The sequence below is a fragment of the Bacillus sp. SD088 genome, from assembly GCF_017355205.1.
GTDB lineage: Bacteria > Bacillota > Bacilli > Bacillales > Bacillaceae_C > Lederbergia.
The window spans coordinates 115,343-173,013 of the sequence record NZ_JADIJK010000009.1 but is presented as its reverse complement, the minus strand read 5'-3'; the positions used below and the strand labels follow the sequence as shown (position 1 = coordinate 173,013).

Genomic DNA, 57,671 nt, shown 5'->3' with positions numbered 1-57,671 from the left:
ACGGACAGAGGAAGCGTACGGGGAGGATCCTTATTTAACAGGCCAACTAGCAACCGAACTGATTAAAGGAATGCAGGGAGAGGACCCGTTTTATCTCAAACTAGTAGCAGCTCCTAAGCATTTCTATGGAAATAATAACGAGTATGGCAGAGAGCGGATTTCAAACAGCATTGACCCGCGTAATCGATATGAGTATTATTTAAAAGCTTTTGAACCTGCTTTTAAAGAAGGGAAGGCTTTGTCTATGATGACGGCATATAATGGGGTCAATGGCGTTCCGGCGATGCAAATTCGAGAAATAAAAGAAGTTGTGAAGAAACAATGGAAAATGGATGGTTTTGTTGTGTGTGATGGCGGGGCATTGACTTTGAATGTGGAGGAATATGGCTATTATTCCTCCTTCGCTGAAGCTTTAGCTGATGCTTTGAAAAAAGGGATTGATTGCTTTGTAGATGATAAGGAACGAGTGGAAGAAGCGGCTCGACAAGCTTTGACACAACAACTGATCACTGAGGAGGAGCTAACCGAAGCAATTGGTAATATGTTAAAAGTTCGTTTCCGCTTAGGTCATTTTGATGGTGACACGAGCAAAAATCCTTATTTCCAAGTGGACCAAACTAGATTATGCTCTAAAGAACACGCGGATTTAGCACTTGAAGCAACGAATGAATCGATCGTTCTTCTAAAGAACGCTGGGCAGATGCTTCCACTCCAAAAAGAAAAACTAAAAAAAATTGCAGTCATTGGGCCAACGGCAGATATTGTGTACCGCGATTGGTATACAGGCTATTCTCCCTATCAAATTACCCCTTTAATGGGGATTCAAAATAAATGTCATAATTATATGGTCAGCTTTGTTAAAGGAAATGATAAAATAGCGCTGAAATCGTTTGACAAGGAAGCATATATGACAATGGCCGCAGATGACAAAATAGTATTTCAGGCTAATTCAATTGGAGAAAAGGAAATTTTTGAGATAGAGGAATGGGGGTGGAATGGAAATCTGTTGAAAAATGTAGCCAATCAGCGTTATATATGCCAAAACGAACAGGATGCAACGTTTAAGGCAAATAGTCAAGAGGTTTTTAATTGGTTTATTCGAGAAAAAATAGGCTTTCATCCAGTAGATGAAAATAAGGGAATGTACTATCTGTCCACATGGCAGGGGGAATCATTAAAGGTGGCAGAAGACAATGGATTGACAATAGGAAGCCAACCGGGGGTTTTTCAGAAGCAAATTCTATCATCAGGTATCAATGAAGCGGTCCAAGCTGCGAAAGAGAGCGATGTGGCGATTGTTTGCTTAGGGAATAACCCGATGCTAAACGGTAGAGAAACAGAGGATCGTTCTGATATTATCCTGCCAAAGCAGCAACAAAAACTATTGGAAGAGGTATACAAGGTAAATAATAATGTGGTTTTAGTACTGATTAGTAGCTATCCCATAGCTGTGAATTGGGCACAGGAACATATCCCTGCTATTCTATATTCTTCCCATGGGTCACAAATGCTTGGGGAAAGTATTGCTTCCATTTTATTTGGCGATGAAGTACCATCTGGAAAATTAAGTATGACTTGGTATAAAGGTGTTCGACAATTACCGACAATTTTCGACTATGATATAATAAAGTCGAAAAGGACGTATCAATACTTTGATGAAGAAGTTTTATACCCTTTTGGTCACGGATTAAGTTATACAACCTGTAAATATGATCAACTACAACTTGATACAACAACGCTTTTAAAAAACGAATTGGTTTCTGCTCAAGTTTGCATAGAAAATACAAGTGAGCATCCCACCCATGAAGTAGTGCAATTGTATGCCACAGTTCAAGGTTCAGCTCTTCCAAGGCCACGTAGGCAGCTGGTAGATTTTAAGAAAATAAAACTGCATCCCTTTGAAAAAAAGACAATTTCATTAAAAATGGAAGCGGATCAATTATTGATTTGGAATGTGAATGAAGAGCAATATACGTTAGAAACAGGTTCATGTATGCTCTCCGTCGGTACATCGAGTGAAGATATAAGATTTAAAGAATTTATTCGAATTCAGGGTGTTAATATCACTCACCGCTCCTTAAAGGAAGTAACGAAAGCTGAAAATTATAATGATTATGCCAGTGTATATTTGGATAAAGGTGAAAATGGTCTGAATTGTGTGACAAATCGGTTGGATGGATGGATCAAATTTGAAAATGTTGAGATGATTGCTGAAAAGCTTTGTTTGACATTGCGCGTGACTACAGATGGAGGACCTGGAAAAGTAAAGCTGAACATCGATCGGATTGAGCATGCGGTAGTAACGGAGAAGGAATTTACAGTCAGCTATCCTGGAGAGTGGATCGATGTTCAATTGCCATTTACAGCTATTGCAGACTTACACGATCTATTTATCGTAATGGAAGGACCTGTCTCAATCAACACATTACAATTAAAAAAGAGAGATGGTTCTGGCGGAGAGAAATGGAAGCGCATATCATTAAGAAAAAAATATGATTTCGGTGTAGTTGATATGATCATCTGAAGTTTAGAGGGTCAGGTGATGGCAGTGAAATATCTTATAAAATTAACTGGCACGATTACCAATAAAAAGGTAAAAATTAAATTATTAGGCATTTATTTAGTTGTAACTGTCATTCCTATCCTACTGATTGGATTATACCTAAATTACAGTATGCGAGATGTTGTTCTTAATAATACGATTAATGAAGTGAACGCAAATGTTGATAAGCTAGAAATGAGATTAAATACCATTTTAGATCGAGCTATTAATATCTCAGATCAAATTTACATTAGTAATGATTTAAAGAAGGTGCTGGGGCAAGAGTACAAAAACAATCTTGAAATTTATAACGCTTATGCCACCTATCCGATCTTTACTAATTATTTACGCTATTACAATGAAATTGGAAATATTCGGTTCTATATGACAAAGGAAATGATTACAAATTCGCAATTTGTATATGCAGATCAAGAGACTAGGAATCAGGATTGGTATCAAAAGGCTGTCGAGAGACAAGGACGAATTTCTTGGGAATATATGCAAGACAAATGGACGGAAAACGCCTACCTAACACTGACCCGGTCAGTTTATGGGGATGATCGTGAATTATTAGGGGTGTTAGCGATCGAGATTTCCCCTAATAATCTGACAGCCATTTCGAAAAGTGAGTTATTTGATGTGTTTGTTTCTCTAGATAATAAAAAAATTGTTCATAGCAAGGACCCGAGTTATTTAGGGCAAGATCCTTCTTTTATCAAAAAGGCTGATATACAAGAAGAATCTATTATTTATGATACAGAGTTTAAGGAAGAAAAATATAAAATTTATTTACGATCTTTTAAGCCTAGCAAAACTTTAGAAAATCAAATCCAAATTACAGCATTAATTCCGATTGAAGATGTGATTAAAGATTCAAAATCCGTTTTATATAATGGATTTTTGATTGTGATGATTTGTTTGATTATTTCGATCACGCTAATAGGTCTCTTTATTAGATCATTCGACAAACGGGTCCATCTGCTTCGAAATGCCATGAACAATATCGCGAAAGGAAATTTCGCCATCAAGGAGCGAAAATTGGGTGGAGATGAGATTGGGCAGGCGTATGATGATTTAGTGCTGACCGCTGATAGTATTAAACAACTGATCAATGAAGTATATGTTCATAAAATCAATGAAGAACAATGGAAAAGAAGACAAAAAGAGTCTGAATTTAAAATGTTATCGAGTCAAATCAATCCTCATTTTCTCTATAACACATTGGAGATGATTCGTATGAAGGCGTTGATTAGTAAAGATCAAGAGGTAGCAAGAAGTGTCATGTTGCTTAGTCAAATGATGCGATCCAGTTTAGAAGTTTCTGATCAACCGATTTTATTAGAATCTGAAATTAACTTAATCAAAACATATTTAGAAATTCAGAAAATGCGTTTTGGTGATAGGGTGAATTTTAGTATTGACATTGAATGTGATATTCAAGACTATTACATATTCCCATTACTGCTTCAACCCGTTGTTGAGAATTCCATCATTCATGGGATCGATCAAGAAATGGAAGCGAGTATGGTAAAAATTAAGGTGTTTAAAACAGCTGATAACCTTGTGATCGAAGTCAGAGATAATGGGGTAGGAATCGCATCTGATGCCTTAATTTTATTAAAGAAAGGATTAGATGAATCAGAGGACAACACGCGATACAGTAGTGGGATTGGCATGAATAATGTCAATAAAAGGATTAAATTATACTATGGTGAAGCATATGGAGTCGATATTGAGAGTGAGCATGGGATTGGTACGGTTGTAACCTTGTTCCTACCTTCAAAGAAAGGACCGGATTCAGATGCGGAAATTACTAATCATTGACGATGAACCGATTATCCAAGAAGGGTTAAAGCATGTCATCCCTTGGGATGAATTTGGTTACGAAATTTGTGATGTTGGGATCAATGGCCGAGATGGTCTAAATAAGATTCGTATACATCAGCCGGATTTAGTGATGCTTGATATTCGGATGCCTGGATTGTCGGGGATTGATATTATTAGCCAGTTAAAGAAGGAAAATTTCACTACTAAATTTATCATTTTAACCGCTTATTCTAGTTTTTCTTATGCGAAGAAACTAATGGGTTTAGGGATTGAGCATTATTTACTAAAACCAATAGTGGAAACAGAGTTAATCCAAGTTCTTGGTAAAATTGAACAGGAAAGGATTGAGGAACAGAAACTACAGGATCAACTAGCTTCCTATAATCAACTGAATGAAGAACGGACATTAAGGGCCTTATTGGAGGGAAAGCAAGACGATTTGGATGAACCTTTACTAAGAGAATTAAAGGGAAAGGAATTACACCTTGTTCGAATTTGCGGCGACTTGAAGCAAAGTAATAATTCATGGTTAAAGGAAAAGGTGGCTGAAAATGCAGAACATATAAAATTAATTAGAAAAGATGATTTTGACCATTTGCTGTTCATTCAGAACAGTCCTGCTTTTATGAAGCTGTTTTTGGCAAAAATGAGAAAGGTGTTTCAAGAAAATGCCGGACAAGCAATTGTTTTGCTGATTGCAAATGTAATTGACCGTCCAGCAATATTATTCACTGCTTACAAGCAAATAAAAGAATTAATGAATTTCCATTTTTGCTTCAGCGAGAAGCAGATTTTGCACTATCAGGAGTTTACAACTTGTACGAAAGTTACGAAGAAACCAGATGAGGGACAAAATAGAAGAAAGCTTTATCATTATATAGAGTTTGGCGATAAAAGGAATATTAAAAAGATAGTCTCTGAGTTAGAACTTTATTACCGAACCAGCCACTTTTCAAAAGAAAGAATTAAATTAGAGCTCTTTGAATGGTGTGTTTCTTTATTTGGTTTTATCCAAGAAAACTACCTAGATATAAATATTGTCGATAAAAATGTTTTGGAAAATAAAATAAATAGCCAAATAAATCTTCAGAGCATCATGCAACTGATTGTGAATGAACTATTGCTAATTAGTGAATCGATTCATGGTGGTTCCCCAACAAAAGGACATATTGTTGATAAGGTGAAAGAATATATTCATATTTACTTTAATGAAGATATCAGCTTAAAGTATGTGGCAAATTTATTCCATTACAATAGTGCCTATTTAGGAAAGTTATTTAAAAAGGAAACGGGAGAGTATTTTAACGTTTATTTGCATCAAGTACGGATTTACAAAGCGAAGGAATTATTGATGAGTGACAAATATAAAGTGAATGAGATTTCCAGATTAGTTGGATATTCCAATGCTGATTATTTTTATAAAAATTTTAAGCAGTATGAAAATATGAGTCCCAAGGAATATCAAATGAAACAGCGAAAGGGAATCACCAGCTAATGAAGAGGGATAAGCATGGCTAAACCAGTGACAGACAGACCGGCATATATAATCATGAAGTATCTTTATTATTTTTTTATGACGAATCTTTACTTTATTCTATCTAATCTATTATTTCTTAGCGTGTTTTACTTAGCCGACTTCGTGTTTGAAAATATTCTATTGTTTTATATTACGTTAATCCCAATGGGGCCGGCAATAACAGCTGTACTTTCAACGATGGGAAAATTAGTAAGAGAGAAAGACCTTCAAGTCACAAAGGACTTTTTTAAAGCCTATACACTTAACTTTTGGCCAACGATGAAATATTGGTTGATTCAATTAACCATTTTATTAATTTTGGCGATTGATATTGGTTATTCTACGAATAACCGCAATATTTTTTCACCTGTATTTCTTCTATTGCTCGTTGTCTGTGTATTTATAATGATTTATGCTTTTCCGATTATTTCAAGATTTGAAGTGAAATTGAAAAATCTCTTTATTATTTCTGTCTATTCCGTTTTCAAATTTTTCAAAGCAACTCTTTTAAATATTACAAGTATGATCGCCTTTGGCATTATTTATTGGACTTTCCCAAGTATCAGCTTTTTATTTTCGATTAGCTTAATTGGTTATTTTGTGATGTTAAACTTACAACAACCATTAAGCTATTTAGAGTCGAAAATGTCTAAAGGATAGGAGGATGGAGGAACAACTTTGCGAGGACTTACTATAAAAACAACCAGTTTATTGATTATTTTTTTCCTGATTATCAGCTCCTTATTGGTTATTTTAGCTAAAAAGGAATACCAATCGGGGGAACAGGTTTCTCTGGAATCAGATGAAAATGCGGGGGAAACGCGGGATAATCAGCAAACACAGCCGGTTCTTTCGATCCAACCAGATCAAGTTCACCACATCACACTTCAGAATGCTGAAGAAACTATTGAACTCGCACCTGATTCACCTTATTCAGAGGAAGAAGTTCGAACTAATTTGAGTGGATGATATATACATCAACCTTATCGAAATACCTATAGTGTGAAATACAATCCACTTGTCAACATGATATATGGGATAGAGGAATTAGAATGGGAAGAAATCATTGGCGAGGAAAAAAAACTTGAAATGTATGGATTAGAAACGCCGGATATGAAACTAACTTTTCAATCCGAAGAAGGGGAGGAAACCCTCATTCTTGGTGATCAGACTGGGGACGGGAAACGTTATGCAAAATTAAGTGATAGTGAGCAAGTTGGAACGATTGTGGAGGATGTTTTACAGCCTTACCAATTACAAGCGTTTGAGCTGGTCGAGAAATTCGTAAAAATTATTGCAATCGACGTGCTGGATCAATTGCAAATTAGTGATGGAGATCAGGAAATTGTCATTAAAATTGACCATCAATTTGATCAGGATGGACAAGGATCTCCAGTCTTTTTTATTAATGATCAAGAGGTAGGAGAAGATATTTTTAGAGATTTATATAAAGATATTGCTGGCTTATCTGTGCATGATGTTGTGAAGAATGCGACGTATCATACTCCTGAAGCCACTATGACTTACACGATCTTTCAAGATGACCAAGGGGATAAAAGCGAGATAAATGTGGAACTTGTATCTTATGATCAGGACAACTTTGCGGTATTTTTGAATGGAAAAGCAGATTTTTTACTGGAAAAATCGCTCTTTAAAAATATGCTTGAAAAGATAAAGCAAACATAATACCAGCAGAGAAGCATTTGATTCTTACTTTCAAAAGTGATAATCGAATGCTTCTTTATCGTTTTAGGAAACGAAAATGCCGCAAGGCGGAGCTGTATGAATAAGAATATAAGCAGATGTCTAATTTTTACGTGAAATTTACACTTTTTTAATAGGTATAAAGGGAAAGCGATTTCAGTTAGCATACTAGATAAGGAATTAGTTGATTAAGATTATTTGGTAGATGAGGGGGGAAAGATGTGGCAAAAACAGCTATGGAATTGAAAGGGAAAACAAATAAGCCATTAAATAATACTTGGAAAAAAATCAAAAGTCAAAAGGCATTAATCTTAATGTCTCTTCCATTTGTCATTTGGTTAATCGTTTTCAAGTATATTCCTCTCGCCGGATGGACGATGGCTTTTCAAGATTATTCACCTGCTAAGGGGCTTTTTGATCAAGATTGGGTAGGTTTAAAGCATTTTAAAGTACTATTTAAAGAGGATATCTTTTACCAAGCATTAACAAACACATTAGGAATGGGGGCTCTTGGCCTCATTTTTGGGACGGCTACCTCGATTGCCTTTGCTTTACTTATTAATGAAGTAAGATTACTAAAATTCAAGAAATTAACGCAAACGATTTCTTATTTACCCCATTTTGTTTCATGGGTCATCGTGGCGAATATAGTCACAACGATGTTAGCTCCAGAAGGAATAGTAAATAATTTATTAATGGCGACTCATTTAATCGACAAACCCATTGGATTTATGTCAAGTCCGAATATGTTTTGGGGAATTGTCACGACAGCTGATGTATGGAAAGAAACCGGCTGGAATGCGATCATTTATTTGGCAGCGATGACAGGGGTAGACCCGCAATTATATGAGGCAGCAAAAGTGGATGGTGCCAGTCGTTGGAAACAAATGTGGCATATTACATTACCGAGTATTCGACCGGTTATTATAGTGTTATTAATTTTAAATATCGGAAACTTAATTAATATTGGCTTCGAAAAACAAATGCTATTAGGCAATAATATTGTTGCTGAAAAATCCCTCGTGATTGACTTGTATGCGCTAAATTACGGGATCGGAATGTTCCGATATTCCTTCGGTACCGCTATTGGGATTTTTAAATCGGTTATTAGTGTCGTTTTAATCGTCATTTGTAATAATATTGCGAGGAAAACAGGGGATGGCGGAATCTATTAAGATAAGGAGGAAACAAAAATGAAACGCTTTAAGAAAATCACGCTTTTTGATTTCATTCTAACGATCTGCATGATTATAGTCATTATTATTACGCTATACCCCTTCCTTAATATATTGGCTATTTCCTTGAATAATGCTGTCGACACAGCTAAAGGGGGAATTTATATTTGGCCAAGAGACTTTACATTTGCAAACTATACAGAAGTTTTCGGTAGTAACGATCGTCTTTTACAAGCTTTTATCATGTCCGTGACAAGAACTGTCGTAGGAACTTTAACCGGAATTATTGCCAGTACAATGCTTGCCTATACATTAAGTCGGAAAGATTTTGTTTTCAATAAGCCGGTTGCAATTTTACTTGTGCTGACAATGTTTGTAAGCGGTGGATTGATTCCAGATTATATGTTGATACGGAATTTGGGTCTTGTCAATGATTTTATGGTGTATATTTTGCCGATGTTAATTAGTGCTTTTAATGTAATTATTATCCGCTCTTTTATGGATAATCTACCTAAGGCATTGGAAGAATCAGCGAAAATGGATGGAGCGAATGATTTTACAATTTTTAGCCGCATTATCTTACCATTATCATTGCCTGTGATTGCGACCATTTCTTTATTTTTAGCTGTTGGACAATGGAATAGTTGGTTTGACACTTATTTGTATGCAAGATCAAATGAAAACTTAACAACTTTACAATATGAATTAATGAAAATATTGGATAATGCTAGTTCATCTGGCGGTGATATCAATTCACAAAATGCTCAATTTGTCTCTAAACAAACTAATCCACAGTCTTTAAAAATGGCCATTACAATCATTGCTACTGTTCCGATCTTGATGGTCTATCCTTTCTTACAAAAATATTTTGTCACAGGATTAACTTTGGGAGCTGTTAAATAAGGTATCAATTTTTTGATATAAACATAACAAATGAGGGGGATTAAAAAATGTTTAAACGTAAATGGCCTTTGTGGTCAACCATGTTGGTTTTATTTGTAGGTATTGCTCTTGCAGGATGTAGCGGTGATACAGATAAGTCATCAGGAGACTCAAAATCTGATGAACCTATTACATTAACATTCTTTAATGCGGACCTGAATAGCGATGTATCATTTGATGATCCAGTTGCTAAGGAAATTACAAAGAGAACAGGGATCAAACTGGACATCCAACATCCAGTTGGTGGGGATGAGCAGGCCATTCCATTAATGATTGCCAGTGGTGAATACCCAGATATGATTTTTGCCAAAGGGGATATCGGAAAATTAATCGAAGCTGGTGGTGTTATAAAGCTTGACGACTTAATTGAAGAAAAAGGCGATAATTTGAAAAAAATGTATGGAGATCAATTTGATCGCTTAAGAAATTCCCTTGATGATCCAAGTATTTATCAAGTAGGAACCTATGGTGTAGAAAATGCCTTTTGGGAGACAAGTGGAACAACGTCTATACAATTGGATGTTCTACGCGAATTAGGCTATCCGGAAATTAGAACGCTTGAAGACTACGAAGATGCATTAACAGAGTATATTGCAAAACATCCTGAAATCGATGGACAAAAGACAATCGGACTTTCCTTATTAGGTAGTGATTGGCGCTGGCTCATTACGGTTGGAAATCCAGCCGGATTCTCCCTTGGTATACCGGATGACGGCCAGTGGGCAATTGATGATGAAACCGGTGAAGCAACATACAAATTTATGATACCTGAGATTAAAGATTATTTTAAATGGTTAAATCACATGAATGATATTGGGTTACTCGACCCTGAATCTTTCACACAAACAGAGGATACGTATATTGCTAAATTGTCTTCTGGTCGAGTATTAGGAATTGCAGACCAAGATTGGAATTATCAAGATGCCGATAAAGCATTGAAAGCAGATGGAAAAGAGTGGAAAACGTATGCTCCACTACCCGTTACGTTGAATGAAAATTATAAGTCGCAAGGATTAAAGGACTACGGTTTTGCTGGAGGGTGGGGTATCTCGATTAGTTCCACTTCAGAACATCAAGAAGAAGCATTTGAATTCCTTGATTGGATGGCCTCTGAAGAAGCACAAATCCTTGTGAATTGGGGAATTGAAGGTGAGAATTATGATGTAGTTGATGGTAAAAGAGTACTGCAGGACGATGACAGAGAACAAAGAAAAACAGATGCAAAATATGCGGAAAAAACAGGGGTAGGTCAATATATCTATCCATTCCCACAATGGGGAAATGGCGCTGTTGATTCAAACGGTAATTCAATCACACCAGATACACAAGATGATATCATCGCCACATATACAGATGCGGAAAATGAAGTGCTAAGTGAATATGGAATGGAGAGTTGGATTGATTGGTTCCCTTCCACAGAGGAACTAGGAATCTCCAATCACGGTGCAGCTGCAAACTATACGATTCCAAATAATAGTGATTTACAAATCATTCAACAAAAAGCGGATGATTATACAGAACAAAAAATAACTCAAGCAATTCTTGGTAAACCTGCTGATTTCGATAAAGCTTGGGATGAAATCCAAGATAAGCTTATTGAAATGGATATTGAAAAGGCAAATGCAGAAATGACCAAAATTACCCAAGATACAATGAAATTATGGGGAACAAAATAATCGAATGATCAATTGCGCTGTCCTGATGAAGGGTTTGACAATTCAATGAATAACGAGTGATAAAGTCAGACTTGGAAGGGACAGTCCCCTCATGTATATCTGTATTAAATTATTGTGAAATTGAAAAGGGGTTCGAGTAAGATGAAATTTACAGACGGAAATTGGATGGTACGTGAAGGATATAGTATACACCATCCACATGGTGTACATGATTATGAAGTAAATAAAGATAGTGTCACGTTTTATACACCTTGTAAAGATATTAAGCATAGGGGGGACACATTAGATGGACCTTTATTAACGGTTAAACTATCCTCACCAATAGAAAATGTGATCCGCGTGCAAACTTGGCATTATAAAGGTGGACAAAATAATGGACCATATTTTAATCTTGCAGAAGAGAAAAATACACCAATAATTACAGAAACAGATGAGGCTATATCATTTACGAGTGGTGATTTGAAACTAGTGGTTAATCAAAATCATTTTGGTTTTGATTTCTATCAGGGAAATCGAAAGGTAAATCAAGGTAATGCAAAAGGACTTGCCTGGATTAAAGGACCAGAAGAAACAACTTATATGCGTGGTCAGCTAAACCTAAATGTTGGGGAACAAATTTATGGTTTAGGCGAGAGATTTACTCCTTTCGTTAAAAATGGGCAAGCGGTCGATATTTGGAATAAGGATGGTGGGACAAGCTCTGAACAATCCTATAAAAATATTCCTTTTTATTTAAGTAGTGAAGGGTATGGTGTTTTTGTTAATCATCCCGAACAAGTAAGCTTTGAAATTGGTTCAGAATTAGTATCTAAAACTCAATTCAGTGTACCAGGCGAATATTTAGATTATTATATTATTAATGGTCCAACACCGAAAGAAGTCATTGGGCGCTATACAGATTTAACTGGAAAACCAGCTTTGCCTCCAGCCTGGTCTTTCGGTCTATGGTTAACCACTTCTTTCACAACGGATTATAATGAAGAAACAGTCAATCATTTTATTGATGGAATGGAAGATCGAGGTATTCCTTTAAGCGTATTTCATTTTGATTGCTTCTGGATGAAGGAATTTGAATGGTGTAATTTTGAGTGGGATCGTGATAATTTCCCCGATCCTCAAGGCATGTTGAATCGTCTAAAAGATAAAGGATTAAAGATCTGTGTATGGATTAACCCCTATATTGCGCAAAAGTCCAAGCTATTTGATGAGGCAACGGAAAAGGGATATTTAATTAAAAAAGTGAATGGCGATGTATGGCAATGGGATTTATGGCAAGCGGGAATGGGAATTGTTGATTTTACCAATCCAGCCGCTTGTAAATGGTATACAGATCACTTGAAACGATTAGTTGATATGGGGGTTGATTCCTTTAAAACAGATTTCGGTGAGCGAATTCCGACAGATGTTGTTTATCATGATGGTTCTGATCCATATAAAATGCATAACTACTATGCTTATAAATTTAATGAGGTTGTTTTTGACTTTCTTAAAGAAGAAAAAGGAGAAAATCAAGCCGTACTGTTTGCTCGTTCTTCTACGGCAGGTGGTCAAAAGTTCCCTGTCCACTGGGGTGGAGATTGTGACTCTACTTATGAAGCCATGGCCGAAAGTTTACGAGGGGGATTATCTCTTACATTAAGCGGTTTTGGTTATTGGAGCCATGATATCGGTGGATTTGAAAGCACAGCGACTCCCGATGTCTTTAAGCGTTGGACAGCTTTTGGGCTTCTTTCAAGTCATAGTCGTTTTCACGGTAGCACCTCTTATCGCGTTCCATGGCTCTTTGATGAGGAAGCAGTGGATGTGACTCGCCATTTTACGAAGCTAAAGAATCGCTTAATGCCTTATTTATTTAATGCAGCGATTGAGAATCGGAATACAGGGATACCAGTGATGCGTGCTATGGTACTTGAATTCCCAGAGGATCCAACTTGTCATTTACTGGATCGTCAATATATGCTTGGAGATTCGCTTCTTGTTGCACCAATTTTTAATGCGGAAGGACTAGGCACATACTATTTACCAAAAGGAACATGGAGCCATCTCCTAACAGGGGAAGTCGTAGAAGGAGGAACATGGAGAAAAGAAACATATGACTACATGAGTCTTCCCTTATTTGTAAAAGAGAATACAGTTATTCCAATGGGCGAAAGAGAAACAAGCCCTGAGTATGATTATGCTGATAATATGACATTCTACGTGTATGCATTAGAAGATGGAAAAGAGGTTTCCACAATCGTTCATAATATGGATGGTGAAGAGGTCGGACAAATTACTTTCATGCGCAACGACAAAACGATAGAAATTCAAGCAAATATGAAGCAAAAACTATACCATGTTTGTTTTGTTGGACAAAACGAAATCTCATTTACCTCTTCAGGTGAATGGAAAAAGGAATTAATGGGCTCGGTAGTTTCTCCAGCCCCATCTGCTACGAGCTTTAAAATCCAATTCTAATATAGTGTCAAGCAGAGGCTATAGGCATCCAATGACTAAAAGACGTCGATTGGATGCCTTTATTTAATGAACTTTTATTTTCCAGCCTTGCATGTGTATATTGCTCCAGCCTTAAGAAAAAGAAGCATGTCATCCAACCATTCATCATAGATTGTTAAGGAATGGTAATAGGAGGTTGGTTCATGGGAGTAAAATTGATAAAAATCGCAGTCATTTATTTTTTAATTGGTCTTTTGTTTGGATTATATATGTCTGCTACACATGTTTTTAAATTGGCCACTGTTCATGTTCATGTAAATTTGCTTGGTTGGATGTCTCTTGGGATAATCGGTTTAATTTACGTTCATTTTCCAAAACTTGAAAAGACTGTAGCGGCAAAGATTCATTTTTGGCTCCATAATATTGGATTACCAATCATGATGATTGGTATCGCCTGTGCCATATTAGGTATAAGCCCGATTTTTTTCCCCATTGCGACCATAGGCGGGGCCCTCACCGTTTTAGGTGTATTCTTTTTCGGATATAATATTTTATGGAATTTACGCACTTAAGCATCTTACCTTCCTTTTGGAAGAGAGGATGCTTTTCCTTTTTGACTATAGGGACCATCTTTCATTCTATTCATACAATATCGCAAAACACCTAGGAGATGATGACATGGCATTATGGATTGATGTGTCGATTCCAAAGCATCAGCTCAAGCTATTTGATGGTTCTAAGCTGATCAAAACCTATCCTGTTGCTATTGGAAAAATCGTCACACCTACTCCTCACGGTTCTTATAAGATCATCAATAAACAACTTAACCCTGGTGGACCATTTGGTGTTCTGTGGATGGGATTATCCAAGCCGCATTATGGTATTCATGGAACGAATAATCCTTCTTCAATTGGTAAAAATGTCTCCCACGGCTGTATTAGAATGTATAATCATGATGTATTAGATCTATCAAACCGAGTTTCGGTGGGAACGCCGGTCGTAATTCATTAATAATCGTCACCTGCCACAGTGTTAAAAAGTAATCCCCTTCACTCACTTATCGTGAATGAGGGGGATCATTAGTTGTTTTTAAGCTCATTGCCTTTAGCTTTTTTTTGTAAATAAAGAAAAAGACTCGTAATTGCCTTCGAAAACAGGAAGACAATTATATAGATTAGAAAGATTTTAAAAAAGTTCATGTTAGGACCAAGCTTAGTAAGATGGATACTGGCGGCAATTGGTTCAACAATAAAGGCAAAAATAACAGCTAAAAGCAGGGTATAAAAGTAATAATTTTTTTGATGATTCAATGTCCATTGATACACAAGCATAGCACAAATAGGGATCAGAGAAACTTCAAATGAAAAAGATGGGAAGAAAGGAATTGCGTAATATGGGTAATTTTTCAAGCCAAGGTACATAAAAGCTGTATCGGCATAACCAAACCAAGTCGTAACATTAAATCCATAAAAACCTATAAGAAATATTTTCTTACGATCAATGGTAAAATACAAGAAAATTAATGGGAGAATCAGTGTGGCAATAATTACCCAAAATTGCCATGAGTCAATATAAGAATATTTTTTCCAATATTCCGTCCCAACACGAATCAAATCTTGGTCGATTTCTACAAGTTTCTTTAAAAGTTCTGTTTGTTTTGAGGTCATTGTTTTGTACTCCAAAATTTTAATTATGTGTTATCTAGAGTACCCACTATTTGAATGAATATTCTCTATAGCGATTGATGGATTTTTAGAGATTGGGACGATACAATAGAGAAAAGTCCAGATAGTGTAATATGCTTGAAAATGGTTAAAATGTATAAGAAGGAGTGATAAGAGATGGCTGAAGCTTATGAATTCGCAACCTTTGCAGGAGGATGCTTCTGGTGTATGGTTTCCCCTTTTGATGAACAACCTGGAATAAAAGAGGTAATCTCTGGTTATACCGGTGGACATACGGAAAATCCGACTTATGAGGAGGTGTGTTCTGATACGACAGGGCATGTAGAAGCTATTCAAATCACATTCGATCCAAGTGTTTTCCCTTATAAAAAATTATTAGAATTATTTTGGCAACAGATCGATCCAACCGATCCTGGTGGGCAATTTGGTGATCGAGGAAGTTCCTATAAGACAGCGATATTTTATCATAATGAAGAGCAAAAAGAACAAGCGGAAGCCTCCAAACGTGCGCTCGCAGAAAGTGGTCGCTTTCAAAAGCCAATCGTCACCGAAATACTGCCAGCAGCTCCTTTCTACAAAGCAGAGGAAAGTCATCAAGATTATTATAAAAAAAATGCATTCCACTATAATGCTTATAAAGAGGGATCAGGACGAGCGCAATTTATTCGTGAAAATTGGAAAAAGCAAAAGACGGTTGAAGAACTTAAAAAAGAACTAACTCCACTACAATATGAAGTGACGAAACAGAATGGCACAGAGCCACCGTTTCAAAATGAGTACTGGGATAATACAGAGGAAGGAATCTATGTGGACATCGTATCTGGTGAACCATTGTTTAGTTCGAAGGATCAATATGATGCTGGGTGTGGTTGGCCAAGCTTTACAAAACCGATTCAACGTTCGGAATTAAAGGAAAACCTAGACACATCATTTGGCATGCGCCGAATTGAAGTTCGTTCGAAAACAGCTGATTCCCATCTTGGTCATGTTTTTGATGACGGACCTGGTCCAGATCATGCCCGATATTGCATTAATTCTGCTGCGCTTCGTTTTGTTCCGAAAGATAAATTAAAGGATGAAGGGTATGAGGAATTTTTAAGTTTATTTCGTTAATTCTCACCATTAACCCAATAAGCTATGAACAGAGGCTGGGACATAATTAAAACGTTAAGCTCCAAGAACGAACGATACATTATTAGCGAAGTATATTTCCGGAGCGGGGGATATGAACTTAGTAGTTCGGTTTTGAAAACACTTTTGTCTCAGCCTCTTACATAAGAGAAAAACATATCAAAAAGTAGAAAAAGGACTTGTTCTTTTGAGCAATTTACTATAACATCTAAATAACAACGTTGTTATAAACTGAAATAGAAAGCGTTATCACCATCGAGCTCGGCAGAGAAAACACTTGAAAGGAAGGAATTCTATGTGGTCTGCTGATTTATATTTGGACCGGTTATATAAAGAAACAGTGGCAGTTCAAACAGAAGAATATGATAAACGATGGAAACAGACGTTAAAGGAAAAGGTTGCAAGGGCACTAGGTGATTTTTCTAGCAAAGCAGAAGTACAAACAGTGACGGAATTGGAAAAGGCAGATATGGGGGAGTATACACGCTATCGAATTGAATTGGCAACTATGCCATCATTGAAAATGCCGATCTATCTACTAATACCGAAACATCATACTTTGCCATTGCCTACAGTACTTGCAATTCATGGCCATGGATACGGTCATAAAGAATTGGTTGGTCTAAACCCTGATGGCTCAGCTAGAGCGAAGTCCACCTATCATGAGGATTTTGCTGTTGATTTGGTCGAAAAAGGAATTGCCGTTGTTGCCCCGGAATTAATTGGATTCGGTGACAGGAAACTACAAGAAGATCAGGGAAAAGGAAAGCCTAGTGACAATTCTTGCTATCGTTTGGCGAGTCAACTCCTTTTATATGGAAAAACACTAGCGGGATTACGAGTTCACGAGTGTATAAAAGTAATAGACTATCTGGAAACACAAAAGGAATTTGATTCAAGCAATATTGGCTGTATGGGGATATCGGGTGGCGGCCTTGTCACTGCTTTTACCTCGATTTTAGATGAAAGAATAAAGGCCACAGTCATCAGTGGTTATACGAATACGTTTGCAGGAAGCATTATCGATAGAAGGCATTGTTTAGACAATTATATCCCCAATATTTTACAGATAGCTGAAATGCCAGAGCTAATCGGATTAATTGCACCAAGAGCGCTTTTTATCGAAGCAGGGAAAGAGGATCCCCTATTTCCTTTGGAACATGTCCAAACTGCTTTAACACAGCTCGAAAAAATGTATCGGGCGTTTGATGTTGAGCAATTATTAGCCTCCCATCTTTTTAATGGTGGGCATGAAATTAGTGGAGAGCGTTCTTATGATTGGTTAGTTGATCAACTGAAATAAGAGGAGATGAATAAATTGAAGAAAAAATATGTCTTAATTGGAACTGGCGGCAGGGCGGAATTCTTCTATGGCGCATTAGCAAGAGATTATAGGGATACTTGTGAACTATTAGCTTTTTGCGATATTAATCAAATAAGAATGGACTATGCGAATCGTTTGCTAGAGGAGAAATACGATCATCCAAAAATCAAGACATATCGATCTAGTGAATTTGCTAGGATGATTGAAAATGAAAAACCCGATTATGTTATCGTCACGACGGTTGACCGAACGCATCATACTTATATTATTCGTGCTTTAGAGCTGGGTTGTGATGTGATTACAGAAAAACCAATGACCGTCGATGTTGAAAAAACCAAAGCAATTTTGGATGCAATTGACCGAACCGGGAAAAATGTGCGGGTTACATTTAATTATCGCTATGCCCCTCACAATACAAAAGTGAGAGAACTTATTCGAGATGGAGTGATCGGAGACGTTCATTCAGTTCATTTTGAATGGGCATTAAATACACAACATGGGGCTGATTATTTCCGCAGATGGCATCGTAATAAACGCAATAGTGGCGGTCTGCTTGTTCATAAATCTACCCATCATTTTGATTTAGTTAATTTTTGGCTGAATTCTTCCCCAGAAACCGTATATGCTTCTGGTGGTTTACGGTATTATGGAAGAGAAAATGCCGAAGCACGCGGTGTGACGAACTTTTATCAACGTGCTCACGGGAATGAATATGCCAAAGACGATCCATTTGCGATTGATTTAGAAGCTAATCTTCATTTAAAGGCGATGTATTTAGATGCAGAAAAAGAAGATGGGTACCAACGAGATCAAAGCGTTTTTGGTGACGGTATTGATATAGAAGATACATTAGGCGTTCTTGTCACCTATAAAAATAAAGCAATTCTTACTTATTCACTCAATGCCTATTTACCATGGGAAGGATTTATTATCACATTTAATGGAAGTAAAGGTAGATTAGAAGTAGTTGTCAGGGAACAATCTTATATTAATTCAGGTGGAAGTAAAGAAGATGAAGGGAAGTTAAAAGAGAAGACCATTCGAGTTTTGCCGATGTTTGGCAAGCCGTATGAGGTAGAGATTCAGGAAGGAAAAGGTGGCCATGGTGGAGGGGATGTGGTCTTGCTGCAGGATCTATTTGGTGTGCCAACAGTGGATGAGTTTAATAGGGCTGCCTCCCATATTGATGGAGCAAGATCGATCATGACTGGAATCGCCGGCAACATCTCATTGAAGACCGGGCAAGCTGTAAAGATAGACGATTTGATTAAGCTTTAAATAACTAAAGATATACCTTTTATACTGAATTAGCTGGCAGTAAGCCCATCGCTTCAAGAATTCTACATGGGTATGAAGCTTGTACAAATAATACAATCGAATCTCTATATTTTTTCCACATCAAAAGACAGTGAAATGTAATGCACCCCAAAAGTTAAGTGTCACCCTAACTTTGAGGTGCATTTTTATTGCACAGTATTGTTAACATGTAAAAAGAGTATTAGGGGGGAAACTAAGCTATATACAATTGGCAAGAAGCACGGAATGACCAACAATGCACCCTTTAAAATTTGAATTTATTCTTTTCCAGACATTTCTGCGATTACATTTCGGGTTTCTTCATCCATCTTTCTTATAACAGTGTTGAGATCTTCGCCCTCAAGAAGTCGCTGATACGCATTGATCATGACAGATGCACTCTCGTACGGCGATCTCTTGGGTATTGGAGCACTATCTAATTTAAATAATGCGCCTACATTTTTTTCAGCCATAATATCTGCATGTTCTAATGCTGTACCAAATTCTTTATACACATCCTTATCGAGTAAAGGAGTTCCCCCACCTGTGCTTACGGACCATTTTTGATAGTCTTCAGACATTAGGTAGGCAAGAACCTCAAAGGCTGCATCCGGCTTCTTACTTTGACTTGTTACGAACATAGTATTTAATAGTTCATTAGGAGCGTAATCCGGATAATCCCCACCCCAAACAGGGTATGTGACCCAATCAAAATTTAGACCCGCTTCATATTCACGCCAAGTAAGACCATTAGCTTGATCACGGAATGGGAATAAAGCATAATCAAATGCCGTATCAGCACCTTCCGCATTATGCAGAAATGCCGCCAATTCCTCCGTTGACTCCATTTCAGGAAGATTTCCAGGAATGCTTATAATGGCTTGGATGCGCTCAAGGAAAAATCGTAACTCTTTATTATCTAAGATTGACGGTGCATTTGTTTCTGGATCAACTAGGGTGGTACTCACTTGTTGGAGGCCAAGCTTCCCGGGGAAAATGCCATAATATCTTTTACCATCTTTTTCACCTGTTAATTGTTTACCAAGTTCAATGACCTCATCCCAAGTCATATTATCTGTTGGATAAGGGACACCAAAGGCATCAAAAATATCTTTATTATAGGTCATCACATATCCTTGTTTAAAAACCGGAAGGGCATCAAGTTCACCAATGGGAGAATTAGCTTTTAGAGATTCGATTATTCCTTGATCATATTTACTAAGATCAAGCCCATGTTTTTCGATTAAAGGCATTTGATCTCGAAGTAAATCGAGTTCTTGGAACATGGTAAAATTAGTCCCCATGGCAATGTCCGGTATAAGTCCCTTAGCAAAGCTCTCTTCAATTTCCTCTTTCCCATTTGCTTGAATATACGTTAGCTTTATATGTGGTAAAGCCTTTTTGATATGTTGATTAAAAATCTCTTCAAATTCTTTCTCACCCCAGTGAATCATTAAAGAAACCTCTACTTGCTCTGATTCACCTGTATCTTCTGTAACTGAAGTATCTTCTTCCTTGTCATTACTGGAAGTTTCCTTTCCACCAGAATCACTGCTACATCCCACGATTAAAGCCATTAGCCCAAGTATCATGAGAAGACCCAACAATCTTTGCCTCATTCATACCCACCCCTTCTGTTATTGTTTTCTAAACTAGCCTAGGATAACGCTTTCATAATAACGCACTATAATGCTATACTCTATATAGTAATTTGCTCAATTTTCGTTATTACTTTGCTTTTTTTGTCCTTGATGCAATGGGAGGGTGGTTTAGGAAAAATGGTAGATAACTTCGGTCCGAAGTATTATTTAGAGAATGAATCTTTTTCCATGCAGTTCATGTACCGAAAAGGTTATTCAGCTATGTCGACACCCCATGCTCACGCTTTTTATGAATTGTATTATTTGCGTAAGGGGGAGAGAGTCTATTTTATTAATGGCAAAGTATACACTGTAAAGAGTGGCGATATTATAGTTATTAATCCACATGATGTCCATCGAACAACGAGCTCATCTGTCCCTGAATTCGAACGAATTTTAATTAATTTCACTCATGATTTCCTTGAATCAGATATTTTGTCATCAGACCTACACCTGCTTCCTTTCCAACATGGCTCTCAGTTAATACGTTTTCCAGTAAGGGAGCAGCCGAACACCGAACAGCTCATTTTTGAGATGTTAAGGGAATGTAAGAAAAAACAGGCTGGTTACACCTTTTATGTAAAAGCACTATTAACAAAATTATTAATTCAAGTTTATCGGCAATCCTTTCAAGCGCCACCAGAAAATGAACATCCTATGCATGAGAAAATCTCTGAAATTGCCACTTATTTGCATCAACATTATCTAGAGGAATTAACATTGAAAAAGATTGCTGAACAATTTTACATAAGTCCATCTTATCTTAGCCGGACATTCAAAAAGGTAACCGGTTTTTACTTCAGTGAATATGTCCAAGCAGTTCGGATGAGAGAGGCGAGACGTCAATTGATCGAATCAGATGCAAAGGTGCTGACGATTGCTGGAAATGTAGGCTTTCATTCGATCGCACATTTTAATAAGACATTTAAAAAAATGACAGGTGTCTCACCGATACAATTCCGTAAACAAAATAAGCATCTTTCCTATGAGGAATAATAAAAATTATTTGTTAAAGAGAGATTATTAGAATTGAAGTCACAAGGCGGGAATATTTTTTGTGATGGGAGCCTAGGAAAATTCATTGTCCTACAACGAGAGTCGGAGATATGCGAGCCGTTTGCTACTAGCCAATAATTACGGTTAGTAGAACTGATGGCTCTTTATTTATGTATGCACTAAACACGATAACAAAAAAAGCAAAGAAAGGTAAAAATAGAACATAAATATGTATAGAGAATAATAAAATCATCCGCTATTATGAAGGCGTTATCTTAAAAGCTGGAATTTTATCAAAAGGCAATAGTTGTGAATAGAAGGGGAGATTTTCTAATTATGAGTATTTTTTATGATATTACAGAGTTTGGCGCAATTCCTAATAGCATAGTTATGACAGAAAAGATTCAAAAGGCAATTGATGAAGCATACACAAATGGTGGGGGAACTGTCATTGTCCCAGCAGGTGAATTTTTAACGGGGTCCTTACGTCTAAAAGATAATGTTGAGTTACATTTATTGCCTGGGGCAAGATTAAAATTCTCAGATCATCCATTTGATTATCCGGTTGTACATTCACGCTGGGAGGGGATATCCCAAAACGTACATGCCTCCTGTTTATATGCGGAAAAAGCTAAGAATATTGCTGTCACTGGATTTGGTTGTTTGGATGGAAATGGTCAAAGATGGTGGCAAAGAGAACGGAATAAAACGGATAAATCAGCTTATTTCCGTCCGAAGTTGATAAGTTTTGATTCCTGTGAGCAAATTACTATAAAAGACGTTCAAATGATTGATTCACCTAGTTGGACAGTTCATCCTGTCAGAAGTTATAACATCACAATAGATAATATATCGATTAAAAATCCAGCCGACTCCCCTAATACGGATGGCATCAATCCGGAATCTTGTAAAAATGTTCGAATCAATAATTGCAATATCGATGTTGGTGATGATTGTATCGCCATTAAAGCAGGCACAGAAGAAACAGCGGAACGCATGTCTTGTGAAAATATCACCATCTCAAATTGTATAATGGTTCATGGCCATGGAGCAGTTGTGATTGGAAGCGAGATGAGTGGCGATATTCGGAATGTTACCATCACGAATTGTATTTTCCAAGATACGGACAGAGGAATCCGCTTAAAATCTCGTCGTGGTCGGGGCGGAATCGTTGAAGATATCCGCGTGAATAATATTGTGATGGATAAGGTTATGTGCCCCTTTGTGATTAATTTGTATTATTATTGTGGCCCGCTTGGGAAAGAGAAATATGTTTGGGATAAAAATCCTTATCCCATTACAGATGAAACACCTAATTTTCGGCGAATTCATTTTGCAAATATTACAGCTAGAAATATCCAGGCTTGTGCAGGTTTTATCTATGGATTAGCAGAATTATACGCAGCGGAAATTACATTCGCAAATATTGATATTTCAATGGCTGATAATGCTGTCCCTGGGCGCCCAGCGATGATGGCCAATATAGATAAGATGACAAATCGTGGTTTTTATGTTGCTTTTGCCAAGGATATTTTATTCCAGCATATTACCATTGAGAACCACGAGGGTCCTGCATTTTATTTGGAGAATACGCATGATATTGAAGTTCTATATTGTAAATCCCGCCATACAAAGCAACAGGAAGAATTAGTGGAAGCAGTAAATAAATCATAAATAGGATGGGATGAAATGATTTTAATAGGAAGAGAATCATATTGTCATTTTTCTACTATTCAAGCTGGAATTAATTATTTGGAGCAAAAACCAGATAGTGCAAAGAAAAAAATGGTGATCTTATCAGGGAGTATAAGGAAATTGTAGAAGCTAGATTATCGAATTTTGAAATGATTGGTTTAGGTGATGTAAGGATTATTGGTGAAAAACATGCTCGGCAAATTGATGAAGATGGAAATGAAGTCGGGACATTTCGCACAGCTACAGTATTTTTAGAAGGTGAAAATATTATCGTAAGGAATTTATGTATTATCAATCAATCAGGGCAGGGGGAAAATATCGGTCAGGCCATTGCCTTATTTGCCTATTGCCACCATGCCGAATTCCATCAATGTAGATTAGAAGGACATCAGGATACATTATGTACAGGTCCACTACCGAATAATGTAAATGATGAATCAAGATATACCTACTGCAAACAACTATATAAAAATTGCTATATATCAGGGACAGTGGATTTCATATTCGGAGGGGCAGCGGCTAATTTTATCGATTGCGAAATTAGGAGTCGTTATCGACCGGGAAAGGGAGGCTTTATTACGGCGGCCTCTACACCAAAAGCTCAAACTCAAGGATATGTCTTTGAAAATTGCTATTTAACGGCCGATTCAGGTGTTGAAAACGTCTTTTTAGGTAGACCATGGAGAAATTACGCTCAAACGACCTTTAAACATTGTTATTTAGGCGAGCATATTATCCCAGAAGGCTGGAATGAATGGGACAAAGAGGAAAGTCTCGATACGATAATGTATGAAGAGATCCATTCAATAAATGGCCAAAACGATAAACGTCCCTCATGGGTATATGTGAAATAATCCAAAAACAAAGGAGTTGTTATCTTCATGCATCATACAATGATAAAAAATCCAATTTTAAGGGGATTTAATCCTGACCCATATCTTTTAAAAGTAAATGGTACTTTCTATATTGCCGTTTCCTCCTTTGAATGGTTACCTGGAATAAGAATCTATCAATCAAATGATCTGGTAAATTGGGAACATGAAACAGATATTCTTACAACACAGGTTGATTTACGGGGAAATCCTCAAGGGGGGAGCATCTGGGCGCCACAACTTAGTTATGCCGATGGATTGTTTTATTTGCTCTATACAGATGTTAAAAGTACGAAACGCCCGTTTAAAGATAGCCATAATTATTTAATTACATCTTCATCAATCCATGGTCCATGGTCTGAGCCTGTTTATATAAATAGCAGTGGTTTTGATCCTTCGCTCTTTCATGATATGGATGGGAAAAAGTGGGTCTTAAACGAGATTTGGGATTATCGCATGACAACAGGCAATAAGTCAGCGGGAATTGTCTTGCAGGAATATAATCCAGAGCAGAAGAAACTTGTCGGACCTGTGCATAAAATTTTTGATGGTACAGAACTTGCTAAAACCGAAGCACCACATATCTATCGACATGGAGAATATTATTATCTTATTACTGCTGAAGGTGGAACAGGAAAAGGGCATGCTGTAACCGTTTGCCGTTCGAAAGAAATAACAGGCCCCTATGAATTAGATCCGCAATATCCGCTGTTAACGGCAAGGGATAAGCCGGATTCTCCTTTACAATCTTCGGGACATGGAAGCATTGTGCAAACAGATGAAGGCAAATGGTATATGGCTTATCTATGTACAAGACCATTGTTAGGAAAAGCGGCAATTTTGGGAAGAGAGACGGCTATTCAAGAAGTCTATTGGACAGAGGACGGATGGTTACGATTAGTAGGAGGTGGAAATGCCCCTGCTATTGAAACAGAAATTATGACGAAACAACCAATAAAACAGAAAATAGATACGAATTTTTATGATGACTTTAATGGCCCACTGGAAAAGGAGTGGAATACACTGCGAATTTTAGCTGATGACACTTGGTGCGATTTGGAAAGCAGACCCGGTTATTTAAGAATGATTTCTGGTGAATCGATTCAATCTTTGTTTGCCCATCATATTTTAGCTATACGCCAAAAGGATTTTCATTTCAGTGCGGTAACTAAAATGGATTACCAACCTACAAACTTTAATCAAATGGCGGGTTTGATTCTTTACTTAAATGATAGTAGTTATTTTTATGCGTATATTACTAGTGATGAGGAAAAGGGGCGTGTTATTCGATTGTTACGCTCTGAGAAAAATGAATTCATTTTATCTCCAGAGAAAATCCAGGTAGAGGATGGGGAAATCGAGTTGAGGATTGAAGGAAAGGGTGCAAAAGGTCAATTTTATTATCGAATAGCTGGAGAAAGTGATAATTGGCATCCCATTGGCCCTTCGCAAAATTTATTGTTTCTATCTGGGGGTTTCACAGGTAATTTCGTTGGCATTGCAGTACATGATATGAACCAGATAGCCGGTTCATATGCCGATTTCGACTATTTTAAATATCAAGGTTTAGATAAATGAGATGATGAGGAGATAAAAATGGCTAGCACAAAAAAGCTATGGTATAAACAACCTGCACAAAATTGGAATGAGGCTCTACCAATTGGAAATGGTCGGTTAGGTGGTATGGTTTTCGGTGAAGTAGTGGCAGAGCAAATTCAATTAAATGAGGATTCAGTCTGGTACGGTGGCCCACGGGAGCGGAATAATCCGGATGCTATCCGTTATTTACCAGAGGTGCGAAAGCTTTTATCGGAAGGAAAATTGAGAGAAGCAGAGAAATTAGCATCACTAACTTTTCCGGGCCTCCCATCATCTCAACGCCATTATGAACCACTCGGGGATCTGCTAATAGAACTCCAACATAATGAAAAAGATTATACCAGTTATAGCAGAGAACTGGATTTACAAAACGGACTCGTCCGAGTGCAGTATACACTTGGTCATGTGCAATATCAGAGGGAGATTTTTAGTAGTTATCCTGATCAGGTAATGATTATCCGGTTGACAGCCTCGGAAAAACGTTCGATTTCCTTTATGACGCATTTTGATCGAGGAAAAACTCGAAATTTGGATGATATGGAGCCATCTTCTGTTGATAGCCTTGTTATGAGGGGGATTACCGGTGGAAGAGAAGGAATCGCTTTTCAAAGTGTGGTCCGGGCCATACCAGAAAACGGCTCAGTGAAGACGATTGGCAATCGTTTAATTGTGACAGATGCTGATGCTGTGACTTTAATTCTTTCTGCAGCGACTTCCTATCGCTATAAGAGTCCAGAAGATCATTGTATAGAATTGATTAATCGGACGTCACAAAAAGAATATGATCAATTATTTTCAACACATGTTGACGATTATCAAACCTTATTTAACCGTGTTGATCTACAGATCGAGGAACCGAAAGGAAAGCATGAGCTGGCAACAGATGAACGTTTAGAATTAATGAAACAAGGAAAAGAAGATGTTGGTTTAGTCTGTACTTACTTTCATTTTGGACGATATTTATTAATTTCATCCAGTCGTCCTGGGTCTCTTCCGGCAACATTACAAGGAATATGGAATAATAAAATGCTTCCACCTTGGGACAGTAAGTTTACAATTAATATAAATACAGAAATGAACTACTGGCCGGCAGAGGTATGTCAGTTATCCGAATGTCATCAACCTTTGTTTGATCATATTGAGAAAATGAGAGAAAGTGGACGAATCACTGCTCAAAAAATGTATGGTTGCCGTGGCTTTGTTGCTCACCATAATACGGATATATGGGCGGACACTGCTCCACAAGATATCTACCTGCCTGCTACTATTTGGCCGATGGGAGCTGCTTGGTTGAGTTTGCATTTATGGAATCATTATGAATACACAAGAGATAAACAATTCTTAAGTAAAGCATATGAAACTTTAAAAGAAGCGGCGCTGTTTTTTGTTGATTTTCTTATAGAAACTGAAGATGGATATTTGATTACCTCTCCGTCTGTATCTCCTGAAAATACTTATATTTTGCCAAATGGGGAAAAGGGAAAATTATGTCAAGGGCCATCCATGGACAGCCAGATTATCCACCAACTTTTTGAAAGTGTGATTGTTGCAAGTGAGATTCTTGATCAAGATAAAGATTTTCGAAATGAATTATTACACATGATTAAAAAATTGCCTAAATCAAAAATTGGCAAATATGGACAAATACAGGAATGGTTAGAAGATTATGAGGAGGCAGCCCCTGGACATCGCCATATTTCCCATCTCTTCGCTTTACATCCAGGAAATCAAATTTCGCCAAGACATACACCGGCATTAGCCGATGCGGCAAAAGTAACCTTGGAGAGAAGATTAAAACATGGGGGCGGACATACGGGATGGAGTCGGGCGTGGATTATCAATATGTGGGCTCGTTTAGAAAATAAAGAGCAGGCGTATAACAACTTAATAGAATTATTAAAATCCTCTACTCTGCCAAATTTATTTGATAACCATCCACCATTCCAAATCGATGGTAACTTTGGCGGCATTGCTGGTATTGCCGAGATGTTGTTGCAAAGTCATATGAACGAAATTCATATTCTTCCCTCCATTCCTAAAGAATGGAAGAATGGAAAGGTACGAGGTTTACGAGCTAAAGGTGGCTTTGAAGTTGAAATAAATTGGAATGATAATAATTTCAAGCATGGCAAGATAAAATCATTAAATGGCAATTTATGTACGATTAGGACTGCCATCCCAGTAGAGATTACAAGTGGTAATGAAAGAATAAATCCAGAACAACTTGGTGTAACTGTTTATCAATTTGAAACAGAAAAGGGGAAAGAGTACAGGATAGAAGTTTTATAGACGGTAAAAATCACAGTAAAGTGGAGGAAATATGATTCAATCCTTCCGTTTTCATGATCCAGTTGTAATTTATACACTATCTTGAAAAAGGGCTCATTTCTGAAAGAATAAATTAATAACAACGTTTTCTTTGAAAATGTTTACAAAACAATTTGCCTGATCTATTATTAAAGAGATAGGAAATAGTTGGAATCTTAAGATCATATTTATAAATGGAGTGAATATCCGTGAGTATCATTAAAGAATTAGTCCAGGATATCCCAATTCCTAAATTGGCTAAAGTTAAACAACAATTTGATTCAAGTCAAATTGATGATTTAACAGCTGCTTTACAACCTCTGTTGGAACGTGAAGAGATCAAAAGTAAAGTAAAGCCAGGCATGGAAATAGCAGTTGCTGTCGGAAGTAGAGGATTAGATCGCCTTGTGGAGATGACAGCTGTGACGGTACAATTTTTAAAAGAGCTTGGAGCGAAGCCATTTATCGTTCCTTGTATGGGAAGTCATGGGGGTGCTACTGCTGAAGGACAGCAGGCTGTGCTGGAACATCTCGGTGTCACCGAAGAAAGTGTCAAGGCGGAAATACGTTCCTCTATGGAAGTGATTTGCTTAGGTGAATTGCCGAATGGATTACCCGTTTATATTGATAAAATCGCCTCAGAAGCGGATGGCATTGTTGTCATCAACCGCGTTAAACCACATACAGCTTTTCGTGGTCCGATTGAAAGCGGTATTATGAAGATGATCAGTATCGGCTTAGGGAAACAAAAGGGAGCGGAAGCATGCCATCAACTTGGCTTCAAACATATGGCAGAGCATGTTCCCGCTATGGCTAAAATTACGCTTGCAAAGATGCCGATTTTATTTGCTGTGGCGACGGTTGAGAATGCATTCGACAAGGTTCATACGATTGCTGTTCTTGAACCGAATGAAATAGAAGAAAAAGAGATTCAATTACTAGAATTAGCAAAGAGTCAGTTGCCAAAACTTTATTTTGACCAGATTGATGTATTGGTTATTGATAAAATTGGTAAAAACATTAGTGGCGATGGGATGGATCCAAATATCACCGGCAGATATCCGACCCCTTATGCCTATGGCGGTCCAGAAGTATCAAAAATGGTTGTCCTCGATTTAACGGATGAAACAGAGGGAAATGCGAATGGAGTGGGAACTGCGGATTTCACGACGCAAAGATTAGTAGATAAAATGAATCGGGATTTCACCTATGCGAATGGCTTAACCTCAACAGTAGTCGGCCCAACTCATATTTCTACAGCGTTAGCCAATGATCAATTTGCGATTCAAGCGGCCATTAAAACATGTAATATTTTGGATTTTACAAAAGTTAAAATGGTCCGGATCAAAAACACGTTAGAAATCGGCGAGATTGAAGTATCGGAAGCTTTACTTGATGATGTTCATAACCATGAACATATAAAGAAGGTATCTGATCTTTATGAATGGAAATTTGATGAAACTGGAAACTTATTTTAGCTTGATGGAGGGAAGAAAATGAGTGCATTGTTTGATCTAACTGGTAAGGTGGCAGTAGCGATTGGCGGCAATAGCGTTCTAGGTGGTTCGATTGCTAAAGGTTTAGCTGAACATGGAGCAAAGGTTGCAATTGTTGGCAGAAACATGGAATCAGCTGAGAACGTTGTGCGGGAGATTGTAGAAAATGGTGGGGAAGCAAAAGCTTTTCAGGCTGATGTGAGTGAATTAGATACGGTGAAAAAAGTAGCAGACGAGATTGAAGAATGGGCAGGAGGCTACGATATTTTATTAAATGCTCCAGGTAAAAATAGCCCAACGCCTTTTTTTGATTTAGAGGTGGACGAGTGGGACGATATTATGGATGTGAATCTGAAAGGACTCGTATTTACGATTCAGCATTTTGCCAAGCGAATGATGGAGCAAGAGCGGAAAGGCAGCATTATCAATATTTCCTCAGTTTCATCCGGGCCCCCGTTATCGAAAGTATTTACATACTCTGCATCCAAAGCTGGGGTAGATAGCATAACTCAATTTTTGGCAAGAGAATTTGCGCCTCATGGTATACGGGTAAATGCGCTTATTCCAGGGTTCTTCCCAGCGGAGCAGAATCGGAAAATTTTAAGTGACGAGCGAGTGGAGTCGATTATGGGCCATACGCCAATGAAACGTTTCGGCGAACCGGAAGAACTACAAGGAGCGGCCGTTTACTTAGCCTCTGACCGCGCTTCTGGTTTTGTAACTGGAACATTTATCAGGGTTGATGGCGGTTTTGGTAGTATGACAATCTAATATGATTTTGAAAGGAGATCGTATTTTGCTAGAGGAAAAAGTTGAAAAACTGACATCCATTCTCCGAGAAATGAATAAAGTCGTCGTCGCTTTTTCTGGTGGTGTGGACAGTACCTTTTTATTAAAAATGGCTGTCGATACTTTAGGAAAAGACCGTGTTCTGGCCGTGACGGCCGATTCAGAAACTTATCCGACGAAGGAATTGCTAGAAGCGAAAGAATTGGCAAAGGGAATCGGGTCTCGTCATATGGTTGTGGAAACTTCAGAGTTAGCGATTCCTGGTTACACCGAGAACGATCGCAATCGTTGTTACTTTTGTAAAAATAGTTTGTTTGAGCATTTAATTCCAATTATGGAGGAGAAAGGCTTCCAAAATGTTGTCTATGGCGTGATTGCAGATGATTTGAATGAATTCCGGCCAGGTATGAAAGCAGCGAAAGAAAAAGGTGTGCGCGGACCATTACAGGAAGCGAATTTATTTAAAGAAGAAATAAGGATTCTATCGAAGGAGCTGGACCTGCCAACATGGGATAAACCATCCTTTGCTTGTTTGTCTTCGCGGATTTCTTATGGTGAAACAATCACACAAGCGAAGCTAACAAAGGTAGAGAAATCAGAAGCCTATATTCAAAGCTTAGGCATTCGCCAAGTGCGTGTTCGAACTCATGAAGATATTGCTAGAGTAGAAGTTGAACCGCGAGATATGTATATTTTGCTAAATAATCATGCGAAAATCGCCAAGAAACTACAAGATTTTGGTTATAAATATATTACAATGGATTTGAATGGTTACAAAAGTGGAAGTATGAATAAAGTATTGGTTTAGCGTATATTGGTGTTAGGGGAGATGAAAAATCTCCTCTCTTTCATTTTTAAAAAGAAACAAGCTAAGGGATGTGTGAATGTATGCAAAAGGAATATGTGATTGGGATAGACCTTGGGACAACCAGTGTAAAGGCTGTATTATTTGATACGAAGGGACAGTTCATTGCTGAAGCAGAAAGATTGAATACTTTTTATTATCCGAGCGCTGACTGGGCCGAGCAAGACCCCGATGAAATTGAAGAATCTGCGCGTTTTACGCTTAAAGAAGTGATTGAAAAAGGAAAGATTGCCAAAGATCGTCTAGTCGCTGTTGGCTTTTCCTGTGCAATGCATTCATTGATATGTGTGGACGAGAGCTATCAGCCATTATCAAAGATGATCATTTGGTCTGATGGGAGAAGTAGTCGTCAGGCTGAACAATTGAAAAAGGGAAGTGGTAAGCAACTCTTTTTAAAAACAGGTGCACCAATCCATCCAATGACCCCTTTTTTAAAACTATTATGGATGAAGGAAACAGAAGACGAAGCCTATCAGAAGGCGGCATATTATATTTCCATGCAGGAATATCTTATCGAGAAATGGTTTGGAGAGCGGATTATAGATTATTCTATGGCCTCCGCAACAGGTTTACTGAACATTGAAAATGTCGCATGGGAAGAGGAAGCACTTGAGTTAGTTGGAATAAGAAGAGAACAGCTTTCTAAGATTGTATCTCCAACAACACGCTTACCTCATCTAAAAAAAGAAATTGCCGATGAAATCGGTGTTGCTGACGATTTACCATTTGTAATCGGAGCGGCAGATGGACAACTTGCAAATCTTGGAGATGGGGCGATTTCACCAGGAGAAGTAGCCATCTCAGCTGGGACAAGTGGAGCGATTCGCCAATTTATTAGCGGTGCTGCAGTAAATGAATCAGAAGAAACATTTACATATCTTTTTACGAAAAATAGTTCGATTATCGGTGGGGCGACGAATAACGGCGGCATCACCTTACAATGGTTAAAAGATCTTCTAGATTATAAAGGACCTTTAGAGGATCTTTTACGTGAGGCGGAAGCAATTGCTGTTGGGGCAGAAGGACTTATTTTTCACCCTTATATTAATGGAGAAAGGGCGCCATTATGGAACCAACGGGCAAAGGGGAATTTTTACGGATTTACAATTGGACATACACGTGCACATTTAGTTCGTGCAGTCTTAGAAGGAATTGTCCTGAATCTTTTTCAAATAGGACAGTCTCTAGAGAAACTAGCTGGACCTCCAAAGAAAATTTGTGTCAATGGGGGATTAACCAAATCATCGTTATGGGTGCAGATCTTAGCAGATGTCTTCGCTCAAGAGATACATCTCTCAGATACACCTTACAGTGCTGCTTGGGGGGCTGCATGGACAGCTCTTGTCGGCATTGAAAAAGTAGACTCTTTTGAAAAGATTAAAGATAATCTGCCAGCTGGAAAAGTGGTTCAGCCAAATCTTACTCGACATGAACAATATAAATATATCTTTAAAAAATATGAACGTTTGGCAAACGATTTACAGGCTTATTTTATTTGAAGGTGTGGGCATCAATGGAAAAAATATTACAACAAGTACGAGATGGGCAATTAACGGTGGAAGAGGCAAAAGCTCAATTAGCCACTTATGAAAACCTGGGATTTGCGAAGGTAGATCACCATCGGAAAAAGCGACAAGGCATTCCGGAAATTATATATGGGGAAGGAAAGACTCCAGATCAAATCCTCGCCATTTTGAAAGCCATTTTAGCTAAAAAAGAAGATGTTTTAATTACTCGGATATCAAAAGAAAAGGCGGTAGTGATTTTACAAGAATATCCGGAACTGGGGTATCATGAGATCGCTCGGATTCTATCTTATCAACATGAGTCAAAAAATCGAAGATCAGGCTATATATCCGTGATTTGTGCAGGCACTTCGGATCTTCCTGTTGCGGAAGAAGCAGCAGTCACGGCAGAAGTATTAGGAAGTAATGTAAAACGAATTTACGATGTCGGTGTGGCGGGCATCCACCGCCTATTTGACCAAATTGAAGACATTCAACATGCAACGGTGTCAATCGTTGTTGCTGGAATGGAGGGGGCACTACCAAGCGTAGTCGGTGGTCTCGTTTCCCACCCTGTTTTAGCCGTCCCAACCAGCATTGGCTATGGCGCCAATTTCGGCGGCCTATCCGCCTTATTAACCATGCTCAACTCGTGTGCCTCCGGGATCAGCGTCGTCAATATTGATAACGGCTTTGGTGGTGCCTATAATGCGGTGTTGATTGATCGAATGGTGAGAGGGGGAAGGGACTAAGCTATTTTTTAGGAGGTGTTGAGTTGTCCAGAATAGAGATAATCAAGCTGGAGTCAGATTTACTTACTGAAGCAAGTCAACTTTTAGCGGATTATATGTATTCCAACGATGAATGGGGAAAAGAACAGCTAGAGAGCTGTAGGAATAACCTAGCTTGCTTATTAGATTTCCCAAGCGCCGATTTTTTCATGGCCAAAAAAGAAACAGATTTTGTCGGATTTATCGCTGTCAATTGGAGCTTCTCGACAAGGGTAGGAAAACCATTTTTACGGATTCAGGACCTATATGTCCGCCATGACCACAGGAAAAAAGGTGTGGCGAAGGCTCTTATTAATAAGGCGAAAGTATGGGCAGAACTTCATCAAGCAAATAGGCTTCAACTTAACACGGGGACAAATAATAGAAAGGCCCGTCAATTATATGAAGGGTTAGGCTTTGAATGGTTTCCTGATAAGGAAATCTATATGTACTTTCTATAAAATTATACTAAATCTTGAGAATCCATTCGATTCTCAAGATTTTTAATGTAGAAAAGGTGTCCATATGCCCGAACGAATGTTAAAGAATGAAAAATGGTTAGATAGCAAGTTACATAGATCTCGTAAAGGACTAGGCAAATTTGGCTGTCCCCGAAATGAAGTCAATCCAAGAAAAAGGTAACGGCGAAGCGAGTGGCCGTGCCCGAAATGGAGCCAACCCAAGAAAAGGGAAACGGCGAAGTCAGTGGCCGTCCCCGCAATGAATCCAACCCAAGAAAAGGGTAACGGCGAAGTCAGTGGCCGTCCCCGCAATGAATCCAACTTAAGAAAAGAGTAACGGCGAAGTCAGTGGCCGTGCCCGAAATGGAGCCAACCTAAGAAAAGAGTAACGGCGAAGCGAGTGGCCGTGCCCGAAATGGAGCCAACCTAAGAAAAGAGTAACGGCGCAGCGAGTGGCCGTGCCCGAAATGGAGCCAACTCAAGAAAAGGGAAACGGCGAAGCGAGTGGCCGTGCCCGAAATGGAGCCAACCCAAGAAAAGGGAAACGGCGAAGCGAGTGGCCGTGCCCGAAATGAATCCAACCTAAGAAAAAGGTAACGGCGCAGCTCATGGCCGTGCCCGAAATGAAGTCAATCCAAGAAAAGAGTAACGGCGAAGTCATTGGCCGTGCCCGAAATGAATCCAGCCTAAGAAAAGAGTAACGGCGAAGCGAGTGGCCGTCCCCGAAATGGAGCCAACCCAAGAAAAGGGAAACGGCGAAGTCATTGGCCCTCCCCGAAATGGAGCCAACCTAAGAAAAGAGTAACGGCAAAGTCAGTGGCCGTGCCCGAAATGAATCCAACCTAAGAAAAGAGTAACGGCGAAGTCAGTGGCCGTGCCCGAAATGGAGCCAACCTAAGAAAAGAGTAACGGCGCAGCTCATGGCCGTGCCCGAAATGGAGCCAACCCAAGAAAAGGGTAACGGCGAAGCTCATGGCCGTGCCCGAAATGGAGCCAACCCAAGAAAAGGGTAACGGCGAAGTCATTGGCCGTGCCCGAAATGAATCCAACCTAAGAAAAGAGTAACGGCGAAGTCAGTGGCCGTGCCCGAAATGGAGCCAACCCAAGAAAAGGGTAACGGCAAAGTCAGTGGCCCTCCCGGGAATCAATCCAATCTGAGAAAAGGAAGACAATGTAGATAGTGGCTGGTTCTGATTAATTGGTTATTTTAAATAATGAAATTGCCCATACTATTATTTTTTTAGAAGATAGTAAGAAAATCCCCCTCTGTCAATAAAAATGAAATTTTCTGTTAAGATTCTTCTAATTATTTTCTTAGATAGAATCCCCCCACACCATTCATAAATGGATTTTGTAGTGATTTTTCTTTCGGGGAACAGTAAATGAAATTCCGCTATGTGTTCGATGACAGCTGTTTCCGCTTTTATCTCTCGGTAGCAATGCTCGCATAAAAGTATGTGAAACGTTTTGACGGTTAGGAAGTTTTTACAGCATGAGCAAGTCATGCCTTTTCGTAATTGATCGTATTCATACTCAGGTAACTGTTCATATGATGAATTCTCTATATGATGCGTAGCGAATTTCTCTGATAAGGATTTCTGATTTTGTGTGATTTCGAGGTTGGAAGCTAGCAATTTCTTTAAAAAACGATTTAGTTGGGTTGGAAATATGATGGGTTGATGCAGGGGCGCTTGATACAAGGTGAATTCGGGATTAATGAAGATGACATAGGGTTCAATAGAAATGGTGTACCCCCATTTATGGAGAAGTTGTCGAAGTGAAAATTCGCTTCTTTTTAGTTGCGAGAGGGGGTTTCTAATTTCTTTTCCGTTGGAAGCGACGTACCAATTGTCTTGTTGAATATAAAAATCACCTTCGTAATTTTTGATTTCAAAAAGATAAATCTTATTTTTTTCGATAAAAAGGCTATCTAATTGAAACTCCGTTTTATTGCTTGGTAGTAATAAATCGTAGAGAATTATTTGGTTTTTAAGAGGAGTCTTATTTAATTGCTGATAAAAGGCCATTTCACCGTTGTATCCTTTTTCAAGGTTGTCCACATGCTGTTTTTCCTCCAATGATAGCTTCATGCGTGGAAGTAAAGACTGTAAAACAAGTAATTCTCTAGATTTTCTGGGTTTATCATGCATTGTATCTTTCCTTTCTTATATAATAATAGTTCCATAGTAAAGAATTTTCAGAACAATTTCAAGGGAAAGACTCAAATCTTCCCCAAAAAAATCATGCTTCAATTGCTTTGCATGAAGCTCTTTCGTGCAGGATGGGCTGTAATTTTTTGATTTTTGGTTCGATGTCCTGTTTTTCAATTTGTTCGATCACAGTATGGACAATTTCCTTTGCTAATTGATCAACCGGGACACCAATCGCAGTTAACGGAATTTCAAGATTCGCCATTTGCGGGATATTATCATAACTAATAATCGAAATATCATTCGGTATATCGAGTTGATTTTCCTTCAGTCCTCTGATAATTCCGCTGCTAATATCATAACTTCCACCAACAATTGCCGTAGGAAGAGAGGGAGCAATGATCAGTTTTTTTACAGCAGAGTAGCCATTATACCAATCTAATCCTTCTGTATTTACGAGATAATGGGGATCGAGCGGAATCTTATACTTTTTGACAGCTTGGATGAAGCCATTGTATTTGGCTATTTGCATCGGATCGTTTACAGAGATGTCGCCAATATAAGCGATTTTTCTATGGCCTAACTCATATAAATACTGAATCGCATCATGCATTGCTTGTCCATGATTTGCATCAATAATTGGATAGGGAGAGACTGTTTCTCTTGAAACCCCGTAAGTAAGCAAGGGGATTGGATGGGTTTCAATCTCTCTATCATCCTCTTCCTCAAATAAAATAATCCCATCAACTTGAAACTTGCGAAAAGTTTCTAGGGAGGCTTCAATTGGATCGACAGATAGAATCATGGAATAAGCAGTTTTACGAATTTCATCACTAATTTTGGTTACTAAAGTTGCTAACACGACTCTTTCAATTGTAGGCCAAATTAAACCGACCAGTTTTGTTCGTTTCGAAACAAGACGTTGGGCGGCAAAGTTCGGTTCATAGCCCATTTCTTGAGCAATTGCAATTATTTTATCTTTCGTATTCTTTTTCACTAAAGGACTATTATTCAATGCTTTGGAGACTGTTGAATAACTAACGCCTGCTAGTTGAGCGATATCCTTGATCGTTATACTCATAACATCACCTGAAAAATCTTATTTTTATCGGACAGTAATCCTCCTGATTGGAGTCTCACTTTATTAATGTATCATAGATTCGTGCTCTTTACATTGCTGGTGCGCTAAGCCGTTTATCCGGCGTTTAAACTTTTCTGAGGAAAATGACGGAAATAGGTTGTTCTAGAAAAGAAAATGATTTACTATTATTATAACAACGTTGTTATAAATTATCCATCGATTTGTAATCGTTATCAAATCAAACCTATTTTCATATTTTTGAAAGGAGTTCGGTCAAATGACACACTTAGTAGATCAAAAGGTACATTTATTGGAATTAATGAATGATTTAGAAAAAGGAGAAGTTCCGGTATCCTCTTCTACGAAAATCTATACTCATTCCTATGTAGAACAAGACGGCACTCGGTTACTAATGGTGCATGATCAAGAGGGCAAGTGGTTACTGGCAGTCGGTGAAGGGGTTATTTTTAATGATCTTCAAGGAATGATTTTAACTGATGGTAAAAAAGTTTGTCCACTTACTCATGAAAATCGTTTAGTCTTAAATCGATATTTCGATTATACCGTTCCACGTGCATTTGGTACGAAAACGGCTACAATGGGATTAGGGGACCGTTTAGGCTTGGCTTCGCCGGGACATATTGAAACCGTTAACAATCGAAATATCAAACCCATTCTTGCTCAACAAAGTATTCGTGAATTAACGCTTTTAAATAGAACAATGAACGATATGTTAGATGCCGCAAGCTTTGCTGTTTTTCAAGAAGGATATAAGGATGGATATGGGGCTGATGGTGATCATATTAAAGAAGAGAAGGATATAGAATATGCCTTGTCATTAGGGGTATCTATGTTGACGCTAGATTGTTCCGATCATATCCCTAAACAAATTGAATCACTATCATCAGAGGAATTGGAGAAGGCATTTAATCAAGTAGATGCTGAAGCAAAGGCTTATTTTCAAAATGAATATACCAATAAAACCTTTTCTGTGAATGGTCTTTCGATTCAGTTTGATAAAATAAATGTCATGAAAAATGTTTTACAGTATGCGAAAGCTCTAAATTTTATGGCACATGTCTATGATACTTACATTAATGAATCAGATCGTCCGATTGATTTTGAAATTTCTATTGATGAAACAGAGACCATCACCTCCCCGCAGGCTCACTTTTTCGTTGCCAATGAACTACAGCGTAGGGGTGTTAGCGTAACAAGCTTGGCACCAAGATTTTGTGGAGAATTCCAAAAAGGCATCGATTATATTGGCGATATTGAACAATTTGAGCGTGAATTAAGCGAGCATGCCTTGATTGCGGAGCATTTCGGATATAAGCTAAGTATTCATTCTGGTAGTGATAAATTTAAGGTATTCCCAATTATCGCCAAATATACGAAAGGGGTCCTTCATATTAAAACGGCTGGAACGAACTGGTTAGAAGCAATCAGAGTGGTGGCTAATACGAATCCAAGCCTTTATCGCCGTATGCATAAATATGCCTTGGATCATTTTGAAGAGGCATTGGCTTATTATCATGTGACCCCAAATTTAAACAGCATTACTCCACTTGAGCAAGTTGCAGATGAAAAGCTTGCCGACTATATGAATCATGAGGCCGCCCGTCAGTTATTTCATGTGACCTATGGGATTCTTCTCACAGCAAAAGATGATCAGGATGAGTTTTTATTTAAAGATGAATTTTTTGATGTATTACAACAAAATGAAGACGTTTATCGGGAAGCGCTTGTAAGCCATATTGGTAAACATGTTGATTTATTGGGATTGTAAGCTAGGACGGAAATGAATGTAAAAAGTGCGAATTCAAAAAGGACCAAATTTCGGTGACTACGCTCCCCTGACGTTGCAAGTTCGAGGCTGAGCTGACTTCGACACAGGGCGTGCCGTACATAGTTGGAGATCACCAATCTCGCAGTATCATTTTTACTGGACTTTTTGAACATCCTCTAAAATGAAAGAAAGCTGGTGTGAACATGAAAGAATTTATGAATGGAAATTTTTTATTAGAAAATGATGTAGCGGTTCAACTGTACCATGAGTATGCCAAAGATATGCCGATTATTGACTACCACTGCCATTTAAGTCCACAGGAAATCTATGAAAATAAGCAATTTAAGAATATTACCGACATCTGGTTGTATGGGGATCATTATAAATGGCGGACATTGCGCGCAAATGGGATTGAGGAAAAGTTTATTACTGGGGATGCAAGCGATTATGATAAATTTCTAGCTTGGGCGAAAACAGTTCCAATGTTAATCGGCAATCCTTTATATAATTGGGCCCATTTAGAATTGCAAAGATTTTTCGGCATTTACGATCTCTTGAATGAGGAGACAGCCCCTACTATTTGGGAAAAAGTGAATAGTCATTTGAATGGTGAGGGTTTTGGTGCACGAGACTTTATTATAAAGTCGAATGTGAGAGTGGTTTGTACAACCGATGATCCAATAGACACATTAGAATACCATCAGAAAATAAAAGAGGATACCAGTTTCGAAGTATCCGTTCTACCGAGTTTCCGTCCTGATAAAGGGTTAGAAATTAACCGAGATGGCTTTCAAGCTTGGGTGAAAAAGCTCGAAGATGTTTCGGGAACGCAAATTCATTCATATGAGGATTTCCTGCAGGCACTTGAAGAAAGGGTGGACTTTTTTCAATCAGTTGGCTGCAAAGTTTCTGATCATGCGCTTGATTCGATGATGTTTACCAGAACAACCAAAGAGGAAGCATCGATCTTTTTCAAAGAGGCTTTGGACGGTAAGAAAGTTACCCTTGAGGGTGAGAAAAAATATAAAAGTTACACACTGAAATTTCTCGGGAAATTATACGCAAAATATGATTGGGCTATGCAATATCATATTAATGCTCTAAGAAATAACAATACGAGAATGCTAGAGGAACTTGGTCCAGATACTGGTTTTGACTCCATGAATGATGAAGGAATTGCCAAGCCATTAGTAGGGCTATTAAATGCATTGGAAAAAGAAAATGCCTTGCCTAAGACCATTTTGTATTCGCTAAATCCGAATGATTTTCCGACGATTGCCGCGATGATTGGTAGTTTTCAAGGTGGGGGAATCCCTGGGAAAATTCAATTTGGAACAGCTTGGTGGTTTAATGATACAAAAGCAGGCATGTTGAATCAAATGCAAATTTTAGCGGATATGGGTGTATTTAGCCGTTTTATCGGAATGCTAACTGATTCACGCAGCTTCCTATCCTATACACGGCATGAATATTTTCGAAGAATCGTTTGTAACTTTATCGGCGAGTGGGTTGAAAAGGGAGAAGTTCCTCATGATATCAAGTTCTTAGGGGGAATTGTTCAAGGCATCGCGTACCATAATGCAAAATCTTATTTTCAATTTGAATAGGGGAGGTTTCATGATTTACCGAAGAAAAAAGTATAATGTAAATCCACAGATTGTGAAAGAATTTAATCGACATTTTAAACAGACGTTATTACCGGCACAGCTGAAATACGGGGCACGGCTAGTCGGGCGATGGATGACGACTGAAAAAGAAAACGAAGTAGAAATTATGGCTATTTGGGAATATGATAGTTTGGAAGAATATGAAAAGATAGAAGCAAAGGTAAGAGGAGACCAAGAACATGTAGCACGTGTTCAAGATTGGTATAAAAAAATGGGTGGAAAAGAAAATCTAAAAGATGTATTTTATCAGATAAATCAGGATTTTTTAGAATCAACATTATACTAGATGAACGAAAAACCTCCAGACCTATAAAGCCTGGAGGTTTTTTGAATTATTTTCTGTTATTGTTATGGCGAGCTTCTCCGCCCTTTTGCCCGATATCGCGATAGAATTCCTTATCATGATTCTTGGCGGTAGCTTCTCCACCTTTTTCACCAATTTCTTGATAGAATTCTTTATCATGATTTTTGGCAGTAGCTTCCCCGCCTTTTTCACCAATTTCTTGGTAGAATTCCTTATCATGGTTCTCGGCAGTGGCTTCTCCACCTTTTTGTCCGATGTCTTGATAGAATTCTTTATCATGATTCTTGGCGGTAGCTTCTCCACCCATTTCACCAATTTCTTGATAGAATTCCTTATTATGCTGTTTGCGCGTTTTTTCTCCGCCTTTACGTCCTGCTTCTTCTCTGTTCATTTTGTTTTGATCAGTCATTAAAATCCTCTCCTTGTTAGAAAAATTGTTTTAATGCTGCGCGCATTTTATGTTTACCCAGCTTCCATTTAGATAAACAAGTTATTAATATTTTTGTCGAATTTGGATAAAAGTTTTATTTCCGACAAATGATAGACTATTGATTAAATCAATCAGTTTGATTAATATTAGAGATAGCCGATGATTGGTTGAGATAGTTATTTTGCTAAGTAGGAAAGATGAGAACGTTTTTAAAGAGAAAGGATCAGGAATATGAAGCTTGGAAAAGTATCGAACAGTCAAATGATCAAAGAAATAAATCAACAAAAGGTATTACGTCTTATCTATATAGAAGGACCTATTCCACGAGTTGATTTAGCTGGAAAAACAGGTCTTACCCAACAGACGATTACAAATATTGTCAATCGATTACTTAGTGAAAATTTAATTTTAGAAACTGCTCCAGTATCAAATGGGGGCAGGAGAAGGCCGATCCCTCTCATTATTAATAGTACAAATATGTATGCGATCGGGATTGAGCTGGCGATTAAATATGTACGTGGCACTTTGATGGACTTTAAAAATAATACATTAAAAGAAATAACCGAATATGTTCCTCGTTATGAGCATGAAGAACATCCAATGGAATATATTTTTAAAGTCATTGATCAGTTGCTTGAACAGGTCCCCAAAAAAGAAGGATTAAAAGGGATTGGCTTAAGTGTTCAAGGATTGGTCGACGTGAGCAAAGGGACAATTATTTATTCTCCTGGATTAAGATGGAGGGATTTCCCTTTAAAGGAGAAATTAGAGAATCGCTATGGTCTTCCGATTTATTTGGAAAATGATGCTAATTTACTGGCGATCGTTGAAAGTTTAAATGGGAAACTCGCATTATCGGAGCAAAGCATGGTTTTTAAATTTGATTATGGAATTGGCAGTGCAATGGTCATTAATAAGCAACTGCTTCACGGGGCCAATTATGTTGCTGGAGAATTGGGGCATTATAAGGCTTTTACAGGCAATGATGCCATCCCCTGTCATTGTGGTGCAAAAGGATGTTTAACAACATTTGCTTCGATTAGCGGCTTGAAGCGAAATGGTGGTTTTACATTAGAGGAATTTAATCAGGCAGTGCGCGCAAACGACCCAGCAGCCATGGAGATTTTTGAAAAAATCCAAACCTCCATAGCAAAAGCGATTGCCAATTTAATTACCCTATTTAATCCAGAACATATCTTGTTTACTGGTAGATTCTTGGATGAAATTGGCGACCTGATGATTCCATTATTAAAAAAAGATATACTAGAGTTAATACCTGACTCTTGTCAAAATGTTAAAATTATTGTATTAGCAGAAACACCCAATGAATCCAAATCTGCAGCAGGTTTGGTTATGAACTACTTTTTTAATATTCCTTTCAACGAATTTTATTAATCAATCAGAATGAGAAAGGGAAGTGAAATGGATGAAATGTATGTCCTACAATATTCATCATGGTGTTGGATTAGATGACCAGTTATCCACAGAAAGAATTGGACAAGTAATGAAAATGGCAGAGGCGACCATTATTGGTCTGCAAGAAGTGGATCGTTTTTTTGGTGAAAGGAGCAAATTTCAGGACCAAGGCCTGGCATTAGCTAACCAACTAGGCTTTCATTTTGCATATGGAGCAAATATCGATGAACCTCCTATAAATGGACAGACTGCAAATAGCCAATATGGAAATGCGATTTTAAGTAAATACCCGATTGTGAAGGCTGAAAATATTACACTTCCTACATTAGATGAAGAGCCGCGTGGGGTGTTAAAAGCAGTTCTGAATGTGGATGGTGCTTTCATGCATATTTTAAACACGCATCTTTCATTAAACGAAGAAACCCGCCAACAGCAAATCAAAAAGCTAATTGAACTGATTGTAGATGCAAAAGATCCAGTGATTTTAATGGGGGATTTTAACGCAGGCGCCGACAATGAGGGCATAAAAAGTTTACTAGCGGAAACTCATTTAACAGACTGCCTAGGCGAAATAGAACCAAATCAAACTTATCCGGCTGATGCTCCGACAACCCGACTCGATTATATTTTTGCAAAGGGGGTACAGAACAAACAATCATATGTCATCCAACAAGAAGGGTCTGATCACCTTCCTATTGTGACAGAAATCAAATTTAACAACTAGAAGGAATAATATCTTTATTCCTTCTAATATACTTATACTGTCACTCACTATAAAAAACGAAGAAGTAAAATGTAATTTCGGATTTAAGTCATATGTTTTAAAAAAATATATTGACAATCAACTTAAAAAAGATGAAAATTAGATTAACCACCCTAAAATTTTGCCAGTTTTCTAGTGGTGTCTGAAAATTCAATTTCTATAAAACTTGTAAGTAAAGGTAAGAGGTTGTGAACTCAATAGGGAAGCCGATCTGCTTGCCTATAAATACAAGGAATTTATAGTTTTTGAATAATATGTAAGCGTTTTAAATTTCTTCATTGGAGCTTTACACACTATTCATAGAGAGTTAAAAGATAGTTGATAGAGTGAATGGAGAAGAACGTTGAAGAGGGTCTAAAAGGGGGTGTCATCACATTAAAAATAAGGCAGATGTCAGATCCATATTTTACTATACTTGGAGGGGCTAACTTTGAAAAACAAAAAAGTCATATTCCTACTAATGATATCATGTATGTTCATTTTGGCAGCTTGTAGTGATAATAAGTCTTCTGGTCCTGAAACACCTGAAATTAATGAGGATGATTTAGAGAATTTTAATGCCACTGGTATGCCGATTGTAAATGAGCCGATTACCCTTAAATTTATGGCTGGAAAATCACCTTTATCTGCTGAGAATTATAATGAGACCTTACTTTGGAAGACCTTTGAGGAAATGAGTAATATTCATATCGATTGGGAGTTAGTTCCGACATCGCCAAGTGATGGGCGCGATGAGAAGAGAAATCTGGCATTAGCCGGGGGAACAATGCCTGATGTGTTTTATACAATGGCAATGCCGAATGAGGATTTATTGAAATATGGTCAGCAAGAAATCTTTGTGAAAATGAATGACTTAATTGAAGAATATATGCCTAATTTATCAGAGTTATTGGAGCAATATCCAGAAATTCGCAAGGGAGCTACTTTTCCTGATGGCAACATATACGCAATACCAACTATTTACGATCCTGAATTCACTTCCGTTCTTCTAGGTTCAAAGGGATGGATTCGTAAAGATTGGCTTGAGCAACTAGAAATGGATATGCCTGAAACGATTGATGATTTTTATAATTATTTAAAAGCAGTGAAGGAAACAGATCTTAATGGCAATGGAAAACAAGATGAAGTCCCTTATGGAGCGACAAGTATTTCAGATTTGCGCAATATCTTAAAAGGGGCTTTCGGGATTGGAAATAAAGGAGTTAAACATTCTTATATTGATGAAGACCCGGAGACAGGAAAAGTACGTTTCTATCCTATTTCCGATGGCTATAAAGAAGAGTTGGAGTTTTTAAACAAGCTTTATTCGGAAGGGCTAATTCAAGAAAATATATATACAATTGACGCGAACCAAAGCTATAGTATGGGAGCGGACGGCCTCTATGGAAGTACGGTTATTACGAGTGCAGAAACGATTTACGGAGAAATGGGGAAAAACTTTGTGGGACTCCCAGCACTTGAAGGTCCAGCAGGAAAAACCTACAACAAAGCAACATCTCCACTTGCCCATATGGGTGGATTTGTCGTAACGAAGGAAAATCAGCATATACCTGAAACACTTAGATGGTTGGATTACTTCTATAGTGAAGAAGGAGCGAAATTATTCTTTATGGGAATTGAAGGAGAAACCTTTGAAGTAAACGAAAATGGCGATCTGCAGTATCTAGAGAAGATTACAAACAGCTCTGAAGGATTAACGATGGAACAAGAATTGTCAAAATATATTACATGGCTTGGAGGCGGCTATCCAGGAATTGTTCGGGAAGGAACTTTTAAAGGAGCTGAAAGCTTACCATCTTCTATTGAAGCTGCTGAAAAATTAGAACCGAATATGTTAGATGAAGTGTGGCCAGAGTTTACGTACACCGTAGAAGAAAACAATAAACTATCTGGTTTAAAAGCTGATATTCATAAATATGTAGACGAAATGCAAGATAAATTTATTACAGGCAATGAACCTTTTGCAAAATGGGATGAATATGTCAAAAAAATTGAAACAATGGGGTTGGAAGATTACTTGGAAATTCAAGAATCAGCCTATGAAAGATACAAGAATAATTAATAAAAGGAAATTGTATAGATAATTGGTTAGGGTTGTATCAAATGAAAGAGATTGTTTGACACAACCCTTTCACTTTATCGATAAAAGGGAGGTTTCTTTATGGACTTGAAGAACGCTGGGGTTGAGCATAAAATCATCATGCCTGGAAGTCGCTTTTCGCGCATCCGCAAAAACTTTCTTAAAAGCTGGCAATTGTACACCTTTCTATTACCTGCATTAACTTTTTTCGTTATTTTTCATTATATCCCGATGTACGGTGTACAGATTGCCTTTAAGGACTTTTTTGCGACGATGGGGATTAACGGAAGTCCATGGGTAGGCTTTGAGCATTTTGAACGTTTTTTCAATTCCTATTACTTTTGGCGGTTATTAAAAAACACCTTGATTATCAGCTTATATCAATTATGTTTATTTCCACTACCAATTGTTTTTGCCTTGATGCTAAATGAGTTGCGCAATGGAGCCTTTAAAAAGTGGACGCAAACATTAACCTATGCTCCGCACTTTATTTCTGTTGTCGTTGTGGTAGGGATGATTATTGCCTTTTTAGATCCGACGACCGGGATTGTCAATATTTTGATTGAGAAGCTTGGTGGTAATTCCGTTCAATTCTTGACAAGTCCAGATTGGTTCAGACATATCTATGTATGGTCTGGTGAGTGGCAAGGTCTTGGCTGGGGGTCGATTATTTATTTGGCGGCGCTTGCAGGGGTGAATCCGGAACTGTTAGAAGCAGCGAAGGTGGATGGAGCAACACGTTTCCAACGGATTCTCCACATCAATATTCCAGCCATTTTACCTACGATTGTAATTCTCTTTATTTTGAATATCGGGAAATTTATGTCGGTTGGATTTGAGAAAGTGTTGCTTTTGCAAAACTCCTTGAACTCGGAAACATCTGATATTATCCAAACATTTGTCTATGAAACAGGTTTATTGGAAGGGCAATATAGTTTCGCTGCGGCCGTTGGTCTATTCGATTCTGTGATTAATATTATTCTGCTTGTGACGGTGAATCAAATTGCGAAAAAAGTCAGCGATAATAGCTTATGGTAAGGGGGGAGCGTAAATGAAGAATATAAGTGTATCGGATAAAAGCTTCGATTTGATTAATAAAATTTTGGTCGGATTTTTAACATTAGTGATTGTGTATCCGCTTATTTTTGTGATCAGTGCCTCGATTAGTGACCCGGCAGCGGTAAGTACAGGGAAAATGTGGCTGTGGCCGGTCGATATCACCTTTGCGGGCTATCAACGGGTCTTTCAAAATGATGCAATTTGGCTGGGGTATCGGAATACAATTTTTTATACAATTGTGGGCACAATCATCCACTTAATCGTGTTATTGCCTTGTGCATATGCCTTATCAAGAAAAGAAGTGATGGGGAAGAAATATATTTTATGGATCATTTTATTTACGATGATGTTTAATGGTGGATTAATCCCGACGTATCTCGTCATTAAAACCTTGGGGATGATCGACACAATTTGGGCGATTGTCATCCCAGGTGTCGTTGGAGCATGGTCGATTCTTGTAGCGCGGACATTCTTTCAACAAACCATTCCCGACCAGTTAGTAGAAGCTGCCAAAATCGATGGGGCTTCGGACTACTACATCTTTGGAAAAGTAGTCATTCCCCTCTCGATGCCAATTATTGCGGTAATGGCCTTATTCCATGCGGTCAGCTTATGGAATCAATACTTTACAGCGTTGATTTACCTTTCAAACGAAAAGTTATATCCATTACAGCTGATCTTAAGGCAAATATTGGTGGTCGCACAAATTAGCCAAGAAGGTGGCGGTGGACCAGGGGAAATCGAGTCCTTGGTGGAGCAGGTGAAAACAGCCAGCTTAGTAAAGTATGCCGTCATCATGGTCTCTTCCTTACCACTTTTAATCGTCTACCCATTCCTTCAACGCTTCTTTGTACAGGGGGTATTGATTGGATCGGTGAAGGAGTAAATTTTTAAGGAGAAAGCATGTTTAGGCATGAGAATCTATTGAACTAAGAAGATAGGTGTTTAAGAAATAAATTCTATTATTTTATCCCGGTGCAACCATCCGTGTGACCCCCGCTTCAAGAGGATGAGCTTTCAAAGAAGTACTAAGTGGGGGGCGTTAACATTCCGATAAGTCTCGCTATACTAGCCTCTTTTTAACCCCTTATTATGAGAGTATAAGGACATGAGGTAGATAATGAATTGGAGGAGTATTAATTGCAGAATAAAATTACCCTATTTTTAGCCCTTTTATTATTTGTACTTCTAACGGCCTGTAGTCAAAATGGTAAGGTTAAAGTTCGCAGTGAAGGAGCAAACAATAACGTAAATGAAACAGGATTTCCAATTGTGGATGAAGAAATAAACCTCGAGATCTTCGCTGGTCAAGCACCCGCAACAAATCCCAATTGGAACGATATTATGGTATTCAATGAGTATGAGAAAATGACAAACATGAATATTACTTGGAAAATGGTTCCCCATTCAGGACTTGAAGAAAAAAGAAATCTTGCCCTTGGAAGTGGAAACTTACCAGATGCTTTTCATAGTGCATCCATGCCTATCGCAGATATTATGAAATATGGAGAGCAAGGTGTATTCATTCCTCTTAATGATTTAATCGATGAATATGCACCTAATTTCAAAGCATTGATGGAGGAAAATCCTGAAATTAGAGAAGCAGTAACGATGCCAGATGGAAATATCTATGGTTTTCCACAAATGGCAGATCCAGAGTTTCTTTCATATCGTATGGGCCCTAAACCATTTGTTCGGAAGGATTGGCTTGAGGCGCTTGATATGGATGTTCCAAAAACAACAGAGGAATATTATCAATATTTGAAAGCGGTTAAAGAAGGCGAGCCTAGTGGGGGCGAAGTAGATGAAATTCCTTATGGGGCCCCGTATATTGATCCACTAGTTTCGTATGTAAGAGGTGCATTTGGATTAGCGAATAAAGGATCCGGTGGGGGATATATGGATCTAGATCCAGAAAGTGGAAACTATCGTTTTTGGCCGGCTTCCGAACAATACAAAGAATTTCTTGAATATCTTCATAAATTATATAGCGAAGAATTGATCGAACAAAATGTCTATTCCATTGATCATATGCAATATCTAGCAAACCAAAAAGAAGGAAAATATGGCAGTATCATTTGGTATAGTCCAATGCAGATTATGGGAGAAAATCTAGGTGGTCAATATATCAGTTTACCTCAATTGGAAGGACCACATGGAGATAAAATCTGGACGACGTTTTCTGATGCCGTATTAAATCCAGGTGCATTTCTAATCACGAGTGAGAATGAATATCCTGAAGCGACTGTAAGATGGATCGATCATTTTTATGGTGACGAAGGTTTGTTGTTGTTTTTCATGGGGATTGAAGGTGAAACCTATGAGAAAGATGAAAATGGTGAAGCAGTCTACATGGATCATATTTTAAATAGTAAGGAGGGCTTGTCTAATGAGGAGGAGTGGGCAAAATATTTAACATTCCCTGGTGGCGGCTTTCCGTCCATGACTACTCTAAAATACTTTCAAGGGGCAGAAAGCAAACCAGATGAAATGGCATCTTCGGACCTATTAGCACCAGATTTGGTCAAAGAACCGTGGCTGTCTATTCGACATACTAATGAGGAAACGAGCAAATTAAATGGATTTGGTGCAGATATAGAAAAATACGTTGTTGAAATGCGAGACAAATTTATTGTCGGAACGGAACCATTATCGAAATATGATGAGTATGTTAAAACACTTGAACGTATGGGCTTAGAGGATTATATGAAGCTAAAGATTGAAGCGATTGAGAGATGATAATGATCTTATCCTCATTAGGTGAAATTTTGGATATGAAAATGTAAATCCTATGTATTTTAAAGGGGTTATATTCCATATATGCTGTTATTAAAGATATCCAATAATATTATAACCTAGCCTGAAGGAGGATAAATGTAATGACCAAACGCAATACTAAACAGTTTGCAACAGATATTCTTATTGCTGGAGGAGGAATGACAGGAGTAACAGCTGCATTAGCGGCGGCAAGAAACGGGGCTAATGTGATTTTATGTCAGGATCGTCCAGTTCTTGGAGGAAATGCTTCATCGGAAGTTCGCATGAATATATCAGGGTCTTCCAGTAAAGGAACTGAATTAGAAACTGAAAGAAGAGAAAGTGGGATAATAGAGGAAATTATGTTGGAATGCTCTGTTCGCAATCCACAACGCAGTGCAAATATGTTGGATTTGATTCTGTATGAAAAATGTCGCGCCGAGCCGAACTTGACTTTGCTGTTAAACACGACTGTGGTAGAGACCGAGATGGAAGGGAATACGATCCGATCTGCACGTGCGGTGAGAGAAAGTACCGAGGATCATTTTATAATCACTGCGAATATTTTTGTGGACTGTACAGGAGACGGCAGATTGGGCTTTGAAGCAGGGGCTGAATTTACGACAGGACGGGAGGCGTCACATGAATATGGAGAAAATGCCGCCAATCGAAATAGGGATGCCCACAGACTTGGATCATCACTCCTATTCACATCAAGAGATATGGGTCGCCCCATGCCTTTTGTCGCACCGGAATGGGCAAGGAAATTTACAGAAGAAGATTTGAAATTCCGTAATCATTCCTCGTGGGAATATGGCTATTGGTGGGTGGAATTTGGTGGAACAATGGATACGATTAAAGATAATGAGGAAATTCGGGATACATTGTTAGCCATCATGCTTGGTGTCTGGGATCATATTAAAAATAGTGGAAATCATCCGGAATCGGAAAATTGGGCATTGGACTGGTTTGGATTTCTTCCAGGAAAAAGGGAGTCCAGAAGATTCATTGGCCAGCATGTACTTACGCAAAATGACCTTCAAGATGCTGTACCTTTTGAGGATACTGTTGCCTATGGAGGTTGGTCGATGGATACTCATCCGCCCAAAGGAATCGATGAAAAGGATGAAAAACCGTGCAATCAGCCATATACTCCCTATCTTTATAGCATTCCTTTGCGTTCCATGATTAGCAAGAATATTTCCAATCTGATGTTTGCAGGACGCAATCTTTCTGCTACCCATATTGCTTTCTCAAGTACGAGAGTTATGGGAACTTGTGCCGTGATGGGGCAGGGGTTAGGTACATTTGCCGGCATCGCTATTCGACATCAGTACAACCGTAAAGTATCGTTCAAGGACGCTTGGACCAATCGAAATATTGTAAAAGAAGCACAACAGGAGTTGCTAAAACAAGGGGCTTTTCTTCCAGGTTTCGTGCTTGAGAAAAACCTTGCCAGAGATGCTACTATTACAGCATCATCTGAACAGAAAAATGGCCATGCGGCCAATGTGGTAGACGGACACACTCGCTCTGTTCACGGTCCATCTGGTGTACGACCAGATTTGACTTTTGTAAGTACGCATCGCTGGATGTCAGATCCGCAAGATGAGAATCCTTGGATGGAGTTAAACTGGGGTCAGCCAGTAAATCTAGTGAATATTTCACTTGTACTTGACTCTGGGCTCCACCGTTGGCTAACATTGGCCCACCTTGATTGGTTGCAGAAACGTATGCAATGGGGACGCCCACAGGCTGAAACGTTGAAAGATTTTAAGCTGATTGTGGAGGATGTAGATGGTAATAAGACCGAAATTGCGGATGTGAAGGATAATTATCAACGTTTGCTTCGTTTTCCAGTTCGACTTGAACAGATAAAAAAGCTAAGGATCGAAGGCATAAAAACCAATGGGTTGGATCATGCGAGGTTAATCGAAATTTTTTGTGAATAAAATACAAATTTAATGAGGCTGGGATAAAACTAAAGTGCTAACCTCCAAAGACGAACAATGAATTGTCTTAGCGTAGAAAATATACGAAGACTCCTGCGGGAACAAAGGCATCGGTGAGATCCCGGAGTGCGACAGCACGAGGAAGCTCACCAGCCGCCCGCGGAAAGTGAAGTATATTTCCGGAGCGGGGTATATGCACTAGTAGTTCGGTTTTGTCTTGAGTGAAAACACTTTTGTCCCAGCCTCATTATTCGTTCCCTTAATTATTTTTATAGCGATTATAAGCATCGTTTTGAATTTCCATATACTTCTCTAAATTCATTGTTTCTATTCTCTTTATATAATCATCCCACTTTGAAAGAGGTTCATTACCTGTGATAAATTTATCCTGCATTTCATTCACATATTTATGAATATCTGATTGTAAGCTAGATAATTCATTATTTTCTTCAACCGTATAGGTAAAATTTGGCCAAATTTCATCTAATAGATTTGCTTCAAGCTTTTCAGTTGCCTCAAGAGATTCAGGTAAGGTTTCAGCACCATTAAATGTCCTTTCTTTTACAATCCCAGGGTACCCGCCACCACTCCAAGTGAAGTAATTGGCTATTTCTTGCGCCATTGACAATCCATCAGGACTATCGGTAATTTTATCTAGGTACTGCAAATCGCCATTTTCATCCACCTCAAAGGTTTCTCCTTCTTTCCCCATAAAGAACAGTTCAGCCCCTTCTTCACTATAGAAATAATCCATCCATCTTAAGGTAGCGGGAATATTTTTATTCTCATTTGTAATGACAAATCCTCCCATTCCAGATAAGGGCGTCCCCACTTTGTTATATTGCTTTCCAGCCGGCCCCTCAAGTGCTGGAAGTCCGACGAAATTTTTCCCCATCTCATCTCCATAGGCCGTGATCGGACTCGAGGATACCGTACTTCCATATAATCCTTCTGTCCCCATTCCATAGCTTTGGTTCCTATCAATACTATAGATATTTTCTTGAATTAATCCTTCGGAGTAAAGTTTATTTAAGTACGTCAATAATTCTTTGTAACCATCAGAAATCGGGTAAAAACGTAATTCTCCTGTATCAGGATCTTCATCCAGATATGGCTGCTTTGAACCTTTATTGCCGATCCCAAATGCTCCCTTTAAAATATCTCGTAGTCCAGAAATCTCTGTTGCACCGTAAGGAACTTCATCATTCTTCCCATTTTCATTAAGATCCGTTTCTTTTACTGCCTTTAGATAGTTATAAAAATCATCAATGGTTTCAGGCATATCCATTTCTAGTTGCTCAAGCCAGTCCTGTCGTATCCATCCTTTAGAACCTAGTAGAACGGATGTGAACTGGGGATCGTAGATCGTTGGAAGACCATAAATATTGCCATCTGGGAAAGTAGCACCCTGCTTTATTTCAGGATACTGCTCGAACAGGGCTGTAAGGTTTGGCATATATTTATCAATAAGATCATTCAATTTTACAAATACCCCTTGCTCGCCATATTTTAATAAATCTTGATTGGGCATGGCCATTGTATAAAAAACTTCAGGCAATGTGCCGCCCGCAAGTGCTAAATTCCTTTTTTCCTCTCGACCTTCAAAAGGAACTAAAGTCCAATTAATATGAATGTTCGTCATTTCTTCATACGTTTTCCATACAAGCAGTTCATTGTAGTTATCAGAATTCGAGGCATATTTCCCAGCCATAATATTAATTGTAATCGGATCATTTACAATGGGCATATCCGACTCATTAAAATTTTCTAAAGCTTCGTCATCCAATTCCTGGCCTTCAGGTGCTGAAGTTTCTTTGTCACTACACGCTGCTAAAATCAACATAAAAGACAGCAAAACTAGAACTAACCACTTTTTCTTTATCAAAGTTGTTCCTCCCTTTTGTAACCATTTTTTTAAAACAATCTTCAAGTCAATCATGAGCACCACGCATGGAACGAAAATCTCAACGGTTCTAAACTAAGTGATATTGCAAATTTTGAAAGCGATTACGAATTGACGATATAAAAACTATCACCTCCACTACAAATGCTAGTTAGCTATGATATAATATCGTTGAATATCCTTAATAACAGAATATAGGAAATCAAATATCGTTGAAATGCACAGGATTAACTTTATCATATCTAAAATTTCATATAAGAAGAAGGTAGATAAAAATGAATGCATCCATACGATTACCGAAATTGGTTAATCATGTGTTTTGGCATAAAAAGGAACATTTTCTGTTGAAACAAGATACCTATTTGACGTGGATTTTATTCGCCATCGAAGAAGGTGATTTTACATATCGAATTCACCAATCTGAAGGGTATGCAAAAAAAGGGGATGTTGTAATTTGTCCCCCTCAGGTTGCCTTTCATCGCAAAATCCAAACCCCTTTAAGCTTTCATGCCATTTCTTTTAATTTTTCGTATCACGAAACAGGATCCTTGCAAGACATGCTGCAGGAAAAAGAGCAGAAACTATTTATACCACCTACTACACGTTTATTTGAAAATTATCAACAGCTGCGAAAACTACATCTTCTCTCAGATGTATATGAGTTAAAGCAGCATTATTTTCATGACTTGTGGATGAGCATGATCCATAAGTCTTTGGAGGAACGGCACCCTGTACTAGAACAAATCCTTGCATACCTAGAAGAGCACGCCCATCACTCGATCGAAATCAAGAATGTGGCCACGAAGTTTCAACTCACATCTGTACAGTTGATACGTAGTTTCAAAAAAGTCTATCATATGACCCCTGTACAGTATCTAACATCTATCCGCTTAAAAAAGGCGGCTAACTTATTATTGGAAACAGATTGGAATCTAGATACGATTGCTCATGAATGTGGATATGAAAGCGGATATTACCTCAGCCGTATATTCAATAAGCATATGGAGATCCGCCCTTCGGAATATCGAAAAATCAATCGTTTTTAGTTTTATAATAGAATCCCTTCTTAATAATAAAATGATTCAAAAACAGTGGTGATAGGAGCTATCAACTAGATTCTTAAATTTTTTCTATGCTGAACATTGTCCTTTTTATCCTCACGCGCGCATATAATAGCAGAGAAAGCGATGGGCATAAAAAGGGAAAATGGAGGGGGTAGCATTGAGGGGGATTAAAAAAAATTTACTTTTCATTATGTTATCTAGTTTATTTATTTTAGTAGCGTGTAGTGATCAAAAAGAGAAAACAAAAGAATCGGAAATTGATGAAGGTCAATTGGAAAACTTCAATAAAGATGGAATGCCTGTTGTCAATGATAAGATTACGCTCAAGTTCATGTCAGGACAATCTCCGCTATCGGCTAATGATTACAATGACACGCTCATATGGCAAACATATGAGGAGATGTCCAATATTCATATTGAATGGGAACTGGTTCCCAATGATGGTTTAGAGGAGAAAAGAAACCTAACCCTTGCTGGGGGGACATTGCCTGATGTATTTTATGCAATGGTTTTACCAAATGAGGATTTGCTTAAATATGGTCAGCAAGGTGTTTTTCCAAAAATGAATGATTTAATTACAGAGTATATGCCAAATTTGACTGCTTTGTTGGAAGAGTATCCTGAAATTCGCAAGGGAATCACATTTCCTGATGGCAATATCTATTCAATTCCAACGATCTATGATCCGGAATTTACTTCCGTTTTAACGATTGGCAAACCATGGATTAGGAAAGACTGGCTTGAGCAGCTAGATATGGATATTCCACAGACAATCGATGATTTTTATGAATACTTAAAGGCCGTGAAAGCAACGGATCTTAATGGAAACGGAAAGAATGATGAAATTCCTTATGGTGCAACCAATATGGATGGTTTAATTGGATTTTTAAAAGGGCCGTTCGGTGTTGGAAATCGAGGGCTTAAGCATTTATATCTTGATGTCGATCCTGAAATAGATGAATTGCGCTTTTTCCCTATTTCAGATGGATATAAGGAAATGCTTGAATTTACAAATAAACTTTATTCTGAAGGCTTAATTCAGAAAAATATCTATACCATTGATGCTAATGCCAGTTATGGTATGGGGGCGGAAGGATTATATGGAAGTACCTTTATTTCAAGCCCAGAAACCATTTATGGAAAAAAAGCAGGTGAGAATTTCGTCGGACTCCCTGCACTAGAAGGTCCTAATGGCAAGGCATTTAACCAGATGAATTCCCCGTTGTCCTCTATGGGGGGCTTCGTTGTCACAAATGCCAATAAGAACATCCCTGCCACTCTGAGATGGATGGACTATTTCTATAGTGAGGAAGGTGCCAAACTGTTCTTCATGGGCGTAGAAGGAGAAACCTTTGAAGTTGATGAGAATGGAGAACTTCAATATTTGGATAAGATCACAAATAGTTCAGACGGTTTAACAATGGAACAAGAATTGTCTAAATATATCATTTGGCTAGGCATAGGGTATCCGGGGATTGTTAGAGAAGCAACATTTAAAGGTGCAGAAACTTTACCCGCCTCTCTTGAAACAGCTGAAGCATTAAGCCCCTATTTGCCTGATGAAATTTGGCCAAGATTCACCTTTACAGTAGAAGAAAATAATAAATTAATTGGATTACAAGCGGATATCCATAAATATGTTGACGAAATGCGAGATAAATTTATTACTGGTGCTGAACCATTATCGAATTGGGATAATTATGTAGATAAGGTGAAGAAAATGAGATTAGACGAATATATGGAAATCCAACAAAACGCCTTGGAAAGATATAAAAATAACTAATCTTTCGCCAACCAATCCTTTTTTAAAAAAGCAAAAACAGTTCGGATTCGTAATAGCAATCGATCATGATCAGAATAATACAGTCATAGAATGATAGAGATAGTAAATGTTACCTAAGAGAAAGGATGGAAAAGTATGAAATTAGGTTTAAGCACGTATAGTCTATTAGGTGCCATTAGAAAAGGCGAAATGACTGTACTGGATGTTGTAGATTGGATTGCAGATCATGGAGGGGAACATATGGAAATTGTCCCTTATGGCTTTACACTTGTCGATAATCCCGCGCTTGCTGATGCTGTTTGCAACAGAGCGAAGGAGGCTGGCATTGAATTATCCAATTATTGTTTGCCGGCAAACTTTGTTCAAGAAACCGAAGAAGCCTTTGATCAGGAAGTAGCGAGAATTAAAGAGCATGTTGATTTGTGTCATCATATGGGAATCAAACATATGCGCCATGATGTAACAGCTTTTACTCTTCCACCAGAAAAAATTACGATTAAATGGTTTGAAGAGAATCTGAATCTAATGGTAGAAGGTAGTCGGAAAATTGCCGATTATGCTGCTCAATTCGGCATTACGACAACCATTGAAAATCACGGACAATGTGTACAGCACAGCGACAGAGTTCAGAGAGTAATTTTGGAAGCCAATCGTTCTAATTTCAATACGACATTGGATGTTGGGAATTTCCTATGTGTAGATGAAGATCCAATCGTAGGTGTGAAAAAGAATTTACCATTTGCCTCCTTTATTCATTTTAAAGACTTCTATATCCGTCCTTATGACGAAAAACCTGGTGGAGGCAAATGGTTTACATCCGCAAATGGCAATTATTTAAGAGGGGCGATTGTTGGCCAGGGAGATGTTAACATTCGGAAAATCGTAAAACTCATTAAAGATTCGGGCTATGATGGCTACGTCTCACTAGAATTTGAAGGTATGGAAGAATGTAAAGAAGCGACAAAAATTGGTTTGGACAATATAAGGCGTTTCTGGGAATCAGCGTAAGGGATATTCTTGAAAAGAAATCTATAAAGTTGTCTTTTTTTGGTGTTCTTAGACCTCTTCTAGGAACACCTTTTCTGTGAAGTTTCCTAGCTTCAGGTTGCTATCTACTTCCTATGAACGACTTTGACAAATTTCAAGTAGAATTCGGGAGCGTAGCAGCTTTTCGAAGTTAAATCGAGAGAAGGTTGAGGGGTTTCGCCAGGCTATATGGTTAAG

46 protein-coding genes and 1 pseudogene (1 of these 47 cut by a window edge) are annotated in these 57,671 nt (G+C 38.1%); 41 read left to right on the top strand and 6 right to left on the bottom strand.

Features of this window, described 5'->3' with window-relative positions:
* The 12 genes from IPU53_RS10155 to IPU53_RS10100 all read left to right on the top strand — a co-directional run.
* A protein-coding gene (locus IPU53_RS10155) for a glycoside hydrolase family 3 protein (RefSeq protein WP_207450397.1) crosses the window boundary here: on the top strand, positions 1–2,524 show its 3' portion. It extends 377 nt beyond the left edge of the window; the window shows 2,524 of its 2,901 coding nt (coding positions 378–2,901); its start codon lies off the left edge, out of view; it ends in the stop codon at positions 2,522–2,524.
* Between the two features lie 18 nt (positions 2,525–2,542).
* A complete protein-coding gene (locus IPU53_RS10150; RefSeq protein WP_207450395.1) occupies positions 2,543–4,366 on the top strand; it encodes a sensor histidine kinase in 1,824 nt (607 codons plus the stop codon).
* A complete protein-coding gene (locus tag IPU53_RS10145) occupies positions 4,344–5,864 on the top strand; it encodes a response regulator transcription factor (RefSeq protein WP_207450393.1) in 1,521 nt (506 codons plus the stop codon). The genes IPU53_RS10150 and IPU53_RS10145 overlap by 23 nt, the downstream gene beginning before the upstream one ends.
* Before the next feature lie 15 nt (positions 5,865–5,879).
* Positions 5,880–6,545: a DUF624 domain-containing protein gene (locus IPU53_RS10140; protein ID WP_207450391.1), complete on the top strand. Its 666-nt coding sequence runs from the start codon at positions 5,880–5,882 to the stop codon at positions 6,543–6,545.
* Positions 6,546–6,563: 18 nt separating this feature from the next.
* On the top strand, positions 6,564–6,854 hold the full coding sequence (locus IPU53_RS10135) for a hypothetical protein (protein ID WP_207450389.1): 291 nt from the start codon (positions 6,564–6,566) through the stop codon (positions 6,852–6,854).
* Positions 6,855–6,887: 33 nt separating this feature from the next.
* On the top strand, positions 6,888–7,571 hold the full coding sequence (locus tag IPU53_RS10130; RefSeq protein ID WP_207450386.1) for a DUF4340 domain-containing protein: 684 nt from the start codon (positions 6,888–6,890) through the stop codon (positions 7,569–7,571).
* A 254-nt stretch (positions 7,572–7,825) separates the two neighbouring features.
* On the top strand, positions 7,826–8,764 hold the full coding sequence (locus tag IPU53_RS10125) for an ABC transporter permease (protein ID WP_207450422.1): 939 nt from the start codon (positions 7,826–7,828) through the stop codon (positions 8,762–8,764).
* A gap of 18 nt (positions 8,765–8,782) precedes the next feature.
* Positions 8,783–9,667, top strand: coding sequence for a carbohydrate ABC transporter permease (locus IPU53_RS10120; RefSeq protein ID WP_207450384.1), 885 nt, complete (start codon positions 8,783–8,785; stop codon positions 9,665–9,667).
* A gap of 47 nt (positions 9,668–9,714) precedes the next feature.
* Positions 9,715–11,382 carry an ABC transporter substrate-binding protein gene (locus IPU53_RS10115; protein ID WP_207450382.1) on the top strand — a complete coding sequence of 556 codons (1,668 nt, stop codon included), beginning with the start codon at positions 9,715–9,717 and terminating at the stop codon, positions 11,380–11,382.
* A 141-nt stretch (positions 11,383–11,523) separates the two neighbouring features.
* Positions 11,524–13,839, top strand: a complete 2,316-nt coding sequence (gene yicI / locus IPU53_RS10110; RefSeq protein WP_207450381.1) for an alpha-xylosidase — start codon at positions 11,524–11,526, stop codon at positions 13,837–13,839.
* Between the two features lie 182 nt (positions 13,840–14,021).
* The gene (locus IPU53_RS10105) at positions 14,022–14,390 is read left to right on the top strand and encodes a cytochrome-c oxidase (RefSeq protein WP_207450377.1); all 369 of its coding nucleotides are present in this window, start codon (positions 14,022–14,024) and stop codon (positions 14,388–14,390) included.
* 106 nt (positions 14,391–14,496) lie between these two features.
* The gene (locus tag IPU53_RS10100; RefSeq protein ID WP_207450375.1) at positions 14,497–14,829 is read left to right on the top strand and encodes a L,D-transpeptidase; all 333 of its coding nucleotides are present in this window, start codon (positions 14,497–14,499) and stop codon (positions 14,827–14,829) included.
* Between the two features lie 68 nt (positions 14,830–14,897).
* On the opposite strand, the gene IPU53_RS10095 is transcribed toward IPU53_RS10100, so the two are convergent.
* Complete coding sequence (locus tag IPU53_RS10095) at positions 14,898–15,485, bottom strand: hypothetical protein (protein ID WP_207450373.1); 588 nt, start codon at positions 15,483–15,485, stop codon at positions 14,898–14,900.
* A 174-nt stretch (positions 15,486–15,659) separates the two neighbouring features.
* On the opposite strand from IPU53_RS10095, the pseudogene msrA reads away from it, so the two are divergent.
* The 4 genes and pseudogenes from msrA to IPU53_RS10080 all read left to right on the top strand — a co-directional run.
* Positions 15,660–16,181 (top strand): annotated as a pseudogene (msrA, locus tag IPU53_RS25620) (peptide-methionine (S)-S-oxide reductase MsrA); the annotation flags it as partial.
* Entirely contained in the window at positions 16,167–16,616 is a 450-nt protein-coding gene (msrB, locus tag IPU53_RS25615) for a peptide-methionine (R)-S-oxide reductase MsrB (RefSeq protein WP_396019941.1), read from the top strand. The pseudogene msrA and the gene msrB, both read left to right, overlap by 15 nt.
* A 313-nt stretch (positions 16,617–16,929) precedes the next feature.
* A complete protein-coding gene (locus IPU53_RS10085) occupies positions 16,930–17,937 on the top strand; it encodes a dienelactone hydrolase family protein (RefSeq protein ID WP_207450369.1) in 1,008 nt (335 codons plus the stop codon).
* Between the two features lie 6 nt (positions 17,938–17,943).
* The gene (locus IPU53_RS10080; RefSeq protein WP_207450367.1) at positions 17,944–19,236 is read left to right on the top strand and encodes a Gfo/Idh/MocA family protein; all 1,293 of its coding nucleotides are present in this window, start codon (positions 17,944–17,946) and stop codon (positions 19,234–19,236) included.
* 296 nt (positions 19,237–19,532) lie between these two features.
* On the opposite strand, the gene IPU53_RS10075 is transcribed toward IPU53_RS10080, so the two are convergent.
* Positions 19,533–20,873 carry an ABC transporter substrate-binding protein gene (locus IPU53_RS10075; RefSeq protein WP_207450365.1) on the bottom strand — a complete coding sequence of 447 codons (1,341 nt, stop codon included), beginning with the start codon at positions 20,871–20,873 and terminating at the stop codon, positions 19,533–19,535.
* 159 nt (positions 20,874–21,032) lie between these two features.
* Between IPU53_RS10075 and IPU53_RS10070 the strand changes: the two genes are divergently transcribed.
* From IPU53_RS10070 to IPU53_RS10020, 12 genes are all read left to right on the top strand, one after another.
* Positions 21,033–21,890, top strand: coding sequence for a helix-turn-helix transcriptional regulator (locus tag IPU53_RS10070; RefSeq protein WP_207450363.1), 858 nt, complete (start codon positions 21,033–21,035; stop codon positions 21,888–21,890).
* Positions 21,891–22,226: 336 nt separating this feature from the next.
* The gene (locus IPU53_RS10065) at positions 22,227–23,564 is read left to right on the top strand and encodes a glycoside hydrolase family 28 protein (RefSeq protein WP_207450361.1); all 1,338 of its coding nucleotides are present in this window, start codon (positions 22,227–22,229) and stop codon (positions 23,562–23,564) included.
* 15 nt (positions 23,565–23,579) lie between these two features.
* Positions 23,580–23,711, top strand: a complete 132-nt coding sequence (locus IPU53_RS25275) for a hypothetical protein (RefSeq protein ID WP_278253266.1) — start codon at positions 23,580–23,582, stop codon at positions 23,709–23,711.
* Positions 23,712–23,734: 23 nt separating this feature from the next.
* Positions 23,735–24,439 (top strand): pectinesterase family protein, encoded by a 705-nt coding sequence (locus IPU53_RS10060; RefSeq protein WP_207450359.1) that lies wholly within the window; start codon positions 23,735–23,737, stop codon positions 24,437–24,439.
* Between the two features lie 27 nt (positions 24,440–24,466).
* Entirely contained in the window at positions 24,467–26,035 is a 1,569-nt protein-coding gene (locus tag IPU53_RS10055; RefSeq protein WP_207450357.1) for a glycoside hydrolase family 43 protein, read from the top strand.
* 18 nt (positions 26,036–26,053) lie between these two features.
* Complete coding sequence (locus IPU53_RS10050; protein WP_207450355.1) at positions 26,054–28,345, top strand: glycoside hydrolase family 95 protein; 2,292 nt, start codon at positions 26,054–26,056, stop codon at positions 28,343–28,345.
* Positions 28,346–28,572: 227 nt separating this feature from the next.
* Positions 28,573–29,841, top strand: coding sequence for a lactate racemase domain-containing protein (locus IPU53_RS10045; RefSeq protein WP_207450353.1), 1,269 nt, complete (start codon positions 28,573–28,575; stop codon positions 29,839–29,841).
* 18 nt (positions 29,842–29,859) lie between these two features.
* The gene (locus tag IPU53_RS10040) at positions 29,860–30,630 is read left to right on the top strand and encodes an SDR family oxidoreductase (RefSeq protein WP_207450351.1); all 771 of its coding nucleotides are present in this window, start codon (positions 29,860–29,862) and stop codon (positions 30,628–30,630) included.
* A 25-nt stretch (positions 30,631–30,655) separates the two neighbouring features.
* Positions 30,656–31,456 carry an ATP-dependent sacrificial sulfur transferase LarE gene (larE, locus tag IPU53_RS10035; protein WP_207450349.1) on the top strand — a complete coding sequence of 267 codons (801 nt, stop codon included), beginning with the start codon at positions 30,656–30,658 and terminating at the stop codon, positions 31,454–31,456.
* A gap of 80 nt (positions 31,457–31,536) precedes the next feature.
* Positions 31,537–33,012, top strand: coding sequence for a gluconokinase (locus IPU53_RS10030; protein ID WP_207450347.1), 1,476 nt, complete (start codon positions 31,537–31,539; stop codon positions 33,010–33,012).
* A 14-nt stretch (positions 33,013–33,026) separates the two neighbouring features.
* On the top strand, positions 33,027–33,770 hold the full coding sequence (larB, locus tag IPU53_RS10025; RefSeq protein ID WP_207450345.1) for a nickel pincer cofactor biosynthesis protein LarB: 744 nt from the start codon (positions 33,027–33,029) through the stop codon (positions 33,768–33,770).
* Positions 33,771–33,793: 23 nt separating this feature from the next.
* On the top strand, positions 33,794–34,249 hold the full coding sequence (locus IPU53_RS10020; protein WP_207450343.1) for a GNAT family N-acetyltransferase: 456 nt from the start codon (positions 33,794–33,796) through the stop codon (positions 34,247–34,249).
* A 1,232-nt stretch (positions 34,250–35,481) separates the two neighbouring features.
* Here the strand turns inward: IPU53_RS10020 and IPU53_RS10015 are convergent.
* On the bottom strand, positions 35,482–36,399 hold the full coding sequence (locus IPU53_RS10015; protein ID WP_207450341.1) for a nuclease-related domain-containing protein: 918 nt from the start codon (positions 36,397–36,399) through the stop codon (positions 35,482–35,484).
* A 91-nt stretch (positions 36,400–36,490) separates the two neighbouring features.
* On the bottom strand, positions 36,491–37,480 hold the full coding sequence (locus IPU53_RS10010) for a LacI family DNA-binding transcriptional regulator (protein WP_207450339.1): 990 nt from the start codon (positions 37,478–37,480) through the stop codon (positions 36,491–36,493).
* Positions 37,481–37,757: 277 nt separating this feature from the next.
* On the opposite strand from IPU53_RS10010, the gene IPU53_RS10005 reads away from it, so the two are divergent.
* The 3 genes from IPU53_RS10005 to IPU53_RS09995 all read left to right on the top strand — a co-directional run bounded on the left by IPU53_RS10005 (position 37,758) and on the right by IPU53_RS09995 (position 41,222).
* Positions 37,758–39,269, top strand: a complete 1,512-nt coding sequence (locus IPU53_RS10005; protein ID WP_242698207.1) for a tagaturonate epimerase family protein — start codon at positions 37,758–37,760, stop codon at positions 39,267–39,269.
* 203 nt (positions 39,270–39,472) lie between these two features.
* The gene (uxaC, locus tag IPU53_RS10000) at positions 39,473–40,876 is read left to right on the top strand and encodes a glucuronate isomerase (protein ID WP_207450337.1); all 1,404 of its coding nucleotides are present in this window, start codon (positions 39,473–39,475) and stop codon (positions 40,874–40,876) included.
* Positions 40,877–40,886: 10 nt separating this feature from the next.
* Positions 40,887–41,222, top strand: a complete 336-nt coding sequence (locus tag IPU53_RS09995; protein WP_207450336.1) for an NIPSNAP family protein — start codon at positions 40,887–40,889, stop codon at positions 41,220–41,222.
* A 46-nt stretch (positions 41,223–41,268) separates the two neighbouring features.
* Here IPU53_RS09995 and gsiB read toward each other — a convergent pair whose 3' ends face one another.
* Complete coding sequence (gene gsiB / locus IPU53_RS09990) at positions 41,269–41,649, bottom strand: KGG domain-containing protein (protein ID WP_207450334.1); 381 nt, start codon at positions 41,647–41,649, stop codon at positions 41,269–41,271.
* Between the two features lie 252 nt (positions 41,650–41,901).
* Here gsiB and IPU53_RS09985 point away from each other — a divergent pair, with 252 nt between their 5' ends.
* The 7 genes from IPU53_RS09985 (at position 41,902) to IPU53_RS09955 (ending at position 51,697) form a co-directional block, all read left to right on the top strand.
* The gene (locus IPU53_RS09985; protein WP_207450332.1) at positions 41,902–43,065 is read left to right on the top strand and encodes an ROK family transcriptional regulator; all 1,164 of its coding nucleotides are present in this window, start codon (positions 41,902–41,904) and stop codon (positions 43,063–43,065) included.
* Positions 43,066–43,105: 40 nt separating this feature from the next.
* Positions 43,106–43,810: an endonuclease/exonuclease/phosphatase family protein gene (locus IPU53_RS09980; protein WP_207450329.1), complete on the top strand. Its 705-nt coding sequence runs from the start codon at positions 43,106–43,108 to the stop codon at positions 43,808–43,810.
* A gap of 469 nt (positions 43,811–44,279) precedes the next feature.
* Entirely contained in the window at positions 44,280–45,911 is a 1,632-nt protein-coding gene (locus IPU53_RS09975; protein ID WP_207450327.1) for an extracellular solute-binding protein, read from the top strand.
* Between the two features lie 138 nt (positions 45,912–46,049).
* Positions 46,050–46,967: an ABC transporter permease gene (locus IPU53_RS09970; RefSeq protein ID WP_207450420.1), complete on the top strand. Its 918-nt coding sequence runs from the start codon at positions 46,050–46,052 to the stop codon at positions 46,965–46,967.
* A gap of 13 nt (positions 46,968–46,980) precedes the next feature.
* Positions 46,981–47,874: a carbohydrate ABC transporter permease gene (locus IPU53_RS09965; protein WP_207450325.1), complete on the top strand. Its 894-nt coding sequence runs from the start codon at positions 46,981–46,983 to the stop codon at positions 47,872–47,874.
* A gap of 254 nt (positions 47,875–48,128) precedes the next feature.
* The gene (locus IPU53_RS09960) at positions 48,129–49,727 is read left to right on the top strand and encodes an extracellular solute-binding protein (RefSeq protein ID WP_207450323.1); all 1,599 of its coding nucleotides are present in this window, start codon (positions 48,129–48,131) and stop codon (positions 49,725–49,727) included.
* Positions 49,728–49,867: 140 nt separating this feature from the next.
* Complete coding sequence (locus IPU53_RS09955; protein WP_207450322.1) at positions 49,868–51,697, top strand: FAD-dependent oxidoreductase; 1,830 nt, start codon at positions 49,868–49,870, stop codon at positions 51,695–51,697.
* Positions 51,698–51,956: 259 nt separating this feature from the next.
* On the opposite strand, the gene IPU53_RS09950 is transcribed toward IPU53_RS09955, so the two are convergent.
* Positions 51,957–53,582 (bottom strand): extracellular solute-binding protein, encoded by a 1,626-nt coding sequence (locus IPU53_RS09950; protein WP_242698205.1) that lies wholly within the window; start codon positions 53,580–53,582, stop codon positions 51,957–51,959.
* Positions 53,583–53,875: 293 nt separating this feature from the next.
* On the opposite strand from IPU53_RS09950, the gene IPU53_RS09945 reads away from it, so the two are divergent.
* The 3 genes from IPU53_RS09945 (at position 53,876) to IPU53_RS09935 (ending at position 57,455) form a co-directional block, all read left to right on the top strand.
* Positions 53,876–54,646, top strand: coding sequence for an AraC family transcriptional regulator (locus IPU53_RS09945; protein WP_207450320.1), 771 nt, complete (start codon positions 53,876–53,878; stop codon positions 54,644–54,646).
* A gap of 175 nt (positions 54,647–54,821) precedes the next feature.
* The gene (locus tag IPU53_RS09940) at positions 54,822–56,447 is read left to right on the top strand and encodes an extracellular solute-binding protein (protein ID WP_242698204.1); all 1,626 of its coding nucleotides are present in this window, start codon (positions 54,822–54,824) and stop codon (positions 56,445–56,447) included.
* A 135-nt stretch (positions 56,448–56,582) separates the two neighbouring features.
* Positions 56,583–57,455 (top strand): sugar phosphate isomerase/epimerase family protein, encoded by an 873-nt coding sequence (locus IPU53_RS09935; RefSeq protein ID WP_207450318.1) that lies wholly within the window; start codon positions 56,583–56,585, stop codon positions 57,453–57,455.
* Positions 57,456–57,671 lie beyond the last annotated feature (216 nt).

What these genes read in the sequence shown, in the direction of transcription:
- IPU53_RS10150 (WP_207450395.1), top strand. Translation starts at nt 2,543, where the DNA reads ATGGCAGTGAAATATCTTATAAAATTAACTGGCACGATTACCAATAAA.
- IPU53_RS10145 (WP_207450393.1), top strand. Translation starts at nt 4,344, where the DNA reads ATGCGGAAATTACTAATCATTGACGATGAACCGATTATCCAAGAAGGG.
- IPU53_RS10140 (WP_207450391.1), top strand. Translation starts at nt 5,880, where the DNA reads ATGGCTAAACCAGTGACAGACAGACCGGCATATATAATCATGAAGTAT.
- IPU53_RS10125 (WP_207450422.1), top strand. Translation starts at nt 7,826, where the DNA reads ATGGAATTGAAAGGGAAAACAAATAAGCCATTAAATAATACTTGGAAA.
- IPU53_RS10120 (WP_207450384.1), top strand. Translation starts at nt 8,783, where the DNA reads ATGAAACGCTTTAAGAAAATCACGCTTTTTGATTTCATTCTAACGATC.
- IPU53_RS10115 (WP_207450382.1), top strand. Translation starts at nt 9,715, where the DNA reads ATGTTTAAACGTAAATGGCCTTTGTGGTCAACCATGTTGGTTTTATTT.
- yicI (WP_207450381.1), top strand. Translation starts at nt 11,524, where the DNA reads ATGAAATTTACAGACGGAAATTGGATGGTACGTGAAGGATATAGTATA.
- IPU53_RS10105 (WP_207450377.1), top strand. Translation starts at nt 14,022, where the DNA reads ATGGGAGTAAAATTGATAAAAATCGCAGTCATTTATTTTTTAATTGGT.
- IPU53_RS10100 (WP_207450375.1), top strand. Translation starts at nt 14,497, where the DNA reads ATGGCATTATGGATTGATGTGTCGATTCCAAAGCATCAGCTCAAGCTA.
- IPU53_RS10095 (WP_207450373.1), bottom strand. Translation starts at nt 15,485, where the DNA reads ATGACCTCAAAACAAACAGAACTTTTAAAGAAACTTGTAGAAATCGAC.
- IPU53_RS10085 (WP_207450369.1), top strand. Translation starts at nt 16,930, where the DNA reads ATGTGGTCTGCTGATTTATATTTGGACCGGTTATATAAAGAAACAGTG.
- IPU53_RS10080 (WP_207450367.1), top strand. Translation starts at nt 17,944, where the DNA reads ATGAATAAATTGAAGAAAAAATATGTCTTAATTGGAACTGGCGGCAGG.
- IPU53_RS10075 (WP_207450365.1), bottom strand. Translation starts at nt 20,873, where the DNA reads ATGAGGCAAAGATTGTTGGGTCTTCTCATGATACTTGGGCTAATGGCT.
- IPU53_RS10070 (WP_207450363.1), top strand. Translation starts at nt 21,033, where the DNA reads ATGGTAGATAACTTCGGTCCGAAGTATTATTTAGAGAATGAATCTTTT.
- IPU53_RS10065 (WP_207450361.1), top strand. Translation starts at nt 22,227, where the DNA reads ATGAGTATTTTTTATGATATTACAGAGTTTGGCGCAATTCCTAATAGC.
- IPU53_RS25275 (WP_278253266.1), top strand. Translation starts at nt 23,580, where the DNA reads ATGATTTTAATAGGAAGAGAATCATATTGTCATTTTTCTACTATTCAA.
- IPU53_RS10060 (WP_207450359.1), top strand. Translation starts at nt 23,735, where the DNA reads ATGATTGGTTTAGGTGATGTAAGGATTATTGGTGAAAAACATGCTCGG.
- IPU53_RS10055 (WP_207450357.1), top strand. Translation starts at nt 24,467, where the DNA reads ATGCATCATACAATGATAAAAAATCCAATTTTAAGGGGATTTAATCCT.
- IPU53_RS10050 (WP_207450355.1), top strand. Translation starts at nt 26,054, where the DNA reads ATGGCTAGCACAAAAAAGCTATGGTATAAACAACCTGCACAAAATTGG.
- IPU53_RS10040 (WP_207450351.1), top strand. Translation starts at nt 29,860, where the DNA reads ATGAGTGCATTGTTTGATCTAACTGGTAAGGTGGCAGTAGCGATTGGC.
- IPU53_RS10030 (WP_207450347.1), top strand. Translation starts at nt 31,537, where the DNA reads ATGCAAAAGGAATATGTGATTGGGATAGACCTTGGGACAACCAGTGTA.
- larB (WP_207450345.1), top strand. Translation starts at nt 33,027, where the DNA reads ATGGAAAAAATATTACAACAAGTACGAGATGGGCAATTAACGGTGGAA.
- IPU53_RS10015 (WP_207450341.1), bottom strand. Translation starts at nt 36,399, where the DNA reads ATGCATGATAAACCCAGAAAATCTAGAGAATTACTTGTTTTACAGTCT.
- IPU53_RS10010 (WP_207450339.1), bottom strand. Translation starts at nt 37,480, where the DNA reads ATGAGTATAACGATCAAGGATATCGCTCAACTAGCAGGCGTTAGTTAT.
- IPU53_RS10005 (WP_242698207.1), top strand. Translation starts at nt 37,758, where the DNA reads ATGACACACTTAGTAGATCAAAAGGTACATTTATTGGAATTAATGAAT.
- uxaC (WP_207450337.1), top strand. Translation starts at nt 39,473, where the DNA reads ATGAAAGAATTTATGAATGGAAATTTTTTATTAGAAAATGATGTAGCG.
- IPU53_RS09995 (WP_207450336.1), top strand. Translation starts at nt 40,887, where the DNA reads ATGATTTACCGAAGAAAAAAGTATAATGTAAATCCACAGATTGTGAAA.
- gsiB (WP_207450334.1), bottom strand. Translation starts at nt 41,649, where the DNA reads ATGACTGATCAAAACAAAATGAACAGAGAAGAAGCAGGACGTAAAGGC.
- IPU53_RS09985 (WP_207450332.1), top strand. Translation starts at nt 41,902, where the DNA reads ATGAAGCTTGGAAAAGTATCGAACAGTCAAATGATCAAAGAAATAAAT.
- IPU53_RS09980 (WP_207450329.1), top strand. Translation starts at nt 43,106, where the DNA reads ATGTCCTACAATATTCATCATGGTGTTGGATTAGATGACCAGTTATCC.
- IPU53_RS09970 (WP_207450420.1), top strand. Translation starts at nt 46,050, where the DNA reads ATGCCTGGAAGTCGCTTTTCGCGCATCCGCAAAAACTTTCTTAAAAGC.
- IPU53_RS09965 (WP_207450325.1), top strand. Translation starts at nt 46,981, where the DNA reads ATGAAGAATATAAGTGTATCGGATAAAAGCTTCGATTTGATTAATAAA.
- IPU53_RS09955 (WP_207450322.1), top strand. Translation starts at nt 49,868, where the DNA reads ATGACCAAACGCAATACTAAACAGTTTGCAACAGATATTCTTATTGCT.
- IPU53_RS09945 (WP_207450320.1), top strand. Translation starts at nt 53,876, where the DNA reads ATGAATGCATCCATACGATTACCGAAATTGGTTAATCATGTGTTTTGG.
- IPU53_RS09935 (WP_207450318.1), top strand. Translation starts at nt 56,583, where the DNA reads ATGAAATTAGGTTTAAGCACGTATAGTCTATTAGGTGCCATTAGAAAA.